Genomic DNA, 57,671 nt, shown 5'->3' on the forward strand with positions numbered 1-57,671 from the left:
CGGGGCGCGGTTGTCAACGCCGCAAACAATGCCTGCTCCTGGTGCCAGCTCAAGCCGGGGGGCGCACCAGGGGCTGACGGGCATCTACTCCGAAGTAGCCGGCATCCGGCTGCAGGGAACTGCCGGCCAGGGGCTGGAACAGCATCAGGGTGCCTGATTCGCCGCCAAGCTCGGAGTCCAGCCACAGTGGCAGGAACGCCTCCCGGTTCAGGCGGTGATTGCCCCAGGAGGGGTCTGCCAACTGCACCTGCCCCTTGTCACCGATACCTCGAAGAACACTGAAATGCGCGACTCCATGAACCTCCAGGCGCACGATTGCGGGCACCGTGAGCGACGCCAGCAGCTCCGGAGTCACCGCCATACCCGCGCCCTGCAGGCCATAGTGCTGGGCCAACTGCAGCAGAACGGCGTAAGAGACCCCCTGCTCGCGCCAGTCCGCAGGCAGATCCCAGTCATCGCCACGCTGATCCAGCAGGTCCAGCAAGTCTTGTTCCGTAACCGGATGGCGAAGATAGTAGGTGAGGTAGGTTGCCAGCGCTGCGATACCGCAGGAAAAATCCCTCGCCTGGCGGACCACACCGGCGTCGCGCAGCGTTACCCAGTTGCGGAAACCACTATCGTCCGCTCGCACCGTTGATACTGGCAAAGACACACTGCCGGCGACAAGCAAACAGCTCGCCAGCAAGATTCTGGCTGCTGCGTCAAAACAATTCCCGCGGCGGCTCATAGGTTTCTCCCGGCGGCAATTCGCTGCGCAGCGCCTGCAGCGCCCGCTTACGACCCAGATACCCCGCGGTCAGGGTGACCAGGGAGAAGCCCCCCGCAGCCAGCACCAGAAATGCGGCCGGCAGGGCCTGTTCCCTGAACAGTGCCACCAGCAACGCCATCACACTGATCAGGGCAATGATTCCCTGAAACCAGTAGCGCAGCATATAGCGCGTTTGCAGTTGCTCGAAGCGGTAAGTCCTCAGTTTGTTTTCCAGTGGCGGGTACTTCATGCGGCCTCCTTTCCGTCTCCACGCTTTCAGTCTAGACAAAAATCGGGATTGTGCCCTGCGGCTGATTCAACAATTAAAGCCGCAGGGCAGGTACCGCAACTCCTACTGCAGGTTGATCTGCGCGTCAGTGCAGCCCGTGCAGCTTCCACCACCACCGTAGTTGGGCACGTAAACGCCCCAAAATACGCCTATCAGCGCCACATCAAAGCCGGCAACAGCAAAGGCGAGCGTCAACGGGGCGAGACGCCCGGTGGCGCTTTCCAGCTCAGTGCCTGTCAGCATCTCTGCCCCGGAGGCCATCGGGCTGACACCGCCAAAAGCGCTGTTGACCCAGGCTGTATCATCCGCCGCTGCCGGGGCCGCGCTGACAACGAGCGGTTGGCTGATCAAGGCGGCAAAAGCAAGGCCTGCCGCAATTCCAGGTAGTTTTTTCATGGTACATCTCCTTGTACGCAAGATTTCATCCAATGGCACGCCGACCTGGCGCACCCGTTGCCACTCCCACATCAAAACCGATACAACCACTCCAGCGACAAACTGGCGCCGCTGTCGCCGCTGGTGAACACATGACTGTCTACAAACACTGTCGAACGAGGGCTGGCCAGTAACCCGAGACCCAGGGAGAGACCGGTCTGGTGTCGGCTGCGAGCCAGGGTAGTACCGTCAAAACGATCGCCCGCACTGCGCTGCCAGGAGATCCCTCCGGTCAGGGTCACCCGGCGATTGACAGCGAAATTCACCTGCGGCCGCATTGTCAGGACATCCCCCGGGTTCAGCCTGCCGCCGGCAAAATCCCGCGACAGGCGCCACTCGTGACTGACTGCAAGTGACAACACCACCGGGTCGATAGCACGGTAAATGTGAACACCCAGCCGCGTCGTCCTGCCGTGGTGACGCACCCCGGGCTGCAGCCAACTGGTTTCCAGCACGTCCACTGCACCCGTCAGCATCACTGCGGGCGTGTGATTGTCCGCGCTAAGCAGCCAGTTTGCTCCCAGCGCCAGGGCGTACTGCTCATCACCTCCGGAGGCAGCCGGCCCGCGCCAGTCAATCTGTGCCTGGGTAACGCTGGCATTGACCTCCAGATTGCGGCGCATACCATAGCGCACGCGGCTGGTCACCGTGCTCGCCCGCAACTGCGGTTGCTGCCAGGCGGACGCTCCGCCTTCACCGGAGCGGAAAATCGCGGCCCCGGCGTCACCACTGTTACTGTAGGTGAACGCCGTTTGCAGCTTGAAGGTCCGCTGCTCGACCAGCAGTTCCTCAATGCTCAGCGGCAACTGTGCCTGAGCGGGGCCGACGGCTATGACTGCCCCCAGCAGGAATGCTCCGGCGATGTGGCGACCTGTGGCAGACATTCCCTGTCCTCCCGTACCAGCCCTGGCAAGTGCGAACTGACAGCATCGCGCAAATCCGTTGCCGGTGGTACGTCAGATCAGGCCGAAAGCCATCATCTGCGGGGGAAATCCTTCTCGGTACCCCGGGCAAGCGGCAGCGGGTCCAACAGACTGGCCAGTTCCTCTCGCGTCAGTTCGGTATCCTCGAGCGCCACTTCCAGTACCGGGCGTCCCTCACGGTAGGCTCGTTTGGCGATCGCGGCGGCGGCCTCGTAGCCGATTACCGGATTCAGCGCCGTTACCAGAATCGGGTTGCGGGCCACCGTATCCCCTGCGTGGTCGGCACAGGGCTCGAAGCCATCAATACAGCCTCCCATGGCAGCGCAGGCATCGGCCAGCAAAGCGATACCGCCGAGCAGCTTGTCTGCGATCAGCGGTAGCATGACGTTGAGCTGGAAGCTGCCCGATTGCGCCGCGAGCACGACGGTGGCGTCATTGCCCAACACTTCGGTCGCGGCCATCAGCACCGCTTCGGGCACCACCGGGTTGACCTTGCCGGGCATGATGGAGGAGCCCGGCTGCAGGGCCTGCAGGCGAATTTCACCCAGCCCCGCCAGCGGACCAGAGCCCATCCAGCGCAGATCGTTGGACATCTTGACCAGCACCAGCGCCACGCTGCGCAGGCAGGCGGAACACTCGACGCTCACGTCCTGCGCCGCCATCCGGGTAGAGGGCATGGCAGCTGCGGTGAAACGGACCCCGACCCTCGCCTGCAGCGCCTGCAGCAACGCGTCGACGTAACCCGCCGGCACATTGACCCCGGTACCCACCGCGGAGCCGCCGATAGGCAGTGCCTGCAGCCGGGGGCACAGGTCGGCCAGCCGCTGCCGGCACTCCTGCAACTGGAGCTCCCAGGTGCGCAACTCAAATCCCAGGGTCACCGGCATCGCGTCCATCAGGTGGGTGCGCCCGGTCTTGACCACGGTTTCCAACTCCGGCGCCCGGTTCTGCAGGCAGCGTTCCAGACCGGTGATGGCTGGCAGCAACAGGGCCTCCAGCTCCAGCATCGCGGCGACCTGGATCGCCGAAGGCACCACATCGTTGCTGCTCTGGCTGCAATTGACGTGATCGTTGGGGTGCACCGTCTGGCCGCTCTGGCGACTGGCCAGCGTGGCCAGCACTTCATTCATGTTCATATTGCTGCTGGTGCCGGAGCCAGTCTGGAACACCGAGACCGGAAAGGCGTCCAAGTGCTCCCCCGCGACCACCGCGGCCGCCGCCACATCAATCGCATCTGCAATCGCCGCATCCAGCACATCCGCCTGCGCATTGGCAGTCGCCGCGGCGCCCTTGACCAGCGCCAACGCCCGCAGAAACGCTGCTGGCAGCCGCCGCTCCGACGCAATGGCGATATTATCCAGGGCGCGCTGGGTCTGTGCGCCATACAGGGCTGTCGCGGGGACGGCGATTTCACCCATCGTATCCTTTTCCATGCGCTGGGCCATGATCCAACCTCCGGCTTCCAGGGTCTGGCGAAGAATTTCCGCTTCGCAACGGACATGCCCCAGTGTAATCCGCCAAGGAAGTTTCTGCGCACAAATCCGGGGCGCTCCCTGCAGCTGGACGCAGTTTGCAGCCTGGGACGCACCATCCCCGCACATCCACCGGAACATTGGAGTTACGCAAAGTAACATTGTGGTGCATGTCGTTTTTGTGAACTTTATATTATTGATTTATATACTAAATAAATGTTGTTCGGCGACGCTTTCAGGGTTGCATTGGCCATCTTTTATGTGGATATTAGTAACACATCGGGTAACACCCGATGTCCCAGCCACTGCCATCCGAGGTATTTCATGAGAAAATTGCTCGCACTTCCCGCCCTGTTCCTGGCCGCCCACACCTGGGCCAGCTGCCCCGCTCCCATGCCGCAAGAGGCTCCGGACATTCCCAACGGACAAACCGCCAGCATGGAAGAGATGCATGCTGCCCGGGAAGCAGTCAGCGAATATGTCACCGGGGTTGAGGCCTACCTCAACTGCCGGTCCGCAAGCCTGCATCCGCTGGTACACAACCGTGCGGTCTACCTGGCGGAAACCACCGCTGATTCCTGGAACAACGCCCTGCATACGTTCCGCCAGCGGGACAACATGCTCGCCACCAACTGATAGCCGACAAGAGCTGTCTCAGTCCACTCCGATAGCAGACCGCAGATAAGTATAAGCGCGGTCCACCGGCACCTCGGTAGGTGGTATACCAGCCCCGACAATTCACCTACCATTAAGCAATAGGACCACTGCCGTCCTCAACAGGCAGACATAATTCTCATAACAGCTGACAGTAAGGATTTTTCATGCGGTTGAAGTTTCGCAAGGCACCCCTGGTCGCGGCCATGGCCGTACTCTCTACAAGCCCCGTGGCTCACAGCCAACAACTGGAAGAAGTCATTGTTACCGCGCAGAAGCGCGCCCAGAGCCTGCAGGATGTACCTATCTCGGTTTCGGCCATGCAGGGCGACAAGCTGCAAAGCGCCGGTATTCCCAACATGCAGGCCCTGTCTGACTATGTACCCAACCTGTATATCGCCGCGGCGTCGGTCAACACCAACATCTACATGCGCGGCGTGGGCTCCGGTAACAACCAGGGCTTTGAGCAGTCCGTCGGCATGTATATCGACGGCGTCTACATGGGCCGCGGCCGCCAGTACCGCGCCGGCTTCATGGACCTGGAACGAGTAGAGGTCCTGCGCGGCCCCCAGGGCACCCTGTTCGGCAAGAACACGGTGGCGGGCGCGATCAACATCATCACCGCCTCGCCCGAGGTCGGCGAGGGGTTCAACGGTGAAATCGCAGTGTCCCTGGAATCCCACGATGGCCAGGTCTACGAGGGCTTCTTGCAGGGGTCGCTGAGCGACACATTTGCCGCCCGCCTCGGCTTCAAGCACCGGGTGACTGACGGCTACATGGACAACGAATTCCTCAACCGCTCCGAGGGCGAAACCGATGAGACCGGGGTCCGGCTGACCACGGTTTGGCAGCCCAGCGAAACGCTCAACGTCAACTTCAAGTACAGCAACACCGAGTACGAACGGATTGGCTCACCCTCCACCACAAAATTGTATCTGGCCGACCCGGAAGCGCGGGACCGGCTGTTCCCCAACCGCTCCGCATTCGCCACTATCGGCTATCTGTTGACCGACACATTTTTCCCGGACTTTGCCGAGATCGGCAACCGCGAGTTTGTGACCTTCAAGGACAATGGCTACGGCAACAGCGTCGCCGACGGCCAGGGTATCGGCCAGTATCCGGATGGCAGCGATGAAGACTACGACAACCTGGTACTGACGGTGGACTCTGAACTGGCCGGTGGCACCCTGACCTCGATCACGGGCTGGTCCGAATACACCTACATAGATGGCGTGGACGTCGACTGGCTGCCGCTGCAGTTTATTCACCGCGACGACGTCCAGGACTTCGAGCAGTTCAGCCAGGAGTTCCGATTCGCATCTCCCGGCGGCGAGTTTTTCGACTACGTAGTCGGCGGCTACTTTGAGAAGAGCGACCTGGAAATAGACCGCCGGGTCACCATCGACCTCAATGCGGATGGCCTGGTGCCACAGCTGCTGGGCGTCAACAGCCTGTTCACCCTCCTGACCGGCGGCGCCTACCCGGCCAACCAGCTCGCGCGCAACCACTACCACCAGCAGGACTCGGAGTCCTGGGCACTGTTCGGCCAGGGCACCTTCAACCTGCGGGACGACCTGCGCCTGACCCTGGGCCTGCGCTACACCGAGGAGAAGAAGGATGTGGTGAGCACCCAGTTTGTCAGCGATGACCTCACCGGACTCGACAACGCCACGGAAAACTATTTCGCCCTGTTGATCGAGGCCACCAACTTCAACACCTATCCATTCGATTTTCGCGAAAACCGCAAGACCGACAAGTGGATCCCCTCGGTCACTCTGCAGTGGGACGCCACCCAGAACAGCATGCTGTATGCGAGCTTCTCCCAGGGCTTCAAGAGCGGCGGCTTCACCGACGCCGACGACCAGGAGCCGGGGCAACTTGATGCGGGCACCTTCCCCTGCGTACCGGGCGCCCCCCTCGCGGACTGCTACGACCCGACTATACCCAACGATGAATTCGAGTTCGATGACGAGGAAGTCGATGCCCTCGAGATAGGCGGCAAGCACACCCTGCTGGATGGCAGCATGACCCTGAACTGGGCCGCGTTCTACACCGTTTACGACAACCTGCAGACCTCGATCTTCAAGGGCATCAGCTTCGGGGTGACCAATGCGGCCAAATCGGAAATCATGGGGCTGGAAGTGGATTTGCTGTGGCAGGCCACCGATCGCCTGCGGCTGGGGGTCAATGCGGCCTGGCTCGACGCCAGCTATGACAGCTTCGAGAACGCCCCCTGCACCGCGATCCAGCTGGATGTAGACCCCGCCTGCGGCACCGACCTGGGGTTCACCAACAATGACCTCTCGGGCGAGCGCACCATGTTTGCCCCCGAGTACACGGCCTCTGTCCTGGCGGACTACAACTACCCATTCAGCAACGGTCTTGAAGCCTTCATCTCCGGCGAAGCAAACTACCGCGATGAATTCGAGCCGGGTGGAGACAATGACCCGATCGACAAGATGGACTCCTACTCCAAGGTAAACCTGCGCCTGGGACTGCGCGGTGAAAGCTGGGAGGTCATGGCGTACGGCCGCAACATCTTCGACAAGGAAGTGTTCGTACAGAGCTTTGACACCCCGGTCCTCGCCGGCACCCACAGTCAGTTCATTGACGAGGGACGGATCATCGGCGTACGCGCCAAGTACAGCTTCTGACAACCTGTGGGAGCCCGCTCTGCGGGCGATCGCGCAGGGACTGCGCTCCTGCGGGGAATGGTGGGAGCCCACTCTGCGGGCGATCGCGCAGGGACTGCGCTCCTGCAGGGAATGGTGGGAGCCCGCTCTGCGGGCGATCGCGCAGGGACTGCGCTCCTGCGGGGAATGGTGGGAGCCCGCTCTGCGGGCGATCGCGCAGGGACTGCGCTCCTACCCGCACAGCGCGTCGCGGTTACACGCCGTTGCTGTCCAGCACCAGGTCAACCCGGCGGTTCAACGAGCGACCCTCCGCAGTATTGTTGTCGGCGATCGGCCTGGTCTGCCCATAGCCCACTGCGGTGATCTGGGACTCGCGCACACCATGCTTGTCGATCAGCAGCTTGCGCACGGCGTTGGCCCGGCGATCTGACAGCCACTGGTTGTATTCCGGCTCGCCGGTTATATCGGCGTGTCCTTCGACAATCGCCACCACCGCGGGGTTGTCTTTCAGGAACACCGCCGCCCTGCCGATTTCCTCGTCGAAATCGCTGGTGATGACTGACGAGTTGATGGCGAACTGGACATTGAGCGACACCGCGACCCGGTTTTCCCCAACATCTCGATAGCGGCTGGTGTTGGCACCGGTGGTAGAGAGTCGCTCCATCAGTGCTTCCTTGTCCACCTCCACCGCGCGCGGCGCTTCAGGTGGGCACAGGGGCTCGCCGTTGGGGTCATCGCCGCGGGACAGCTCCAGGTTGTACTGGGCGATCTGGGCTTCGTTGAGGCCATCGACATCCATCGCGGCCCGCAGCAGGCCGATGTTGGCCAGGGTCCGGGTCTGGGCCGCACGCAGGTTGGCCTCCGCGCTGACGTAGGCACGCTGGGTGTCAAAGTACTCGTTCTGCGAGTCCAACAGGTCGAGCAGGGTGCGCTGGCCAATGTCGAACTGGTCCTGATAGGCGCGCCGGGTCTTGTCCTGCGCCAGCCTGTTTCGATCCAGATACACGACCTGCTGCGCCAGCGCCAGAATATCGTTGAAGGCGATCATGGTGTTCTGGCGCACGTTCAGGCAGGCCTGCTTGCGTTCCTCCATAGCCGAGTAGTAGCGATTGTAGAACTCGCGCTTGCGGGCGCTATCGGCGCCGCCACGGAACAGGTTGTAGTTCAGGACCAGCTCGACTGCCTCTTCATCGTAGCGGCCTTCGAGGCCGTCCGTGTCATGCTCAACCTCGTTGCGGTAGCGCAAGTCCACCTGCGGCATGAACGGTGCGTTGGTGCGGTTGAGGTCTGCCTGGGCGGCGCGGAGATTCTCGATCGCAGCGTTGATTTCCGGGCTCTTCTCGTAGGCCAGGTTCAGTGCTGCGGCGCGCATTTCGGGAATCATGCCGGAAGGAATAACCGGCATCTGCAGGTTCGCCGCGGGCAGGTCGCCGACAATGCGCTGGAACCGCGCCTGCACGTCGTGCAGGTTGGTCATTTCGGTCAGGAGGTTGGACTCCGCCAGGGCGACACGCGCGGACGCCTGATCCTGGTCAACTCCCTGACTGACCCCGCCATCGGTACGTTCCGAAATCTTGCCATATACGTCGCGGTGGAACACATAGTTCTCCTCCGCGAACTTGACCAACTGCTGATAGCGCACCGTATCCAGGTAGGCCCGTGCAGCTTCCAGGGCGATTTCCTCCGAAGCCCGCTGCAGCTCGTAATACTGGTTCAACTTGTTGAAGCCTAGAGCGCGGACCTCCTCCCGTGTGGCAAAACCGTCGAACAGCATCTGGGTAATGGTGAAGCGGGTGGCGTCGCGGGTATAGTCGCCGAGATCTACCAGCGGGGTCTCCCGCTCCTCGCGGCCGATTTCCGCACTGAGATCGACGCTGGGGAAGTAACCGCCCTTGGCCGCACGCTGGGCCTCTCGGGTTGCCTCAAAGTTGTACCAGGCCGCATTGACTCTGGGGTTGGTCATCACCGCCTGGGTGACGGCCGTCTTGAAATCCGCGACTGGCTGCGCCTGTACCGGAACGCCCGGCAGCGAGCACGCCGCGACCACGGCGCCGATCACGCCTAGTTTATTCTTCATAAATTGTTTCCCCTTTCAATACAACATACGGGCGGCGTTATATCGCCGCCTCGATAACTGCCGCCCGAGTATAGGCGAAATTGCAGGAATCCATAGTTAGTTGTGGACAATTACCATGAACCACGTCACAAAATACGGCCCCGAGCACCCAATTGGGGCATTTATCCCGCTCACCGCACAGAGGTTTACCGTACTATCTGCTAGCGACAGCGGCCCCGGACAGGACTACCATGGCGCCGCCCCGATGACAGCACCAGCCCTGGACCAGGGTCGGCCGTGGACTGAGCATGCCTTCAGCAAATGCACTACACAGTAGACTTCGGGCCATCGCCGCTGCGATCGTCGCGCTGGTGCTCAGCTGTGCCATGGTGCTGGCGAATGTTGACCTCGACCGCATGGAGCGTCTGGCGCTCAGCCGCCACGGTCCCAACACCGCCGAGACAGTGGTCCGCTGGCGCGCACTGATCAGCGAGATATCAACACTGGGTGAAACAGAGAAGGTGGAGCGGGTAAATAGCTTCTTCAACAATCTGGTCCGCTGGCGCACGGACATCGAAGTGTGGCGGCAAAATGACTACTGGGCAACGCCGCTGGAAACCATGGCGCGCCGCGAGGGGGACTGCGAGGACTTCAGCATCGCCAAGTATATGACCCTGCTGCTGGCGGGCGTCGACGTGGGCAAGATGCGTGTCACCTATGTCAAGGCGCAGATCGGCGGCGCCTACAGCAATGCCACCGAGGCTCACATGGTGCTGGCCTACTACCCCACGCCCTCCGCCGACCCCCTGATTCTCGACAACATGATTTCCGAGGTCCGGCCGGCCTCCAGGCGGCCAGACCTGACGCCCGTGTTCGGCTTCAACAGCCAGGGCCTGTGGGTAGGCGGCGCCGCGGCGCCTGCCACCCGGGACCCGGGCGCCAGGCTGTCGCGCTGGCGCGACCTGTTACAACGGATGGCAGCCGACGGGCTCGGCTGATCCACGCACACTGACGGAGTACCGGCATGTCATTATTCAAACAGCTCTGGCTGGCAATCATCCTCCTGCTGAGCCTCGTGTTCGGCGGCAGTTTCGTGGTCAGCAGCCTCTCCGCCAAGAGCTATCTGGAGCAGCAGCTCTACATGAAGAATTCGGACAATGCCTCTGCCCTGGCCCTGTCGCTCACCCAGCAGGATGCGGACCCGGTGCTGCTGGAATTGACCCTGTCGGCCCAGTTCGACACCGGGCATTATGAGCTTGTGGAACTCATCGGCCCCGAGGGCAACCTGATTGTCCGCCGCGAGGACACCCAGAAAATCGAGGACGCCCCCGCCTGGTTCATGCAACTGCTGCCCATCGAGGTCGACCCCGGCATTGCCCAGGTGCAGAAGGGCTGGCAGCAGGTGGGCACCCTCACCCTGCGCAGCCACTCCCGCTTTGCCTACAAGGAACTGTGGGAAAGCACCCAGCTGCTGGCCCTGGTGTTCCTGATCGCCATGGTGGTCGGCGGCGTGCTGGGCAGCTACCTGCTGCGTATCATTCTCAAACCCCTGGACGACGTGGTGAACCAGGCTGAAGCCATCGGCCAGCGGCGTTTCATCAGCATTCCCGAGCCCTACACCCTGGAATTCAGGCGGGTGGTCGGCGCCATGAACACCATGTCAGACCGGATCAAGGCGGCCCTGCGCCAGGAAACAGCGCGGCTGGAGAAGTGGCAGCGCAATGCCCATATCGACAAGATTACCGGGCTTTTGAACCGGGAGCCGTTCATGCAGTCACTCGGCGCGGCGCTGGAGAGCGATGACGTCAATGCCACCGGTACCCTGACTCTGGTGCGGATCGGCGGGCTGGCCCAGCTCAACCAGACCTACGGACGCAAGGCTATCGACGGACTGTTGGCGGAGGCGGGTGCAGCATTGAACGCGATCGCCACTCGCCACAGCCGCTGGGCTGCCTCGCGCCTGAACGGCTCCGACTTTGCCCTGATGGCGCCCCGCTCCATAGAGCCGGGCGAGGTGGCAAGGGAAATGCAGGACGCCCTGCGTGAAGTCATGGAGACCCGCAGCATGCTGCAGGAAGTTACCCTGCCCGCCGCGACCACCGTCTATGTCCACGACGACACCCTGCCCAAGCTCATGACCCGCCTGGACGGCGCCCTGATTTCCGCGGACCAGGAGGGTAACTCCGCAATCAACCTGGCCTACGCCGGCGACATCCAGATGATGCCGGTGCGCGAACAGATGCAACACTGGCGCAAGGTGTTCCAGCGCGCCTTTCAGGAGCAGCGCTTCAGTCTCGCCAATTACCCGGTAATCGGCATCAACAAGCGCCTGCTGCACTTCGAAGCGCCGGTGCGGCTGGAATACGAGGGCCAGGAGCTGGCGGCGGGCACTTTCCTGCCCTGGATCAACCGCCTGGAACTGTCCAGCGAGCTGGACAAGCATGTGCTCGACCTCGCCCTGCGCGTCGCCGCGGTCCGCGGCCGGCCTCTCTCCGTGAACCTGTCTGTTGGCGCTCTGGTGGAGCCCAGTTTCCTGCTCTGGCTGAGCGATCACCTGTCCGCCGCCGGGCCCGCCGCCGCCAATCTCTGGCTGGAGCTGCCCGAATCCATGGCCTTCCGCCATCTGGAGGCCTTCAAGAAACTGGCCGCCAGGGCCAAGACCTACGGCTGCAAGATCGGCATCGAACACGTCGGGCACCAGCTCGCGGAGATCGGTCAGCTCAGCGACGTCGGCCTGGACTACGTGAAAGTGGACTCCTCGTTTATCCGCAATATCGACACCAATGCCGGCAACCAGACCCTGTTGCGCACTTTGTGCACCGTGGGTCACTCCATCGGCGTGATCGTGATTGCCGAGGGAGTGCGCAGCAAGGAGGAGTGGGGGCAACTGCAGGAACTGGGCATTGACGGCGCCACCGGGCCGGCGATGACTGACTTCAACGCATAGCGCGCTGCTCAGTCATCGCCGAGGAGGTTGAGGCTGCCAGGCAGGTTGCTGCGCAACGCCTGGCGATGCAGCATCTTCTCCTGGGCCGATGCCGGCAGGTCGGTGAACAGAATCACGCCCCGACCAATCAGCAATTCCACCACGTCTTCCAGTACGCGGACAAAATCCTGGTCGGTGGCGCTGATCTGCCGCGCCTCCGCTCCCATTTGCCCGAGAAAATCCTGTAGATCCGGGTCATCCGCGGCAATCACCGCCATGCCATCCGTCGGCACCTGACTGACTGCGACGATCTGTCCATCGGCGTCGCGCTGTACAAAGGGCATTGTGCTACTCCAAAAAAATCCCCGGCACCCTTGCAGGAACCGGGGATGGATCATAGCTCAGAAGCTCACTGGTCGACAGTCATACTGCCGCCCAACGGCTATCATTCGCCTTGATAACCGGGGTCCGGCTTGTTGTTGTCGTTCAGACTCAACATCAGGTCGAACTCCAGCGCAGCGACATCATCCACCGCTGGGGCCTGAGGCCCAGCCGTGGCTGTACCCGCAGCCGAAGAGTTCCCAGTCACCGTGGGGCTCGTGTTTTCCTCACCCGCCGGCAGCTGGATCTCATCGTCCTGGGACAACACATCCAGGGCATTGATGGCGAAGGTAGTATCCTCGGCAATGGATACGCCGCCATCCGTCCAGCTTACCTGCGACTGGCCGTGCACTATCACGTCGCCGTTTGCATCGGTTCTGGCTTCACTTGATTCGTCGTAGTTCAGAGAAATGCTCTCGATACCGAGCTCACCCAGTGAAACCAGTTCGCCCTCATCGCTTTTGCCATCCGAGTTGGCATCCTGCCATACCGCAAACTCACTCCAACGTTCGTCGCCCGGATCGAGCATACCGTTGTTGTTGGTATCGAAGACTTCCCCGATCGCTTCCATGTCAGTCTCGGCAGTCTCGGACCACTCAGTGAAGACGTACTCGCGCGCCTCGTCGATGGTGCCAGAGTTGTTGGCGTCAATGACCAGCAGGCCATCCTCCGGTGCAACCCAGGCAGTGTTGACCGACTCGCCAGTGGACTCGTCCGTGAATACCACGCCCGCGTCGCGAGATAGATAGCCGGCGCCATCGTTAGCGAGGTCTACAACAACCGGAGCTGACTGCCCTGAAATACTAAAACCGCCGTCCGCAGAGCCATCAAGATAGATGCTAAATTGCTGTTCCGCGAAGTCGCCATCGCTGTCCTCTATCGACAAAGAACCCAATGTGAAATTGAAATCGACGGGTGGTGGCTCCTGTTCAACAAACTGCCCTACGGTCACATTGTTCAACCTCAACCCTTGATTTGAACTGGCTTCACTGTTTTTGACCGTTACGCTTGAAATTGTCTTTCCGGTGTCGAAGCCAGGAAGTTCCTGAACGGCGACGTTGGCACCATCGAATGGGGACGTACTAATTATTTCTGATGACCCGTCACTGTAAGCGACATTTATTTCCAGGGAGCGTACGGTTCCGTTCCCAGTGAAACCATTCGCTTGGAACTGGAACGTGTTTACCGGCTCGTCGAACGCAAAGGTCAAGCTCTCCCCACCGTTAAGCACGTTGTTGGCAACTGCCCAGCCCTTAGTGCTTGGATTGACCTCGTCATCCGGCTCCCCCGGAGTGCTGTCACCATCGCTTCCAGTGACAGTTACCGTCAGGCCTGAAATCGAGCTGTTGATCGTCTTACTTATGGACGGTCCCGAAGCAGTAACGTCCGTGGTTAGAAGCGTATCCGTCACTAACTCCGGCTCTCGCTCAATCACCTCAAGAGAGTCATCGCCGTCTGCATTCAGGGTTAGTACACCCACCAGGGCATTCTGCCCATCCTTCAGGTTCAAGACGATCTGGCTGGGTGACGAGCTAACCACTTCCACGCCACCCGATGCTGCATCAAGCTCGAAAGAAAGGCTTGGGCTGGGACCATCTGCGCCGTAGGTCCAGTCAGCGAACTGCTGGGTGTATACAGCACTGACATTGGGCGCGGAGAGCTCCACAATCCCGTCATTGTCCGGATCTGCGACATTGATGAATTCCGGATGATCATCCGTGATATCAACATTCACCACCTGTGCGGCCGTGTTGCCGGTAGCATCGGTCGCGATGACGGTAACCGCGGCCACATTATCTGCCAGGTCTGAGGCTACAGCGTGGCTGTACGCCGCTGACTGCAGGAAGGTTACAACGCCAGTATTGGCATTGATAGTGAATTTGCCAAGATCGGCAATCACCACTTCACCGTTTCCGTCAGCGCCTTGCAGCGTATAGGTGTAGCCGCCGGCTCCACCACTGGCAGTGACCGTGGTCGTATCCGTGCTGTCATTGAGCACCGCATCATCCGACTGGATATCGCCACCGTAACTAGTGGTCAGGCCCGATTCCGTGTGCGTAATAGTCAGCGTCGTGGTCGCCGTGTCCCCATCCGCGTCGACGATAGTGTAAACAAAAGTGTCCGTCGCTTGTGGCGGTACCGTGTTCGGGTCTGCGTTGTAGGTGTAGCTACCGTCGCTGTTAAGCGTCAGCTCGCCATAGACCCCAGCGATGCTGACACCGACATTGCCGCTGACTGGCGAGTTGGTGTCGTTGCCAGAGGCAACGCCAACCACACCGCCGGGGCCGTCGGCGCCGAAGACGTCGTTGGTGACGACATCGCCGGACACAGAACCACCCTCGGCGACGCTGGCCGTGTCAGCAACTGCCGTGGGCACATCATCAATAATGTTGATGTTGATGAAGCCGCTGTCGCTGTCGCCGTCCTCATCACTGACGGTGACGCCAATGGAGTCGGTCTCCACCGCACCGGCCACATCCGTGATCGGGCCGGACAGCGTGTAGCTGTAGTCGAGCTCGCCCGCCACCGCATCAAAGCCGGTAACGGTGAGGATACCGGTGCCCGTATCGACGGTGTCATTCCCCGTCAGGACGCCGTCCTCAACCACAGTGATTCCACCGATGACGATGTCCACCGGCGTGTCGGTGGCGCTGTAGGTAAAGCTGCCCGTGGTGGTCTCACTGTCGCTGGCAGCGTCAGAGCCAATACCGTCCAGGCCAGCCTCGTTGACAGCGTCCGTGCCCTCACCCGCCACAGCGGGCAGGTCCACGGTGACGTCGCCGTCACCAAGGGTCACGGTGACCGTGGTAAAGGACTGGTCGCCGTCGGCGTCCTCAATCGTGTAGGTGAAGACATCACTCACACCACCCGGAGTGCCGGCATTGCGGGCGTAGCTGTAGTTGCCATCGCTATCGATGCTCAGCGTGCCGTAGGTACCGCTGATAGCGGTGGCAACGGTGGCTGCGTCGTTCAGGGCGGTGCCGGCGGTGCCGGCTACGACGCCGACCACGGTGGCACCGTCAGCGCCCTCGGTGTCGTTGCTCAGCACGTTGCCGATGGCCGGGCCAAAGTCGCCAGCGTCGAGGCTGTCAGTGTCGGCCGCTGCCGTCGGCACGTCATCCACGATAGCAACCGTCAGCGTACCGGTGGCATCATCGCCATCCACGTCGCTCACCGCGACACCGAAGCTGTCGCTGGTGGGATCGCCGTTGGTGTTCTGCGTCAGCGGGTAGCTGTAATCGATCGTACCCGCCGCCAGGTTCACGGCATCGATGGTCAGCGTGCCATGCTCGCCCGCCAGCGTCTGGCCGACCTGCAGGGAGCCTGCCGTAAGCGCCAGCGTCGCGCCACCGGCACCGGTCAGGGTCACCGTCAGCGGCGCATCCGAACCGGTGAAGCTGATCTGGCCCGAAGTGGTCTCGCTGGTGTCGCTGTTGTTGCTGCTGTCACCATCAGCCAGTTCACCAGAGCCCTGCGGCAGACCTGCCTCGGACACCTGGGTGCCCGCTTCGCCCGCGGTCGGGACGTCCAGCGTCACATCACCGTCGGCTGCAATGGTCAGCGTCGCCGTATCGAAGTCGGTGTCGCCGTCGGTCAGCGTGTAGGTGAAGACATCATCACCGCCCTGGTCCGCTGCTGCAGTCCGGGTGTAGGTGTAAGCCCCCGTCGCCGCATTCACAACCAGGGTGCCGTAGGTGCCGTTCACCGTGATGTTGCCATCACCGTCCGCCACCTGGCTGTCGATAGCAGTGATCGTCGCACCGTCCGCACCCTGCAGGTCATTGCCCAGCAGGTTACCGGTCGTCTGCGTCGCGCCAATGGCCAGCACACCCGTGTCGTCGTTCGCCGTCGGCACGTCATCCACGATAGCAACCGTCAGCGTACCGGTGGCATCATCGCCATCCACATCGCTCACCGCGACACCGAAGCTGTCGCTGGTGGTATCGCCGTTGGTGTTCTGCGTCAGCGTGTAGCTGTAATCGATCGTACCCGCCGCCAGGTTCACGGCATCGATGGTCAGCGTGCCATGCTCGCCCGCCAGCGTCTGGCCGACCTGCAGGGAGCCTGCCGTAAGCGCCAGCGTCGCGCCACCGGCACCGGTCAGGGTCACCGTCAGCGGCGCATCCGAACCGGTGAAGCTGATCTGGCCCGAAGTGGTCTCGCTGGTGTCGCTGTTGTTGCTGCTGTCACCATCAGCCAGTTCACCAGAGCCCTGCGGCAGACCTGCCTCGGACACCTGGGTGCCCGCTTCGCCCGCGGTCGGGACATCAACCGTCACAATGCCATCCTCAATGGTGATGCTCACTGTGGCTGTGCTGGTACCACCTTCCCCGTCGGAGATGGTGTAGTCAAATGTATCAGTACCGTCGAAGGTCGCATTCGGCGTATAGGTGAAGGTCCCATCGGGGTTCACCACCACACTGCCGCTACCAGGCTGTGTGTTGCTGATCACGGTCAGCGGGTCGCCGTCGGGATCGCTGTCATTGGGCAGCACTGTACCCTGCACAGGCGTATTTACCTCAGTGCTGAATGCGTCGTCCACCGCATCCGGGGGGTTATTCTCTGGCGGCGGCGGTGGCGGCGGCGGTGGGGGCGGCGGAGGCGGCGGCTCGGTCGCATCCAGAATCTCCACAATGCCCTGATTGTCCGCAATCGTGGCGTTGGTCGGGTTGCTGAGGTTGACCAGGAACTGTTCGGTGGCCTCCACGATATTGTCGGTATTGGTCTGGTACTGGACTGTCACTTCGGTGGTGCCAGCCGGGAAGGTGATGGTGCCGCTCTCGGGGTCGTAGTCTCCACCAACCACCGTCGCGGTGTCATCGGCGGACGCAAAATTCACGGTCACGGCCTCGTTTACCGCGGCCGAGAGTGTCAAGGTCAGGGTCGCGGTCTGGCCTTCCGTGACGGTGACATCGTTGATGCTGATGGTCGGCAGGAAGTCATCGACAATCGTCACCACACCCTGGCCGTCGGCAATTTCCGCGCCCACCGGGTTGCTGAGATTCACCAGGAACTGCTCGGTGCCTTCCTGGAGGTCGTCCTCGTTGGTCTGGAACTGGATCTGAACCGAGGTCGTGCCCGGTGCAAAAGTGATGGTGCCCGTCTCCGGGTCGTAGTCGCCGCCGACAACGGTGGCGCTGTCATCAAGGCTGGCAAACTGCACGCTTACAGGAACGTCGCTGGACTCGGACAGGCTCACCGTCAGCGTTGCCAGGTCGCCTTCCGCCACGGTCACGTCGTCGATGGTGATCAGGATCGGGGCGGGCTCCGGCTCTGGCTCGGGGACCACTACCGTAACCGTGGCCGTATCCTGATTGTTCCCATCCGGCGTGGTGGCGGTGTAGGTGAAGGTGTCCTCGCCGAAGAAATCTTCACTCGGGGAATAGGTAACGGTGCCGTCAGGGTTGATGACCACGGTGCCGTTCTCGGGCTGGGTCACCGAAGTGATCACCGAGCCCTCAATAAAGATATCATTGCTGGATACGTCAATGACCACCGGGGTGTTGAGCTCTGTGGTGGCTTCGTCATTGATGGCATCGACGGTAAGCAATGCCTCGTTGTCTACAGCCTGCGGAGCCTCGGGAGTGGCCAGGGCCGCGACGGAGCTGAACTCATTGGTATTCTCTACAACCCGGCCCAGGCGAATGAAGCTGGAGCCCGCGTTTTCGCCGCCACCGGCGCCGCCGGCACCCGCCGCGGTTGCATCCAGACCTTCGAGGATATCGCCGTCACCTTCCAGGGCGGCCAGCACGGCCGCGACCGTTTCGTCCTCGACCGCACTCTCCTCGGCACCCGCGGCGCGTTCCGCGACAATATCCCGGGTCAGGGTCATTTCCGGCACGTCGGCTATGACAAACGGGCTGCCGTCTGACAGTGCAAGCTCTACCGAGCCACCGCCGGGGGTGACGACGGTTTCGCCTTCCAGCAGAACGTCACCGGGCTTGAGCTCGCGCAATTCGCCATCGGCGTTGCGGGCGTAGGCTTTGCCAATTACCGCCACTACTGTTGCTATCGCTACGTCGGCCATGTTCGATTCCCTTGTTTTACGTCGCCCTGGAGGGCGATCGTTGTTGGAAGTTGTGCAAATTTACGAGTCTCGATAGTACGCTGCCGCACAGACAACAGCATTGTACTAAAGGGCAGTAGGTAGGGCGCTTGATGTGACCTGGGTCACATAGCTGGCAGGTCAAGGCGGGATCTGTGACTCAGTTCACGGCGGTGTAGGTAGGAATATTGTTCATCGCCAGGGCCAGCTGCACGCGATCGCGGACCCCGAGCTTCTCGAAAATGGTCGAAAGGTGTGCTTTGACCGTGCGCTCGGCAATGTCCAGGACCTCTGCAATCTCGCGGTTACTGGCCCCGTGAGCAACCCGCTCCGCTACCATCAACTCCCTGGGAGTCAGGTTATTGAGCTCCGGGTGTTCCGGCGCGGGAGTGGGCACCACCCGCAGGGACAGGGCCATCAGGCGCTGCACCAGTTCCGGCAACATCCAGAGCCCCCCGTGCTCTACCACCAGGGCGATTTCCCGCAGCTGCTCCGGGGCCGCCTCGACGTGGCAGTAACCCACCGCGCCATCGTTCAGCGCCTGAAACGCTTCTGCCTCGGAGGGAGTGGCCGTCATGACAACCACCCGATAACCCGCCGCGACCGCTTCCCGTAGCCGCGCCAGGCGTTCCATGAGATCCAGCCCGACTCCATCAAGCCACACCGTCTGCCGGGCCACTACCGCCAGCGGTGCAACATCAACGACCTGGGGCACGGCACAGGCGTCCGGGAACGCCTGCCGCCAGCGATCGCGCATCCTGCCCTCGGCCACCACAAACAACTGTTTCATCAGCGCTCCGTCAGGGCGTACTGCTTGGCCCGCAGCACGGGCTTCATCAAATACGCCAGGATAGTCTTCTTCCCGGTCAGGATATCCACCTGCACCGTCATACCCGGCATGATCGGCATCTCCTCGCCGAAGCCAGCTTGCTTCGTGCGCACATGCACCTCATAGAAGGGGTTGCCTTCGTCATCCATGATGGTGTCGGCACCGATATGCTCCACGGTGCCCTCAAGGCCACCGTAAACCACAAAATCATAGGCCGTGAACTTCACCAGCGCTTCCTGTCCGGGGATCAGGAAGGCGATGTCCTGGGGCCGGATCCGGACTTCCACCAGCAGGGTATCGTCCAGCGGCACCACTTCAACGACTTCCTTGCCCGGCAGCACTACCCCGCCAATGGTGTTGTGGTACAAGCGCTTGATCGTACCCTTTACTGGTGACCGTATTTCGGTCTGCTGCACCCGGTCACTGAGGCCCAACCCTGCCTCACGCAAGCCGTTCATACGGGCAATCGTGTCGGTCAGTTCTTCACGCACCTTGTTCTCATACTCAACTTCCACCTCGCTCAGCCGACCCCGGGCCTCCTGGATGGCGGAGGCGATACGCTTGATCTGGGCCTGGGACTGCTCGAACTCGCCACTGAGCTGGTTGACCTCGCGCTCCAGGCGCAGGATTTCAACCTGCGAAACCGCGCCGGAGGAGACCATGGGCCGGGTGACGCTCAGCTCCTGCCGGCTCAGGTCCAGGGAGCGGGACAACTGGCGCGAGCGGGCGTTAACCTCTGCCAGCTCCTGCTCCCGCTGCTCCAACTGCTCCGCGGCGATCTGCCGTTGCAGGTTAAGCTGGGCCAGGCTCGACTCATACAGGGCTCGCTCCTGTTCCACAATTTCGGGCACCTGCCGCAGCCACTCGGGCACCACCACGAACTCCGTGCGGGCCAGGTTGGCACTCAGACGCGCCGCTCGCACGGAGAGGGCCTGGAACTCGGTCTGGTTCTCGCGCAGATTGGATTCGGAGCGGGTCTGGTCCAGCCGCACCAGCAGCTGCCCGGCCTCGACAATATCCCCGGCGCGGGTGTGGATCTCGGTCACAACACCGCCATCCTGGGATTGCATCACCTGGATCTGGCGCGAGGGAATGACCTTGCCCGTGCCTCGGGTGACCTCGTCAATCTCGGCGAAAGCAGCCCAGGCCACCAGGGCGATGACAATCAGGGCAACGATATACAGCACGGCCCGGGCACGCAGGGGCTGCTGCTCTACATAGGCACGGTGAGCATTCTGCTCCCAGTTACGGGGCGCATCGGCGGCGTCCTTGAGCCACGGAGCAAAGATGAAGTCCGCCAGATAGCGCTTCCGGGGGCTATCCGGGAGCGGCTCTGGCACGCCTTTGGACTCCGGTTCCTGGCTCATTTGGCCGCCCCTATCTTGCCCTGCTGCAGGGCCTGGACCACGCTGTCGCGCGGCCCGTCGGCAACCAGCCGGCCGTTGTCGATTACGATGATCCGATCGACCATTTCCAGCAGCGAGTTACGGTGGGTCACCACCACCCAGGTGCGGCCCTGGATGTAGTCGGTAAGCTGCTGCTTGACCGCCACTTCGGTGGAATGATCCATGGAGCCGGTGGGCTCGTCCATCAACAGGATAGGCGGATCGTGGACCACCGCACGGGCCAGGGCGACGCACTTGCGCTGCCCCCCGGACAGTGAATCACCGCGCTCGCTGACCTGCATGTCGAAGCCCTTCGGGTGGCGGTTGATATAATCGGACAGGTTGGCAATTTCCGCAGCACGCACCAGCGCCGAGTCGCTGACGTTGGCGTGGGACAGGGTGATATTGTCGCGCAGGCTGCCATAGAACAGGGTTACGTCCTGGGGCACGTAACCCACGCGGGAGCGCAGCTCACTGGGGTCAAGCTGGCGCAGATCTATGCCGTCTATCATGATGCTGCCTGCCGTGGGCTGGTACAGCCCCATGGCCAGTTTCTGCAAGGTGGACTTGCCCGAGCCGACCCGCCCCAGAATCGCCACCCGCTCCCCGGGCTTGATCCGGAACGACACATTGCTCAACGACTCCAACTCCGCCCCGGGGTAGGCAAATGACACCTGGCGGAACTCAATGTCACCCTTGAACATCTCCCGGGACAGCAACTGGGCCCCCTCTTCCCGTTCCATCGGCTTGGCCATCACCTCATCCAGGGAACTGAGGGAGATCCGGGCGTTGTGCCAGGAGGTGACCAAACCCGCCACCTGGCCGAAGGGCGCCATCGCCCGGCCGCTGAGCATGGTGCAGGCGATCAGGCCCCCCATGCTTAGCTCGCCCGCGGTGATCAGATAGACCCCGGTGATGATCACGAACATGGTGACCATCTGGTTGGCCCACTGGGTAACGTTGATGGTGGAGTTGGAGACCAGCCGCAGTTGCACGCCGACGTGGGCCAGGAACGCTGTGGCTTCCTCCCACTTGCGCTGCATACGCGACTCGGCACCCATGGCCTTGAGCGTATCGAGACCCGCCAGGCTCTCGATCAGGGTGGCGTTGCGCAGGGCGCTGGCGCGGTAGGTAGTCTCGGACAGCTCCCTGAGCTTGCCCTGGGTAGCCAGCGCATAGCCCAGCACAAGCAGCAGGCCGACCCCCAGCGGAATCAGTATCGGCCAGGCGATCCAGGCGATCACCGCAATGAAAATGATGGCGAAAGGGACATCGATCAAGGTGGTCACCGAGGCCGAGGTAATGAAATCACGCACGGTTTCGAAGGAGCGCAGGTTGACCGCGTAGGAGCCCACCGAACTCGCCCGGTGCTCAAGCCGCGAGCCCAGCACCCGTTCCATGATCTGCCCCGACAGGCGCATGTCCACCCGGCGGCTGGCCAGATCCAGAAAATAGCCGCGCATGGTGCGCAGAACAATGTCGGCCACAAGGATGATGATCACCCCCGCCGCCAGCATCCACAAAGTCTCCACCGCGTAGTTGGGTACCACGCGGTCGTAGACGTTCATGGTAAACAGGGGCAGCGCCAGGGCGAACACGTTAATGAAAAAGGCCGCCGTCAGCACGTCCCGATAGACGGGCATGTTGGCGCGGATGGCATCCCAGAACCAGTGACCCCGATCGGAGGTCCCGGTGCGCGGCGCGCGCTGGTCGAAGCGGAACCGCGGGCGACAGACGATAAGCCGGCCACTCTCCTGGGCCAGCAGTTTTTCCGCCGGCACCTCCACCGCCGCCTCGTTGAGGGAGGGGAAAATCACGGTGGCGTTGGCGCCGTCGTCGCTCCAGCCCATCAGCAGGCAGGCGCGATCGTTTTTCAACAGCACCACGGCGGGCAGCAGCGCGGGCTCCACGTCGCTGGCACTGCGCGGCAGAATGCGGCTGACCAGTCCCACCCGGCTGGCGGCGCGTTCAAACAGGGCAGGGGTCAGTTGGCCGTTCTCCAGCGGCAACCCTCCTACCAATGCCTCACCGGTGGAGGGAGTGCCATGATATCGGCACATTGCCAGCAGGCTCTGTAGCAGCGTATCGTCAAAGCTGGCAGTCATTTCTGGCGCTCATCCCCGTGGTCCAAACCCGGACCTCATTATTATCAACAGCAGCTAAACTACTGAATATGGCAGAATTTCCGTGCCCGCAGAGGATAAGCCAGTTGCCTGTGAAATACCATGTGACTCACTTCACAAAGCGGACAACTCGTGCTGGGATACGCCAGCCCGGGTTTGTGTAAAGTCAGGGAAATGAGCCACACTGTGCAGATGCCATTGCTCCAGAATGGCAGAGGAGATATTGCAATGTCCGACAAACACCCGGTTTTTGAAGCACGCGATTTGGCGCCCCCCGTCTGCAAGGACAAGCAGGGCGAAGAAAAATATACAGGCGTCGAACGGCGCAAAACTGAGCGCAGGGATCACCAGGATCGTCGCGAGGAAGTGCGCTTCGACATCACCAAGGAAGACCGCCGCTCGGGCTCAGGCCGCCGCAAGGACGACAAGACCCCGAAGTTCTGGTGAATAGTATCATGTCACTAGCACCCCACCTCGGCCTTCGCACGGCTGAAAGCCTCCAGGGCGAAATCGATATCCGCGTCAGTCAGCGCCGCCGACATCTGGGTGCGAATCCTTGCCTTGCCCTTCGGCACGACCGGGAAAGAGAACGCCACCACGTAAACACCCTGTGCCAGCACCGCCTCGGCGAAGCGGCCAGCGAGCGCCGCGTCGTGCAGCATGACCGGCACAATGGGGTGCTCCCCGGGTAACAGCTCGAAACCCAAATTTTCCAGACCGGAGCGAAAACGGGCGGTGTTGCTGGCCAGGCGCTGGCGCAGTTCCGGCACCGTCGCCACCAGTTCTACCGCCTTGATTGCCCCCGCCACCACTGGCGGCGCCACAGTATTGGAAAACAGGTAGGGCCGCGAGCGCTGCCGCAGCAGGTCGACAATCTCCTGCCGCGCAGCGGTGTAGCCACCGCTGGCGCCGCCGAGTGCCTTGCCCAGGGTGCCGGTGGTGATATCGATCCGGTCCATGCAACCGCGCAACTCATGGGTGCCGCGACCGCCGGCGCCGACGAAGCCGGTGGCATGGCAGTCATCGAAGTGGACCAGGGCGTCGTAACGCTCGGCCAGGTCGCAGATTTCGTCGAGGCGGGCGACATAGCCGTCCATCGAGAACACGCCATCGCTGGTGATCAGCTTGAAGCGGGCCCCGGCGGCAGCCGCTGCCTGCAGCTGTGCCTCGAGATCGGCCATGTCGCTGTTGCGATAGCGGAAGCGCTTGGCTTTGCACAGGCGGATACCGTCAATGATGCTGGCGTGATTGAGCTCATCGGAGATGACCGCGTCCTCCTCACCCAGCAGGGTTTCGAACAGGCCGCCATTGGCGTCAAAGCAGGAAGGGTAAAGAATGGTGTCCTCGGTACCGAGAAACGCCGACAGGCTGGATTCCAGCTCCTTGTGCAGGGTCTGGGTGCCACAGATAAAGCGCACCGAGGCCATGCCATAGCCCCAGTCGTGCAGGCCCGCGGCGGCGGCGGCATTGACCCCCGGGTGTTGGGCGAGGCCGAGGTAGTTGTTGGCGCAGAGGTTCAGCACCTCCTTCTCCCTGACCCCCACGTGAGCCCCCTGGGGCGTGGTGATCAAGCGCTCGTGCTTGTACAGGCCCGCGGCTTCGATTTCCGCCAACTGGCCCGCCAGATGCTCCTGGAACCGCTCATACATGCGCTTTTCCCCGCTGCAGGACATGTGCCGCATACAGCATGGCAGACAACAGCAATACGGCGCCACCCTGGTGCGCCGCCGCCAGACTTATCGGCACATGGCGCAGCAGGGTGGTAATGCCGAGGACAACCTGCAGCCACAGTGCCAGCACCAGCAGCACCGTCGCCATCCTGGCGCGGGGCCCCAGCCCCGAGCGCCACAGCCGGAAAGCAAAAACATGCACCAGGCCGAACAGAATGTAGGCGAAGATGCGATGGTTGAACTGGATCGCGGTAATGTCCTCGAAGGCATCCAGCCAGGCCGGCTCACCCGAGTACAGTCCGGGCGGGATAAAGCTGGTCCCCATCAGGGGCCAGGTGCTGTAGGCAAAGCCTGCCTTGGTGCCGGCGACCAGACCGCCGGAGAGAATCATCAGGAATACCAGCGCGACCAGGGCCAGGCCCCAGGGCGCCAACTGGTGCGGGGTGCGGCCCCGCGGATGCCGACCGGTGACCAGATCGAGGATCAGCCACAGCATCCAGGCATAGATAAGCACCGCCAGCCCGAGGTGTGCGGTCAGGCGGTACTGGCTGACGTGCGGCACGTCGACCAGCCCGCTCTTCACCATGTACCAGCCGAGGAATCCCTGGCAGCCGCCGAGAATGAACAGGCCCCAGAGCTTGGGCATCATGCCCGCCCGGATCCGCCCGCGCAGGGCAAAATAGAGCATGGGGAAGAAGAACAGCACCCCGATCAGGCGCCCCAGTACCCGGTGCAGGTACTCGTACATGAAGATCACCTTGAAGGCGTCCATGGACATGCCGCGATTGATCTGCAGGTATTCCGGAGACTGGCGGTATTTGTTCAGGGCCTCTTCCCAGGCCGCGTCCGACAGCGGCGGGATTACGCCCATGATCGGTTGCCATTCGGTGATGGAAAGCCCGGAATTGGTCAGGCGGGTTACCCCGCCGAGCAGGATCATGCCAAAGATGACCGCCGCGCAGAGAATCAGCCAGGCGGCGATCTGGCGGTCATAGTCAGCTTGTCGGGGATATACCATCGCGTTGCCTCGGCCCGCAGTTTCCAGAGGGCGGCAATAATAACCGAAATGGCTGGCCAGGTGGGTCACACGAGTGGGTTAGCTCAATTCGAACGTCATCTCCGGCACCTCATCGGGCACCACCAGTTCACCCGCGGTCAGGCGCACGATCTCCTCCACGCTCACCCCGGGAGCGCGCTCCCGCAGCCAGAACTTGCCGTCGGCGATCTCCAGGTAGGCGAGGTCGGTCACCACCCGCTTGATACACCCGGCCCCGGTCAGCGGCAGGGTGCACTGGGGCAGCAGCTTGGATTCACCGTCCTTGGAAGCGTGGGTCATGAGGACGATGATATTGTCGGCACCGGCCACCAGGTCCATGGCGCCGCCCATGCCCTTGACCAGCTTTCCGGGAATCATGTAGGAGGCGATATTGCCCGCCACATCCACCTCGAATGCGCCCAGCACCGTGAGGTCGACATGGCCACCACGGATCATCGCAAAAGACTCCGCGGAGGAAAAGATTGAGGCGCCAGTGGCCGCGGTGACCGTCTGCTTGCCGGCGTTGATCATGTCCGGGTCCAGTTGCGCCTCGGTGGGAAACGGCCCCATGCCCAGCAGGCCATTCTCCGACTGCAGCATCACCTCAATGCCCTCGGGGGCGTAATTCGCCACCAGGGTGGGAATACCGATGCCGAGGTTCACATAGAAGCCGTCCTGCAGCTCCTGGGCGACGCGCTGTGCCATTTGTTCGCGGGATAGTGCCATAGCTGTGTGCTCCCTCAGCCTGCGCGCACGGTGCGCTGTTCAATGCGTTTTTCGAACGTGCCCTGGATCAGGCGGTTGACGTAGATCCCGGGAGTATGAATCTGGCTCGGCTCCAGTTCGCCGGGCTCCACCAGCTCCTCCACTTCGGCGACGGTTATCCGGCCGGCGGTGGCGGCTTCCGGATTGAAGTTCATGGCTGTGTGGCGATAGATGAGATTGCCGTAGCGGTCGCCCTTCCAGGCCTTGACGATGGCGAAGTCGCCGACAACCGCTTCCTCCAGGATGTAGTGGCGACCATTGAACTCACGCACTTCCTTGCCTTCGCCCACCGGGGTGCCGTAACCGGTAGCGGTGTAGAAAGCAGGAATGCCGGCGCCGCCGGCGCGCATTTTTTCCGCCAGGGTGCCCTGGGGCGTCAGCTCCACCTCCAGCTCGCCCGCCAGCAGCTGTTCCATGAACAGCTTGTTCTCGCCCACATAGGACGACACCATCTTGCGGATCTGCCGGTCCTCCAGGAGGATGCCCAGCCCGAAACCATCCACACCGCAGTTGTTGGAGAAGAAGGTCAGGTCGCGGGTGCCCTTGCGCTTGATCTCGGCTATCAGGTTTTCCGGTATGCCGCAGAGGCCGAAACCACCGGCAATCACCGTCATTCCATCTTCCAGGCCCGCCATCGCCTCGGCATAGCTGCCCACCACCTTGTCGAATCCGGCCATGTTGCTTCCTCTGTTGTTGGCTGCCAGCGCCCCGCAGCTGCTGCGGTCGTCAATGAGGCGCACAGCTTCATACAGGCGGTTACATTTATCAAATATATTTATTCCACTCCCGAGGTAGGAGCTCACTCTGTGAGCGATTTGTGTGCCCATCGCCCGCGGAGCGGGCTCCTACAGGTAGGAGCTCACTCTGTGAGCGATCCCTGCCGATGGTGGCTGTACCGCAGCCAGTCACGTAGAATGGCGCGCCCACTACTACTGCAACCTGCTCCCATGCCTCTGCTCCGCCTCGAATCCCTGCAACTGCACTACGGCACCCAAGTGCTGCTCGACCATGTAGACCTGACCATCCGCCGCGGCGAGCGCTGGGGCCTGCTGGGCCGCAATGGTACCGGCAAGACCACCCTGCTGCGCATTCTCGCCGGGGAGCAGCAGCCGGACGCCGGTGAGCGCTGGCTGCGCCCGGGCGTGCGCATCGCGCGCCTGCTGCAGACCCTGCCCGACGCCGATGACAGCAGCGTCTATGACGTGGTCGCCGATGGCCTGGCGGAGGCCGGCAAGCTGCTGGCCGAATACCACCACCTGCTGCAGGATGCGGACATGGACTTCGACCGCCTGGCGCGGGTACAGCAGCGGCTCGAGGCCGCGGACGGCTGGGCCCTGCAGCAGCGGGTCGAAACCACCATTACCCAGCTGCAGCTCCCCCAGGACGCAAAAATGGGCGAACTTTCCGGCGGCTGGCGCCGGCGCGTTGCCCTGGCCCAGGCCCTGGTCGCGGACCCGGACATTCTGCTGCTGGACGAGCCCACCAACCACCTGGACATCCCCGCGATCCAGTGGCTGGAAACCCAGCTGCAGCAGTTCCGCGGCGCAATTGTCCTGATCACCCACGACCGCCGCTTCCTGCAGAATGTCGCCACCAGCATCGCCGAGCTGGACCGCGGCCACCTGACCACCTGGCACGGCAGCTACCAGGGCTTTCTCAACCACCGCGAGCAGGAACTGGAGGCCGAGGAACGCGCCAACGCCCTGTTCGACAAGAAGCTGGCACAGGAAGAGGTGTGGATACGCCAGGGTATCAAAGCCCGTCGCACCCGCAACGAGGGCCGGGTGCGTGACCTGGAGGCGATGCGCCGGGAGCGCCAGCAGCGGCGGGAAAAGGTCGGCAGTGCCAACTTCAATATCGAGGAGGCCAGCCGCTCGGGCAAGATCGTGGCGGAGCTGGAACACGTCAGCAAGGCTTTCGAAGGCCGGGAGGTCATTAGCGACTTCTCCACCATCATCCAGCGCGGCGACCGGGTGGGTATCGTCGGTGCCAACGGCGCCGGCAAATCCACCCTGGTGAAGCTGATCCTGGGCCAGCTTGCGCCGGACAGCGGCACTATCAAGCTCGGCACCAAGCTGGAGATCGCCTACTCCGACCAGCTGCGGGGCAAGCTGGAGCCGGAGCAGAACCTGATCGACAATATCTGCGGCGGCCAGGATTTCATCGAGATCAACGGCAAGCGCCGCCACGCCATTTCCTACCTGGGGGACTTCCTGTTCAGCCCGGAACGGGTGCGCACCCCGGTCAAGGCGCTGTCTGGCGGCGAGCAGAACCGTGCGATTCTGGCGCGCCTGTTCAGCAAGCCCGCCAACCTGTTGGTGCTGGACGAGCCCACCAACGACCTGGACGTCGAAACCCTGGAGCTGCTGGAGGACATCCTGCTGTCCTTCGACGGCACAGTGATCCTGGTCAGCCACGACCGCGATTTCATGGACCACGTGGTGACCCAGCTGCTGATCCTGCGCGGCGACGGCACGGTGGAAGAACAAGCGGGCGGCTACAGCGACTGGGAAGCCCGCGGCGGCAGGCTCACCGATCCCGCCAGCCGTGGCCAGCAGATGCCCGCGAGCAATCCCGAACCGGCAGCCGCGACTGCCACTGCGGTGGCATCGGCTGCGCCCCCCCGGCGCAAGCTGTCCTACAAGGAGCAGCGCGAACTGGAGGCCCTGCCGGGAAAGATCGAGGCGCTGGAACAGCAGCAGGCGGCGCTCCAGGCGCAGGCCTCCGACCCGGCCTTCTATCAGCAGGACCGGGCCAGCATGGACAAGGTGTTGGCGGATCTGGCTGCGGTAGAGGACGCCCTGGAAGCAGCAATCGAACGCTGGACCGAGCTGGAGGGCTGACCGGGGCACCTTGATGAAATGGGGTCAGGTCCTTCATGTAGCATTCGACCGAATGCCACATGAAGGACCTGACCCTTTATAATCTCTTCCCAATCAGTGACTCAACAGTACCTTGCCGACAGCCTCGGCGAGATAATCAATATTGGCGCCGTTTACGCCCGCGACATTGATCCGGGATGATTCCAGCAGGTACACGCTGTGCTCTTCCCGCAGGGCCAGCGCCTGTTCCCGGCTCAAGCCCAGGAACGAGAACATCCCCTTCTCCCGTTCGATAAAGCTGAAATCCCGGTCGGTACACAGCTCCAGCTTGCTCACCAGGCTGGTGCGCAGGCCGTTGATGCGCCGACACATGGCCTGCAACTCGTCCTGCCAGTTGCCGTTGAGCTCGTCGTCAGCCAGCAGCCGTCCCGCCAGCAGGGCGCCGTGGGCCGGCGGCATGGAATATATGCGCCGGGCTGCCACCTGGGCCTGGCTGCGCAGGGCGCTGGCGCTGGTGGGGCTGGCCGAGGCAAAAATGGCCGCCCCGGTACGCTCCCGATACAGGCCCATGTTCTTGGAGCAGGAGGCGGCAATAATGACTTCGGGCAGGCGTTGTACCAGCAGGCGCAGGCCCGCGGCATCCTCCTCCAGACCATCACCCAGGCCCTGGTAGGCAATATCGACAAAAGGCAGGAAACCCTGCTGCGCGGCCATCTCCGCGATCTCACCCCACTGCTCCAGAGTCAGGTCCGCGCCGCAGGGGTTGTGGCAGCAGCCGTGCAGCAGGACCACATCGCCCTGCTTCGCCTGCTTCAGATCATCCACCATGGCGTCGAAATTGACCCCATGGCTGGCGGGCTCATAGTAACGGTAGGTTTCAAACTTGAGACCCACGCTGCCCAGTAGCGGTATGTGTACCGGCCAGGTGGGATCGGACACCCATACCCGTGCTCCCGGCGCCGCGGCGTTGATGATTTCTGCGCCTATGCGCAGGGCGCCACAGCCGCCCGGGGTCTGGATGCTGCTGACCCGGGAATCCGCCAGGGCGGGGCTGTCCGCACCCAGCACCAGCCGCTGGATCCCGTGGTTGAAGACCGGGTCGCCGGCCGGGGGCATATAGGCCTTGGTGGTTTCCTCGTCGACCAGCGCCTGCTGGGCCAGGCGCACGGCCTCGAACACCGGGCACACGCCCTCTTCGTTCATGTAGATCCCGACTGTCAGGTCTACCTTGTCCGGGTTCGGGTCCGCGCGACAGGCGGCCGCGAGGCCGAGGATGGAATCTTCAGGAACCTGGGGCAGTGTCTCCAGCATGGCGTTTGTCCTCGTGGGTTATCAGAGTTCCGCCAGCAGGGCGGTCAGGTAGTGCCAGAACGGCGGCACGGTATCGATGCGCAGCCGCTCGGTAGGTGAGTGGGCGCCGCGTATGGTGGGGCCAAAGGAGAGGATGTCTGTATTCGGCTTCTTGCTCTTCAGGATCCCGCACTCGAGGCCTGCGTGAATGGCCTTGACCGCTGGCTCGCTGCCAAACAGGCGTTGGTGCAGGGCCTTGGCCCGGGCCAGCAGTGGGCTGGCGAAATCCGGCTGCCAGCCAGGGTAGCCGTCGATGCGATGAATCTCCAGACCGGCGAGCCGGGCCAGCGCTTCCACCCCGGTGCGCAGCGGCACTGCCTGCTCGGCGTTGAAGAAGCGGTAGCTCGCCTCGAGTTCCAGAACGCCGTCCTGCAGCTGCAGCCGCGCCAGGTTGATGCTGAGGTCTACGAGATCCGCGGGCTGGGCCAGGCTGTAGGCCTGGGCGCCGTGGGGGAATGCAGCGAGCAGTGCCAGCAGGCGCTGGCTGTCGGCCAACGACAACACTGGCAGCGGCTCCACCGGCGTCAGGCTCAGGGATACGCTGTGGTCTGCCGCCGGCAGGTAGCTGCGCCAGCGAGCCGTCAGGGAATCCAAACGCTCAGCCAGCACTTGCGCCTGCTCGGGTGTGCAGGCAAAAGCCGCCGTACCCTCACGCGGAATCACATTGTGAGCGACGCCGGCATCGGCGCTGGCCAGCTGCACCGTTTCCACTTCTGCCAGGCACTCCGCCAGCATTTTAAGTGCATTGCCGAGCTGGTGGTGGATTTCGACACCGGAGTGGCCGCCGGCCAGTCCCTTCAGTTCCAGGCTCCAGTACGACAGCTCAGCGTCGGGCTCCGCCAGCGGATAGCGCCCGGTCAGCAGCCAGCCGCCGCCTCCGGCGCAACCTATATACAGCTCGTGCCAGTCCTCGGTATCCAGGTTCAGCATGATATCGCCGCTGAGCAGGCTGGCGTCCAGCCCCAGGGCACCGCCGAGGCCAGTTTCCTCGTCCACGGTAAACAAAAGCTCCAGCGGCGGGTGCTGAACGTCACTGTCGGTCATCACCGCCAGGGCGGCGGCACAGCCGATGCCGTTGTCCGCGCCGAGGGTTGTACGGTCCGCCAGCAACCAGCCGTCCTCCACCTTCAGGCTCAAGGGGTCGGCATAGAAGTCGTGGGTCTTGTCGCCGGTTTTCACCGTCACCATGTCCAGGTGGTTCTGGATGATCACGGTGCCGTGGTGTTCGCGCCCGGGGGACGCGGGCACATAGACCACCATGTTGCCGGTGGCATCCAGCTGCCAGCGATAATCGTGGGCCTCGGCCTGCCCGATCACGTAGTCGCGCACCGCATCCTCGACTTTCGAGGGCCGCGGAATCTGCGATATGCAGTAAAAGTGTTCCCAGAGATGTTCAGGGTCCGAGGGGTAGGTTGCTGGTTTCGTCATCAGGACTGGCCTCGAGTTACATCAGGGCAAACTTGGCGATGAAGATCAGCGCCAGGAACCAGGCGCCGGGTGAAATATCCCGGTATCTGCCGACACACAGCTTGATCGCGACATAGCTGATGAAACCGACCGCGATCCCGTTGGCGATGGAAAACGTCAGCGGAATCATCACCACTGTGAGCAGCGCCGGCACCACCTCGGTCATGTCCTCCCACACCAGGCTCTGCAGGCTGGTCAGCATCAGCATAGCAACGTAGACCAGCGCCCCCGCAGTCGCGAAGGCCGGTACCATGGCAGCCACCGGCGCAAAGAAAATTGCCACCAGAAACAGGGTGCCCACGGTAACCGCAGTCAGGCCCGTGCGGCCGCCGGTCGCAACACCGGCGGCACTCTCCACGTAGCTGGTCACCGGGGCGCAGCCGAGGAAGGCGCCGAATACGCTGGAAGTGCTGTCCGCCTTCAGCGCCCGGTCCAGGTTGCGGATGCTGCCGTCCGGGTTCACCAGGCCGGCGCGAGTGGCGACCCCCAGCAGGGTACCCGCGGTATCAAACAGGTTCACAAACAGGAAGGCGATAATGACGCTGGTCATGGCGACATCCAGGGCACCGCGAATGTCCAGTTGCATGAACACGGGCGCCAGGCTCGGCGGCGCCGCCACCAGCCCCTGGTACTGCACCAGGCCAGAGCCCAGGGCGATGCCGGTAATGCCCAGAATGCCGATGATTATCGCGCCGTGCACCTGGCGGATGGAAAGGATTGCAATGACCAGAAAACCCAGCGCCGCCAAAAAAGGCTCGGGTGCCGTGAGGTCGCCCAAGGTGAGAAAGGTGGCCTCGCTGGCAACGATGATGCCGCCGCTTTTGAGCCCAATGAAACCCACGAACAGGCCCACGCCAGCGCCCATGGCCACGCGCAGGTCCAGCGGTATGCTGTCCAGCATCCAGCGCCGCAGGCGGGTGACACTCATGATCACAAACAGCACGCCGGCCAGGAATACTGCCCCCAGCGCCACCTGCCAGCTGTAGCCCATGTCGGCCACCACGGTGTAGGTAAAAAATGCGTTCAGTCCCATGCCCGGCGCCAGCCCCACCGGCCAGTTGGCGTACAGGCCCATCAAGTAGCAGGCCAGCGCCGACGCCAGGCAGGTAGCAACAAACGAGGCCTGCGGGTCCATGCCGGCGGCCGCCATCATCTGCGGGTTGACGAAGATGATATAGGCCATGGTGACGAAGGTGGTGGCGCCTGCAATCAACTCGGTGCGGACGGTGGTACCGTGTTCGGATAACCCGAAAACTCGCTCCAGAGGGCCTGCCGCAGTCTGGTTACCTTGCTCCATGGTGCTGCTTGCTCCCTCTGCCAGGCAAGTGCGAAAAGGGCGCAGTTTACGCAATCGCCGCGGGGGGCACCATAGCCGAAAAGCTGTGCTAACCTCTGCGCCTTCGCCGCCCCACCATCGCTTGAGGAAAGCACCGTCATGCACAAGTACTACATCAGCGCCCAGCAGTTGCTGGAAGACTCCTTCAGACTGGCCTGGCAGGTGTATACCAGTGGCTATCGGCCCAACTACATTGTCGGCGTCTGGCGCGGCGGTGCGCCGGTGGGGATTGCAGTGCAGGAGCTGCTCGACGTATTGGGGCTGGAGGCGGACCATATCGCCATCCGCACCTCCTCTTACACCGGCATTGGCGAGCGCAGCCGCCACGTCAAGGTGCACGGCCTGACCTACCTCATCAAACAGCTGGAATCCGAGGATTCGCTGCTGATCGTCGACGACGTGCACGACTCCGGCCTCTCCATAGACCAGGTCATCCACGATCTGCGCCAGGCCTGCAAGAAGAACACGCCGGAGATCCGCATCGCCACCCCATACTACAAGCCAGGCAACAACCAGACCGACCGGGTGCCGGATTACTACATCCACGAAACGGCGGACTGGCTGGTATTCCCCCACGAACTGCACGGCCTGACTGCCGCGGAGATCCGCGCCAACAAGCCCGAGCTCGCCAGCATCATGCCGGAGCTGGAGCAGCACCTCACCACTAAGAGTCGATAAGCGCGCTATTTGCGGGTGTAAGCGCGCACCACATCAGCGTGTTGTGGAAATTCCGCCAGCAATTCAGCACGTTTGCCCAGGGCCATGTCGGCATAGTCGAAACCCGGGGCAACCGCCTCGCTGATCAGCCCGTACTCCCCCGCCGGAAGGTGTGACGCCTTCCAGACCCCGCCGTGCACGGTCAACTGCAGGCGCTGGCCAGCGGCCAGGTCCGGCCCCAGCACTGCTTGCTCAAGGCGCCCGTCCGGATGCAGCAGGTAATAGTGCACCGGCGCACCGAGATGGTAGAAGTGCACGATGTCGGACTCGTTGCGGTGCCAGTGGCCAATCGGTGAATCATTCGTCAGCAGGTAGTGAATGGAAGTCATGGTGTAGCGCGGCCCGCGCGGGGTCTCTACCTGCGGCCGGTGGTCGGGCTGAAAGGTGCGGGCAAAATAGCCGCCCTCGACGTGGGCCTCCAGGCCGAGGGTGGCGATGACAGTCCTCTTGTCCGGTAGTGTCACGGTAGCCTCCTCGGCAACGATACGTTCAGCTCCGGCGATCAACGCCACCACAGCACAGATGAACGCGACGCTTGCGGTTCTCATGCGTCGTTCTCCTGCTGCTCCCGCAGCGCATTGCGAATACGGTCGCTGGCCCGGGTCACCGCCGCGCGCAGCGCTGGCTCCTCAATGGTGAGTACCTGGCGGTCCCGCATCAGCACCTGCCCGGCGACAATAGTCGTCTGCACGTCATGGCTGTCGAGCACATACACCAGGTGCGATTGCACGTCGTACAGGGGCAGGTGCCGGGTCTGGGTGACATCGAGCTGGATCATGTCCGCCTGCATTCCCACCTTCAGCTGGCCGATCACCTCGCCCATATGGATGGCCGCCGCACCCAGCCGTGTCGCCATGGCCAGGGCCTGGCCGGCAGGCATTGCGGTGGGCTCACCGCTCGCCACTTTGTGCAACAGGGCCGCCATGCGTACTTCTTCCCACAGGTCGAGATCGTTGTTGGACGCCGCGCCATCAGTACCCAGACCGACATTCACGCCCGCCGCCAGCATCGCCGGCGCCGGGGAGATACCGGCACCCAGTTTCATATTGGACGTGGGATTGTGAATCGCACCCACCCCGGCGGCGGCGGTCAGGGCGATATCCTCCGCGTCCAACTGCACCATATGCGCTGCAATCAGCGGCAATTGGTACATACCCAGCCCCGCCACATGGCGCACTGGACTGGTGCCATACTCCGCGGCGATAAACTCGGTCTCCGCCGGCGCCTCAGCCAGGTGCATGGACACCACGGCATCCAGCTCAGTGGCTTTCTCCACCGTGGCCTGCAGGTGTTCCGCCGAGACCGTGTAGGGCGCATGTGGCGCGAAGGCGGGTGTAATGCGTGGATGCCGGCCCTGCCAGCGGCGGACAAAATCCGCAGCCGCGGCAAAGGAGTCGTCCCAGCCGGCAAAGCCGGGGCTGGGGTAGTCAATGTGCGGCGCGCCGATCACGGCTCGCAGGCCACAGCGCTCGACCACGCCGGCGATTTCGTCCGGGTAGAAGTACATGTCGACAAAGGTGGTGGTACCGCCGCGGATCATCTCCCAGCAAGCGAGTTCAGTACCGGTGCGCACGAACTCAGGGGTAACAAAGCGCCCTTCCATCGGGAAAACATACTGGTTCAACCAGGTCATCAGATCGAGGTCGTCGACCATGCCCCGAAACAGGGTCATGGCGGTGTGGGTGTGGCCATTGACCAGGCCGGGCATCAGCACCCGGCCTTCACCCGCGATAGTGGCTTTGGCCACCCAGGCCCGGTCGATCCGCTCCCGGGGGCCCACATCCACGATCACACCGTCGCGCACCACCACCGCGGCATCCCGCAGCTCCGCTTGTTCGGCATCCATGGTCAGCAGGTAATCTCCGTAGACGATGAGATCGGCACCGCTGGCCGGGCTCGCCGTTGCAAGCAATGGCGAACACAAACAGCCCAGCAAAAGCCAGGGCGCGAACAGTTTCAACACAGGCATTCTCCCGTCCCGCGCTTGCGGGGACTCAGTACAGTTGGCTGCCCATCAAGGTGGGCAAATTCTGGTATTTTTGCCGCGGGGGGCTGCGGCCAACGCTACACACGTGTAAATTTTGCACAAATGAGCCGCCAAGGCCAGCCGCGGGCACCAGAACCCGGTATCGCTCCGCAAGAAACCACTCACAGCACCCCACCCGTTTACTCAGGAGAGACATCCATGAAAAGGATCACCGTACCACGGTTGGCCCTGACCGCCGCGATAGCCGCAGCGACTACAGCGACCGCCCCAGCCATGGCGCAGCTGGAGGAAATCATCGTCACGGCGCAGAAGCGTGAGCAAAGCCTGCTGGATGTCCCCCTGTCTGTTGCGACCATGAGCGGCGAGCGTTTTTCTGCCATCTTTGAAGGCGGCGCGGATATCCGCGGCCTCTCCGCCCGGGTACCTGGCCTCTATGTCGAATCATCCAATGGCCGCGTAGCGCCGCGCTTCTACATCCGCGGGCTGGGCAATATCGACTTCGATCTCGCCGCGTCCCAGCCTGTGTCCATCATCATGGACGAGGTGGTCAAGGAGAATGTGGTGCTGAAGAGCTTCCCCCTGTTCGACGTTGAGCAGGTGGAAGTGCTGCGTGGACCACAGGGCTCCCTGTTCGGTCGCAACACCACCGCCGGTATCGTCAAGTTCGATTCCCGCAAGCCCACCCAGGAGATGGAGGGCCGGGCCAAGGTGGACATCGGCGAACTGGATACTCTTAATTTCGAGGGCGCCGCTGGCGGCGGCCTCACCGATACCGTCGCCGGGCGCGTCGCGGTGCTGTATCAGAGCCGCGGTGACTGGATCGACAACGGCTTTACCGGGGAAGACGATGCCCTGGGCGGCTTTATCGAAAAAGCCGTCAAGGGTTTCCTGCTGTTCGAGCCCAATGACCGCATGAGCGCGCTGCTGGGCGCACACCACCGCGACCTGGATGGCACCGCCGCGGTGTTCCGCGCCAACATCTTCAACACCGGCAGCAACGACCTCAATGAAAACTACGACCGTGACACCGTGTTCTTCGACGAGGGCGACAACAACCCGCAGGAGTACCGTAACACGGGCGTCAACCTGAAAGTGGAGTACGACTTTGACAGCGTGACCCTGACCTCCATCACCGCGGGCGAGGATGCCAAGGGTCGCAGCCTCGGCGATATCGACGGCGGCTTCGGCGCCGCCTTCCTGCCGTTCATGGGGCCGGGCTTTATTCCCTTTCCCTCCCAGACCCAGGACTCGGCGGATGTACAGCAGTTCACCCAGGAGTTCCGTCTCTCCAGCAACAGCGGCGAGCGACTGAACTGGCAGGTAGGCATGTTCTACTTCGACTCCGAACTGGATGTGGAGACCAACCCCTTCTTCGTCCCGCCCACCACGGTCACCCATGAAAACACCTCCGTCGCCGTGTTCGGCCAGGCCGATTACGCACTCACCGACGCCTGGACCCTGACCGCAGGTCTGCGCTGGACCGACGACGAAAAGGACTTCTTTGCCCCCGGTTTCCAGGAGAGCGTGTCCGATGACCAGGTCAGCGGCGACCTCGCCCTGTCCTTCGCCGCCGGCGATACCTCCCTGTATTGGGCCAAGGTCGGCACCGGCTTCCGCGCACCCACCATTCAGGGCCGGGACGTCGCCTTTGGTGCGCCACCCTCGGTTGCCGACTCCGAGACCATCACCTCCTTCGAGGTAGGCTACAAGGCGGAGTACCTGGACGGGCGCATGCGCCTCAACGCGGCGCTGTTCTACTACGAAGTGGATGACATCCAGTTCACCGCCGTGGGTGGCGTGAACAACTCGATCCAGCTGGTAAACGCCGGGCAGGGTACCGGCCAGGGCGGGGAACTCGACGTCGAGTGGGCCCTCACCGACAACTTTGCCGTCACCTTCGGTGCCGGCTATGCCGATACTGAAATCGAGGACAGCAGCCTGCGCGTCGGCCCCTGTGGCAGCGGCGCCTGCACCATCCGCAACCCCGTTGATGGCGATGGCCTGGTGTTCGTCGACGGCAACCCCTTCCCCCAGGCGCCCGAGACCACGTTTAACTTCACCGCCTCCTGGACCCTCCCGGTAGGCAACGAGTCCGAGCTGTTCGCCTTCACCGACTGGTCCTACCAGGGTGACACCCAGCTGTTCCTCTACGATGCCGCCGAGTTTGTCACCGACGGCCAGTTTGAGGGCGGCCTGCGCCTGGGCTGGCGCCTGCGTGACGGCAGCTACGAAGTGGCCCTGTTCGGTCGCAACATCACTGACGAAGAGAATGTGCAGGGCGCGATTGACTTCAACAACCTGACCGGCTTTACCAACGAGCCGCGCGTCTGGGGTCTGTCGCTGTCCAGCACATTCTGACGGTGCAGCCGTGAGCAGGCTGGTTGTTGTCGGCTCCAGCAACACCGACATGGTCATCCGGGTGCCGCACTTGCCGGCGCCCGGAGAGACCGTGCTCGGCGGCAGCTTCAGCACTGCCGGGGGCGGCAAGGGCGCCAACCAGGCGGTGGCGGCGGCGCGGGCAGACGGTGACGTCAGTCTGGTTGCCTGCGTTGGCAAGGATGACTTCGGCTACGCCGCGCTGGCGGCCTTTGCCGTAGTCGGTATCAACACCGATCACTGTATGGTCGACCCGCAAGCGCCCTCGGGGGTCGCCCAGATTCTGGTGGACCCGAGCGGTGAGAACAGCATAGCGGTGGCACCGGGCGCCAATGCCTGCCTGCTACCGCGCCATATCGACACGGCCGGCCGTCTTTTGGAGAAGGCCGCCGTGGTCCTGCTGCAGCTGGAAACCCCGATCGAAACCGTGCTCGCAGCGGCCCGCCGCGCCAACCAGGCGGATGCGGTGGTTATCCTGAATCCGGCTCCGGCGCAATTGTTGCCAGCGGAGCTGTACCCGCTGCTCCAGATGCTCACCCCCAATGAAACCGAGGCCGCGCTGCTGACCGGCATTCAGGTCCGGGACCCGGGTTCCGCTGCGGCCGCGGCCGACACGCTGCACCAGCGTGGCGTCGGCACTGTGCTTATCACCCGCGGCGCCAACGGCGTGTACCTCTCCCAGAGCGATGACTCAAGGGAGCCCCTGCGCAGCGAGCACCCGGGTTTCCCGGTGACGGCAGTAGACACTACCGCAGCCGGTGACGTGTTCAACGGCTGCCTGGCCGTCGCCCTTACCGAGGGCTTGCCGTTACCGCAGGCCATACGCTTTGCCCAGGCCGCGGCCGCATTGTCGGTACAGCAGCCCGGTGCGCAGGCAAGCGCGCCGACCCGAGCTGCGATAGAATCCTTCCTCATCACCCAGGCAACGACGGATACACAAACACCATGATCAAATCTGCATTACTTTCCCTGCTCTGCGCCCTGTTGGCATTTCCCGCGCTGGCGGAAACTGCCGCTTCAGGCCCGATTCCGGTCAAGGTCGTGGTAGTCACCATGTTCGAGACCGGGGCCGACAGCGGCGATGAGGCCGGGGAATTCCAGCGCTGGTACGAGCGCGTGCCGCTGGATACCCGCTTCCCGGCACCGCATATGCACCACGATATCCACATGAACCTGGAATCCGGCGTTCTCGGCATCGTTACCGGCATGGGCACGGCCAATGCCGCCGCCAGTGTCATGGCACTGGGCCTGGACCCGCGTTTTGACCTGAGCAAGGCCTACTGGCTGGTGGCGGGGATCTCCGGCTTCGACCCGGCCGACGCCTCGCTGGGCTCCGTGGCCTGGGCCGAGTGGCTGGTAGACGGCGATCTGGCCCATGAGATCGACACCCGGGAGATCCCCGAGGACTGGGAGCACGGCTACTTTCCCCTGTTCAGCCAGGGCCCCGGCGATCCTGAGCGCAGAAATTACAATCTGGGCGAAGTCTTCCGGCTCGACACCGGGCTGGTGAACTGGGCTTACGACCTCACCAAAGGCATGCAACTGCCCGATCACGAAACCCTGGCCGCGGCCCGCAAGCCCTATGTCGACTACCCGGTGGGACAACAACCGCCGAAAGTGATCAAGGGTGACCAGCTGGCCGCAATGACCTTCTGGCACGGCAAGCTGCTCAACGACTGGGCCAACGAGTGGGTCAAGTACTGGACCGATGGCGAAGGCGAGTTCGTCAGTTCAGCGATGGAAGACACCGGTACCTATCAATCGCTCACCTACCTGCACGAAGCCGGCAAGGTCGACAAGCAGCGGGTGCTGGTGCTGCGCACCGCCTCCAACTTCACCCTGCCGCCCCCCGGCAAGACCGCCGCGGAATACCTGCGCGAAGAGCAGCACGACAGCTACGCGGGCCTGGATGCCGCGCTGGAAAATGCCTACCTGGTGGGCATGAAAGTGATCGAGACCCTGCTCGCGGACTGGGACAAGCATGCGGTGACGCCGCCCGGGCAGTAGCCTGGCGCGGCTCTACAGCCGCGAAGCCGTCAGAGTGAAGTCGGCGTGCGCCCAGGCCCGCTCGAAACGGGCCTGTGCCTCGGCCGCGGCTTCCGCCTGATCCTGGGCGGCGAGCGCCTCAGTCAGACCGTACAGGGACCAACCATTTTCCGGGTTGCGCCGCAACTCCTCGCGGTATACCGCCTCCGCATCTTCAGCCTGACCCAGCTCCAACAGCACCGCACCGAGAGTCTGCCGCACCGGAGCGTGCCAGCCCGGCGGCTCATCGTAGGGAATTGAGTCCTCCAGTGCGACCGCCTCCCGCAGGGCCGCCACCGCGGCCTCGCTTTCGCCCCGCGCCGCTGCCAGTTCACCGGCCAGTACCCGCTCTGCAACCTGCACCCCGTGTTGCAGTGAATACCGGCCCCACATCAGCAGGTCGCTGATGCGCGGATCCTCCCGGGCGGTGAGCACAGCCTGGTAATGCTGCTCCGCGTCTTCGAGCCGCTGCTGGTGCAGTGCCGCCAGACCCTGGGCGTAGTGCCAGATCGCTACCTGGAAGGGCAGGTCCTCCGCCGGCCGGGGCAACGCCGCAACCTCATCCCAGAGCCCGAAACGTACCCTCGCGAACAGCGGTGTCAGGGAGAACTGCTGCAGGGCTTCCATGCCTGGCATACGCATCAAGTCGGGGTCGCTGGTGCGCTCGCCGGTTGCTTCCGCCGCGGCCATGGCCGTGGCCCGATCCCCGGCCATGGTCGCAGCAAACCAGAGGAAATGATGATTGTGGGGCACATAACCCAGGGGATAGACCCCGGGCGCCGGGCGGCAGGTGGCAAGGTACAGGTCATCGGCCAGGATCGCCTCCTTATTGACCAGAGCGGCATCGTGCCAGCGCCCTACCCTGGCGTAGATATGTGCCGGCATGTGCACCAGGTGCCCGGAACCGGGAATCAGCCCCCGCAGCCGGTCCGCTGCCGCGGCGCCGCGCTCGGGTTCCGGCGATGCCTCTACCGCGTGGATGTAGAGATGCAGGGCTCCGGGATGGGCAGCATTGCGCGCCAGGGTCGCCTCCAGCCGATCCACAATGTCGCTGGTATTGCCCTTGGGTTGACCTTCGGCATCCCAGAAATCCCAGGGCTGCAGATTCATCAACGCCTCGGCGTGCAGGGTGGCGGCGTCCAGATCGTCGGGGTACCGGGTCACCAGGTTTTCCATCGCCACCGCGTAGGCCTCATCCAGCGCTGCGCGATCTTCCGGGGGATTTTCCGCATAGCGCGCCGACAGGGCCTCGATATAGGCACGCTCGCGCTCGCTGGCCTGGTCGGCCACAGCCCGCGCCGCCTGCAGCCGCTCCCAGGCCACCGGATTTTGCGCCGGGTCCATGGCAGCATTGACGTGGGGGCCCAGCACCAGGGCTGCACCCCACCAGCACATGGCGCACTCCGGGTCTGCCTCCAGCGCCCGCAGGAAGGAGCGTTCGGCGGCATCGTGGTTGAAGCCATAGGTCAGCATCAGGGCCTGATCAAACCAGCGTTGTGCTTCGGGCTGGCTTGTGGTGATTGTCATCCGGTGGTCACCCAGACCCTCGAGGAGCGAGGCGCCCACCGGGGCAATGGTGGGCAGCGCGGGTGGCGGCGTATCGGCAACGGCATCGGGGGTATCGGCGACGGCGACCGTGTCTGTAGTGAGTTGGAAGTCAGTGCCGCTGATGAAGTACACGAGCCCGGCAATTACGACTATGCTGACAAGAATAAGGGTGTGGACAGGTTTCATGCCGTACCTCCCGAGCGAATCGGTTGGGAACCCATCTGTTATAGACCACCTGACCCCATTGCGCCAGGCGGGCGCGGGCAACGGTGGCTGTCGGAGACCACATGGCAAGAACGCCAGTACTTCTTCTCGCTGCAGCGGCGGTGATAGCCATTGTCGCCCTGGTGGCAATGCCCGTTCGCCAGCCCGCCGCTGTGGAGTCTGTTGTCCGGCAACCCAATACTCCGACGCTGCAGGCAGGTGTCGCTGTCACCCCGTCCGCCACGCTGCCCGATTTCTCCCTCCGCGACCAGCACCGTCGCCCCTTCACCGCTGCGGCACTGAACGGACACTGGAACCTGGTATTCCCCGGCTTTACCCACTGCCCCGACATCTGTCCCACTACTCTCGCCATCCTCGACCGCGTACACGAGCTGCTGGGATCCAGGGCGAGCGGACTGCAAGTCGTGCTGCTGAGCGTGGATCCGCAGCGGGATACCCCTGAGGAACTGGCCCGCTACCTGGAATTCTTCAACCCCACGTTTATCGGCGTGACCGGCGAGCAGGAGCAGCTGGAGCGGCTCTACACAGGCCTCGGGGTCCAACATATCCGCATTCCCGGCGCCCGCGGCGAATACAGCGTGGACCACTCTGCGGCGCTGCTGCTGGTGGACCCCGAGGGCAAGCTGGCAGGCTACTTCATGCCTCCATTCAATGCTGAGCGCCTGGCGGTGGACCTGGAGCCGCTGCTGGCTGCCGGAGATGCCTGACCACTGCGCAAGAGCGGTATATGTCTCCCGGTGAGCTGAGCTCTTCGCGCGCATGGCTGGATCGGTTGGACCGGTCCCGGCATGCCCTGTGGCTGTTGTTCGCTGCTTCCATGCTGGAAACACTGATCGTCCCCATACCGGTCGAAGCCATCCTGATTCCATGGATGCTGTGTCATCCCTATCGCAAGTGGCAAATTGCCGGGGTCGCGTGACAAAGCGCTGCAACTGTGGCAGCGGCACTCAGGGCTGCTGGGAGTTATGGCTATTGGACTGCTGGCCTTGTGGTTATGGCTGCAGTTAACGGCCTAGTGGTGACCGGGTAACGCGTGCTCGAGCAAGCGGGCATAGATCCCCTCCGCCTCCTCACACATAGCCTCGCAGCCAGACGGCACCAGCACCTCCTCCAGGGGCACTTCATTGACCGGTTCGAACCCGGTGGTACGCTCCACCGCCGCGTACCAGTGCGGCGCCCAGACGCCATCGCTGGCCCGGGTGCCCGCCGGCCACTGCAGCATCTGTTCACTGAAGGGGATCCCCACGCGCGCGCACAGTTCGCGCAGCACGCGCTCGGGGTCACGCAGGGTACGGGCGGAGTCGATCACCGGTGGTGCCTGCCCCAGACGGTCCGCTACCCGTTGGAACAGAGCCCACTGCTGCGGAAAGCCCAGCTCCTCGAGCGCGAATTGCGGTCGCACTTTGGCGTAGGAGGCGATGATCCGCCGCGGCTCGCGAATCAGGAAACAGTTGTGCAGGCTATCGGTCCAGCCCATGTCCATGGCCGGCAGGATGTGCTGGGTCATGTGCTTCTGGTAGAACACCGAACAGGTCCCGGGATCCGCCGTTGCCGGCAAGTCTTCGCACAGCTGCCGCGCGACCTCGCGCCAGTCGCAGCTCATGCTGGCCATGATCGCGGCACCGGCGGGGTGCTCAAGTCCCGTGCTCTTCAGGTAGTAACCGTAGAAAGGTTCATCGACGACCGCGCAGTCTGGCCGGTTCTCGAACGCCCGCATCAGCGCGGTACTGATGTTGCGCGGGCCCGACCACATCGCAAGACGCAGGACAGACATGGCTCAGTCCCTCGGATGCTGCTTGCCGGGGCCGTCTATATAGCGCGCCACCGTGGTCCGGTACTGCGCCTGCAGGCGTTTCACCGTCGCGCGTTCGGCGCCAGCCTCGCCGATACTGCGGCCATCCACTTCCGTCACCGGCACCAGGCCGGCAAACGTGCCGGTTACAAAGGCCTCTTCTGCGTTGTAGACATCGGTGAGGGTGAAATTTTTCTCGCGCACCGTCAGGCCCAGCTCGCGCCCCATCTCCAGCACCTTGCCGCGGGTAATGCCGTCGAGACAGTAATCGCCGGTGGACGTCCAGAGCTCGCCGCGGCGGACAATGAAGAAGTGGGTGGAATTGCAGGTGGCGACAAAGCCGTGCGGGTCCAGCATCAGAGCCTCGTCGGCACCGGCCTTGGTGGCCTGGATGCAGGCAGTGATGCAGTTGAGCTTGGAGTGGGTATTCAGGGTCGGGTCCTGCACATCGGCATAGCCGCGGCGCACATACACCGTGTACAGGCGCACACCCTTGTCCACCACCTCCGGCAGCGCCTGCTTGTACTCGGGAATCAGCACTACGGTAGGGGGGGTAATGGTCATCCGCGGATCCTGGTAGGGCGTGGCCTTGACGCCGCGGGAGACCATCAGGCGAATGTGGACACCATCGCTCATGTCGTTGGCCGCCAGCAGCGCATAGAGCCGCGCCGCGAGCTGATCGCGGCTGAAGTCCGGCTGGAAGTCCAGGGTTTTCATGCCCTCGAACAGGCGCTCGAGATGGCGCTCCAGGAACAGCACAGTGTTGTTCTCCACCCGCAGCCCCTCCCAGACACCATCGCCGAGGATAAAGCCGGAGTCGAAGACCGAAATACGCGCCTCTGCGCGGGGGAAGATTTCACCGTTGATGTCAATCAGGATGTGCTCATTGCGAGGGTCGCCCGCATATTCGTGGGTGCCTTTCATCAGTCTGCTCCGGGGAATTTGGCGGGCCATATTGTGCGCTATTCGGGCCGCGAGTACATCCATGATAAACTCCCGCGCCAGCCCCGAGACCCGCGAAACTGCCGCCGTGACCGACAACCGCGACACAATTTATTCCCAGACCGTTGCCGAACCCGCGGCGTTCCAGTTCGATGATCGCGTGGCGCAGGTTTTCCCCGACATGATCAAGCGCTCGGTGCCGGGCTACACCACCATCGTCGCCATGACCGGGCTGCTCGCGGGCCGCTTCGCCGCACCCGGCAGCCGGCTTTACGATCTCGGCTGCTCCCTCGGCGCCTCCACCCTGGCCATGCGCCAACAGGTGCGGCATCGGGACTGCCTGATCATCGGTGTCGACAATTCCGCCGCCATGCTGGAGCGCTGCCAGATCGTCATCGCCACCGACAGCCACGACATTCCGGTGGAGCTGGTCTGCGCCGACCTGCAGGAGGTTGCCATCGAGGACGCCTCCGTGGTGGTGCTCAATTTCACCCTGCAGTTCATTGCCCGCGAGCAGCGCGATGGCATAATCCAGCGCATATACGACGGCCTGCGCCCGGGCGGCATCATGGTGCTGTCGGAAAAGGTCACCTTTGAGGACCCACATCTCGACGCCCTGAATATCGACCTGCACCACGAATTCAAACGCGCCAACGGCTACAGCGACCTGGAGATTGCCGGCAAGCGCAACGCCATCGAGAATGTGCTGCTGCGGGATACTCTGGACGAGCACAAACGGCGCATCCGCGGCGCCGGCTTTGGCAGCTGCGACGTCTGGTTCCAGTGCTTCAACTTCGCCTCCCTGATCGCCCTGAAATGATCGACTACCAACCCCTGATCCGGCGCTGGCAGGACACCGAGCTGGCGCCCTGGGCAGCACTGCTGCCTGCCCAGGTCACGCGTGGTCTCGCGGTGGAGCGCTACGGCGACCTGCCGCGCTGGCTGGATGCCCTGGCAGCGCTGCCCGACATTGTCCCGCAGCAGATCCACCTCGACCGCGCCCGGGTCGGCGCCGACTGCAACCCGCCCCTGGACCCCGGCGCCCGCGGCGACCTGCAGGACACCCTGCAGCGGCTGCACCCCTGGCGCAAGGGCCCCTTCGAGCTGTTCGGCGTGCATATCGACACCGAGTGGCGCTCCGACTGGAAATGGGACCGGTTGCGCGCGCACATTGACCCCCTCGCCGGCCGCCGCGTACTCGATGTCGGCTGCGGCAGCGGCTACCACTGCTGGCGCATGGCCGGGGACGGCGCCACGGAAGTCATCGGCATCGACCCCACGCCCCTGTTTGTAGTGCAGTACTGGGCCCTGCAGAAGTACCTGCAACAGCCCGGCGTCTGGGTGCTGCCCCTGGGCATCCAGCATGTCCCGCCCAAACTCGCCGCTTTCGACAGCGTATTTTCCATGGGCATTCTCTACCACCGGCGCTCGCCCCTCGACCATCTGCTGGAGCTGAAAGCCTGCCTCCGCCCCGGTGGCCAGCTGGTGCTGGAAACCCTGGTCATCGAGGGCCCCGCAGGCGCGACCCTGGTGCCGGAAGGACGCTACGCGCGCATGGGCAATGTCTGGTTCCTGCCCAGTTGCGATACGCTGCTGGGGTGGCTGCGCAAGCTGGGCTTTGTCGACGAGGCGCTAATTGACGTTTCGGTGACCAGCACGGAGGAGCAGCGGGCTACGGATTGGATGCGGTTCCAATCACTCGCGGACTTCCTGGATCCTGAGGATTCCAGTCGAACAATTGAAGGCTATCCTGCGCCGAGGCGGGCAGTTGTGACGGCGCGAGCACCGGGGTAGCTGACACGTGCCCGGTGCTTCTAGCTGGCTCCGGCACGATCGCGCGTTGGGCCTTTGACGGACACGCCACAAGCACGTCCATGTGGGCTCGGCGACGGCCGTCCCTGGCCGTCGACGGTCCGACAAAGGCCCACCCCGCGCTCGCGCCTCTGCGCATCGTGCTCCACTCGCTCGGTGCCACTTAGCTGAAACTGTAGCGCACCGAGCCATTGCCTCAGCGGCAATTGGCAACGTGACCAAGGTAGGCAGGGGCAGGAACGGCTCCGGCCGGATTAGTGGCACCGAGCACCACAGGTGAGCAGGTCGACTGAGTCACCGAGCAGGGGCAGGCCTGGCTCCGGCCGGAACGACTGGCACCACAGAGGCACACGAGCAAGGTCAGTGCAGTGCCTTCTCCCGTCGATGTTCGTGGAACACGAACTCAAACACCTCCCGATAAGTCCGCGCAAAGTGCACCTGCAGCCCTTCCCGCAGATAATCCGGCAGCTCCTCAAAATCACGGCGACTGGCCGCCGGCAGGATGAGCTCCGGAATCTTGATACGCCGGGCCGCGATCACTTTTTCGCGGATGCCGCCGACCGCCAGCACCTGGCCAGTGAGGGTGAGTTCGCCGGTCATCGCCAGCGGGCGCTTGATGCGCTCCTTGCGTGCCAGGGAGATCAGGGCGGTGGCCATGGTGATACCGGCGCTGGGGCCGTCCTTGGGCGTGGCGCCCTCGGGTACGTGCAGGTGCACCAAGCTGGTGTCGAAGAAGTCGAGGTCGCAGCCGTAGTCCTTGAGGTGGGCGACGACATAGCTGTAGGCGATCTCGGCGGACTCCTTCATGGTGTCGCCGAGGCGGCCGGTGAGTTTGAAGCCACGGTTAAGGGTGTGTACCTGGGAAGATTCGATCGCCAGAGTGGCGCCGCCCATGGTGGTCCAGGCGAGGCCGGTAGCCACACCGGGCCCGCGCAGCAGTTTCTCTGCGTGGAACACGGGCTGGCCGAGCAGGGCCTCGATATCCTTCTTGCCGACCCGGATGCGCTCCTCGCGGCCCTCGACCAGGTCGACAATGGACTTGCGGATAATGCGCGCCAGCTGTTTTTCCAGATTCCTGACCCCGGCTTCCCGGCAGTAGCTCTCGATCACGTATTTCAGCGCGGCGTCGTTGATCTTCAACTGCTCGTCCTTTACGCCGTGGCGCTCGAGCAGCCGCGGCCAGAGGTGGTTCCTGGCAATGGCGAGTTTTTCTTCGGCGATATAGCCTGCGAGGCGCAGGGTTTCCATCCGGTCCAGCAAAGGTCCGGGAATGGTGTCGAGTTGGTTGGCGGTGCAGATAAACAGAACCCGGGACAGGTCCACCCGCAGGTCAAGGTAGTGGTCGAGGAAATCGCTGTTCTGTTCCGGGTCCAGCGCCTCCAGCAGGGCCGAGGCGGGGTCGCCCTGGAAAGAGGCGCCAATCTTGTCGATTTCATCCAGCATGATGACCGGGTTGGACACCTTGACCTCTTTCAGGGCCTGTACGAACTTCCCCGGCATGGCGCCGATATAGGTGCGGCGGTGACCCTTGATCTCGGCTTCGTCGCGCATGCCGCCGAGACTGAAGCGGTAGAACTCACGTCCCAAAGCATCCGCCACCGAGCGCCCGATGCTGGTTTTGCCGACCCCCGGCGGGCCCACCAGCAGCAGGATGGAGCCGGCGATCTCGCCTTTGAAGGCTCCTACCGCGAGGAATTCCAGGATCCGCCGCTTGACGTCGTCGAGCCCATCGTGGTGCGCGTTCAGCACCTTGCGCGCATGTTTCAGCTCCAGATTGTCCGCCGAAGTCACGCCCCAGGGTACCTGGGTGGCCCAGTCCAGGTAATTGCGGGTGACACCGTACTCGGGTGATCCGGTTTCCAGCACCGACAGCTTCTGCAGCTCGTCATCGATGCGCTTCTGCACGGGTTCGGGTGGCTGCAAGGCGGACATGCGCTCCTCGAACAGCTCCACATCGGTACTGCGGTCGTCTTTGGAGATACCCAGTTCCTTCTGGATCACTTTCATCTGCTCCCGCAGGAAGAACTGGCGCTGCTGCTCGGAGACTTTCTCATTGACCTGGCTGGTGATTTCTCCCTGCAACTCCGCCACTTCCCGCTCCCGACGCAGCAGCACCAACACCTTCTCCATCCGCGCCAGCAGCGGCAGGGTATCGAGAATCTCCTGCAGCTGGTCACCCTTGGCGGTGGTCAGGGCGGCGGAAAAATCCGCCAGCAGGCTGGGCTGGTTGGGATTGAAGTTGGCCAGGTACTGCTTCAACTCCTCGCTGTACAGCGGGTTCAGGGGCAGCAGCTCCTTGATCTCCTTGATCACAGCCATGCCGTAGGCCTTGACCTCGTCGCTGTCGCGATCACCCTGGCTGCGGGGATACTCCACCTGCACCCGGTAGGGGGCGGTATCTGTCAGCCAGCGCACAATGCGGAAGCGCTTGATACCCTGGGCCAGGAAATGGCCTGGGGTATCGACCCCCGGGGGCCGGTGCAGGCGGACCACGCAGCCGATTTCGGGGAACTGGCGCCGGTCCACGCTGCCCGCTTTGTGCTGGTCGACATAGCTGAGACCGAGCAGGCCGTGACCCTCGGCGGCGACCTTCTCCAGGGTGGAAGCCCATTCCTCCGGGTTGATCGCCACCGGCTGCACCTGGCCGGGAAAAAACGGGCGGTGGGGAATGGGAATCAGGTGCAGGGTCTCGGGCAGGACATCATTGGCAATCGCGGGCGGGTGCCGGGATCCTGCGCGGTTGCCGGAGGTGTTGTCCTGGGACTGCTGGCCGTCACTCATGCGTGGCTACCTGTTAAGCATTGAATATTGATTGGACAGATATGGGCCCGGAGCGCGGAATTTCAAGCAAGCGGCGCAGCGGGTATACTGGGGGCCTTCCTCTGGGGGCGCCCGGCCAGGGCTGGCCCCCGGCACGACCGACACAGGAGTTAAAGGTGCATATAGAACAGGCAGCCGAGGCCGAGTTGCGTGAACAGCTCGCCACGTTACACGATCAGTACGACCAGTTGGCAGCCAGGGGCTTGAGCCTGGACCTGACCCGGGGCAAGCCGGGCGCGGCACAACTGGCCCTGTCCGATGCCCTGGACGGAATCCTCGCTGGCAACTATCGCGCCGCGGACGGCACCGATACGCGCAACTATGGCGGGCTGGACGGGCTGCCTGAGGCCAGGGCCCTCTTCGGCGGCATTCTCGGCACCGCGCCGGAGGAAACCCTGGTCGGCGGCAGCAGCAGCCTGACCCTGATGTACCAGGTCATGGAATTCGCCCTGCGCGAGGGCCTCCGCGGTGCGGAGACAGCCTGGTCCAACGCCGAGGAGGTCAGGTTCCTGTGCCCGGTACCGGGTTATGACCGCCACTTCTCAATCTGTGAATATCTGGGCATCGAGATGGTACCGGTGCGCCTGCTGGAGACCGGGCCGGACATGGATCAGATCGAAAGCCTGGTCGCTGCCGATCCCGATATCAAGGGTATCTGGTGTGTGCCGCGCTTTTCCAATCCCACCGGCTGCGTCTACAGCAGCAACACGGTAGAGCGCATGGCGCGACTGCCCAAGCTCGCCTCTGGCCAGTTCATCGTAATGTGGGACAACGCCTACGCGGTGCATCAACTTTATGCTGACGCGGCGCCGCTGGACTGCCTCAGCGACTATGCCCGCCAGTTCGACACCATGGACGGTATTTTCCAGTTCGGCTCCACCTCCAAGGTTACCTTCGCCGGTGCCGGGGTCGCCTTTGTCGGCAGCAGCGAGCGCAATCTCTCCACCCTCAAGGCCCACCTGGCGTTCCAGACCATCGGCCCGGACAAGGTCAACCAGCTGCGCCACGTGCGCTTCCTGCAGGATGGGGCGACCGTGGCCGCGCACATGGAGCGGCACGCCGCACTGCTGCACCCGCGCTTCGAAGCGGTGCTGGACACCCTGGAGCGGGAACTGGGGGCTACCGGCATGGGCTCATGGACCCAGCCCCGGGGCGGCTATTTCGTCAGCTTTGACGCGCTGCCGGGCCTGGCTTCGGAAATTGTTGAGCTGGCCGCCAGGGTCGGGGTCAAGCTGACCCCGGCGGGCGCGACCTTCCCCTACGGCAAGGACCCGGAAGACCGCAACATCCGCCTGGCACCAAGCTTCCCGGCGCTGGAGGATGTGCAGGCCTGCGCCGAGGTTTTTGCCCTGTGTGTGAAGATCGCTTCGATAAAACAAAGACTCAGTGCCTGAAGGCTCAGCGGGGGCTTGTGTGAGTGCAGTCCCTGCGCGATCGCCCGCTGAGCGGGCTCCCACAGCCAAACGCGGGAGCGCAGTCCTTGTGGGAGCGCAGTCCCTGCGCGATCGCCCGCTGAGCGGGCTCCTACAACCAGGCCCGCGGGGCGTCAGTCGTCGTGGCTGTGCTGCGGCTGCATCCCCGAGAGGGGGAAGTTGGCGACATTGCTGCGGCTGCCCGGGGCAGCATCTGAGATCTTGCCGGTCCCTTCCTTGTCCACCTCATCGATGCGGATAATGGCCTGCAGCGGGATATAGCTACGCTTGACCCCATTGAACTCCAGCTTGAGCTTTTCCTCACTGGGGTCCACCAGAATCTGTGAACGCTCGCCGAAAATGAACTCCTCAATCTCGATAAAGCCCCACATGTCGCTTTGGTAGATCTGGCGCGCGAACACCTCGAACACCTGGTTGGCGTTGTGGAAAATCACCTTGTAGACGGGTTGGCTGGCCATGAAGTCCTCGTGGGGCGCTCCGGCTGGCAGCCCCGTTGGAAGTGCGCCGGATTTTGGGGGGCGCCAATGGTATCACTCTGGGGCCAGAATTCCACTACTTGCACGCCCAACGGCTAGGTTTCAGGCTGCCAACTCTGTATAATCCACGCCCCTTTTCCGCAACACGGCAAAACGGTACCCGCGGGTACCAACGAGGCACGGTGAGCAAGAAGCTGTACATCAAGACCCATGGCTGCCAGATGAACGAGTACGACTCCGCGCGCATGCGCGATCTGCTGCAGGAAAGCCATGACCTGGTCCCCACCGACAATCCGGAGGAGGCCGATGTATTGCTGCTAAACACCTGTTCCATAAGGGAAAAAGCCCAGGAGAAGGTGTTCCACCAGCTCGGCCGCTGGAAGCACCTGAAGCAGAAGAACCCCAATCTGGTGATTGGTGTCGGAGGCTGCGTGGCCAGCCAGGAAGGGGCGGAAATCGGCAAGCGTGCGCCCTATGTGGACCTGGTGTTCGGCCCCCAGACCCTGCACCGGCTGCCGGAGATGATGGCGCAGCGCAAGGCGCGGACCGGCCCGGGCGGCACTCTCATCGTCGATATCAGCTTCCCGGAAATCGAGAAATTCGACCGCCTGCCGGAACCCAAGATCGACGGCCCCACCGCTTTTGTCTCGATCATGGAGGGCTGCAGCAAGTACTGTACCTTCTGTGTAGTGCCCTATACCCGCGGCGAGGAGGTCTCGCGGCCGGTAGATGATGTGATCGCCGAAATCGCCCATCTGGCGGCCGGCGGTGTGCGTGAGGTCAACCTGCTGGGCCAGAACGTCAACGCCTACCGCGGCGCCAACCATCTCGGAGAAATCGTGGATTTCGCCGAGTTGCTGCACTTTGTCGCCCGCATACCGGGTATCGACCGGATCCGCTATACCACCTCGCATCCGGTGGAGTTCAGCGACGCCCTGATCGACGCCTACGCCGAGATCCCGCAGCTGGTAAACCACCTGCACCTGCCGGTGCAGAGCGGCTCCGATCGCATCCTGATGGCGATGAAGCGCGGCCACACGGCGCTGGAGTACAAGTCGAAAATCCGCCGCCTGCGCAAGATCCGCCCGGACATCAGCCTGTCCTCTGACTTCATCATCGGCTTCCCCGGCGAAACCGAGGCAGATTTTGCCGCCACCATGAAGCTGATCGAGGAGATCGGCTTCGACACCTCCTTCAGTTTTGTCTACAGCGCCCGGCCCGGCACCCCCGCCGCCGAGTTGCCAGACAGCACCGACGAAGAGACCAAGAAGCAGCGCCTGCAGATCCTGCAGGCGCGCATCCTGCAGCAGGCCCAGGCCATCAGCCGGCGGATGGTGGGCACAGTGCAGACGGTCCTGGTGACCGGCGTCTCGAAGAAAGATCCGGGACAATTGCAGGGCCGTACCGAGAACAACCGCGTGGTGAATTTCAGCTGCGGCGACCATGGCCTGATCGGCGACTTCGTCGATCTGGACATTCTGGCGGCACTGCCAAACTCCCTGCGGGGCCAATTAACCGCGGCGCCCCTGCGGCGCGCGGTTGACTAGCCCGCAAAGCGGTATATCCTTTTAACCTCAACCACATGCCCTTGCGGCCAAAGAGCGAATTGAACAGCGAATCCCAGACCTCCGCGTCGACACAAGCAAATCTCACCCTGGAACCGAATGACGCGCGCCATCTGGCCATGCTGTGTGGCCAGTTCGACGGCCATCTGCGGCAGATCGAGAGCCGTCTCGGCATCAGCATCGCCGCCCGCGGCAACCAGTTCCAGCTGACCGGCCCCGACGCCAGCGTCGCCGCCGGCAGCCAACTGCTCGGCCATCTCTACCAGGAGGTGTGCCAGGGGGTCGGCCTGAGCCCGGAATCCCTGCATTTGCAGCTGCAGCAGTCGGGCATGGAAAGCCTGATGGCGGAGTCCGCCGGCGGTCAGGTCGAGGCCATCCAGGTCATTCGCACCAAACGCGCCTCGGTCAAGCCCCGCGGCAAGAACCAGCAGGGCTATGTGCGCACCATCAAACAGTGTGACATCAATTTCGGCATCGGCCCGGCGGGAACCGGCAAGACCTTCCTCGCCGTCGCCTGCGCCGTGGAGGCCCTGCTGGAGGAGCGGGTACGCCGCATCCTGCTGGTGCGACCGGCGGTGGAAGCCGGCGAAAAGCTGGGCTTCCTGCCCGGCGACCTGAGCCAGAAGATCGACCCCTACCTGCGGCCGCTGTACGATGCCCTGTATGAAATGCTGGGCTTCGAGACCGTGAACAAGTTCATTGAGCGCAATGTCATTGAGATTGCGCCCCTGGCGTTCATGCGTGGGCGCACCCTGAACAACTCTTTCATCATTCTCGACGAAGCGCAGAACACCACCCGCGAGCAGATGAAGATGCTCCTGACCCGGATTGGTTTCGGCTCCACCGCCGTCATCACCGGCGACGCCACCCAGATCGACCTGCCCCGGGGTATCCCCTCGGGCCTCACCCACGCCAGCAATATCCTGGCCGACGTCGAGGGTATCGGCTTCACCTGGTTTGGCAACAAGGATGTGGTGCGCCACCCGATGGTACAGCGCATCGTCGAGGCCTACGACGCCCACGAGGAAAAGGCGACCCCGCTCGACAAGAGCAAGCCATGAGCGTTCACGTCGACATTCAGGCTGCCTGCAGTGAACCCGCGCCAGAGGAAGACGACTTAAGGCGCTGGATCTGCACCGCCCTCGAGCAGCGCACGCCGGGGGAAGCCGCCGAAGTCTGCCTGCGCCTGGTGGGCGAGGCGGAAATGACCGCGCTCAACCGGGACTACCGCGGCAAGACCGGCTCTACCAACGTGCTCTCCTTCCCCGCCGGGCTACCCCCGGAACTGGCATTGCCACTACTCGGCGATATTGTCATCTGCACCCCGGTAGTCGCTCGCGAGGCCGCTGAACAGGGCAAGCCGCTGACGGCTCACTGGGCCCACATGACGGTCCACGGCAGCCTGCATCTGCTGGGCTACGATCATATCGAGGACGCAGACGCGGTCGCCATGGAAGCCCTGGAAACCACCATCCTGGCGCAGCTGGGATTTCCCTGCCCCTATCCTGACCACGGCCACGAGGAGCTCGCTACCCCATGAGCGAAGACCGATTTGGCAACGAGCCGGGAGACCGCTCCTGGCTCGGGAAAATCGCCCTGCTGTTCTCTTCCGAACCCCACAACCGCAAGGATCTGGAGGGGGTGCTGGCGATAGCGGCGGAGAACGAGGTCATCGACCAGGATGCCCGCAGCATCATGGAAGGGGCCATGAAGGTCAGCGACATGCAGGCCCGGGATATCATGATCCCCCGGGCGCAGATGGTGGTGATCAAGGCGGAATCCACCCTGGAAGAGATCCTGCCGCAGATTATCCGCTCGGCCCACTCGCGCTACCCGGTGGTGGGTGAGAGCCCCGATGACATCCAGGGCATCCTGCTGGCCAAGGACCTGCTGCCAGAGTTGCTGAACAAGGACCACAGCGAATTCCGCATGCAGTCCCTGCTGCGCCCGACCGTGGTGGTGCCCGAGAGCAAGCGCCTGAACGTGCTGCTGCGGGAGTTCCGCGAAAACCGCAACCACATGGCCATCGTCATCGACGAGTACGGCGGGGTGGCGGGCCTGGTGACAATCGAGGACGTGCTGGAGGAAATCGTCGGCGAAATCGAGGACGAAACCGATGTCGACGAGGACAACTTCATCCGCAAGATCAGCGACGACGACTTCTTCATCAAGGCACTTACCCCCATCGAGGACTTCAACGACTACTTCCGCACCGACTTCAGTGACGAGGAATTCGACACCATCGGCGGCCTGGTGATTCAGGCCTTTGGCCACATGCCGGCCCGCAATGAAGTCACCCAGATCGAAAACTTCGAGTTCAAGGTCATTAACGCCGATCAGCGCAAGATTCACAGCTTGCGCATGCGGCCGCTGGAAGCCTGAGCCATGCCCCACACCGGCCTGCGCCCGCTGTGGGTGCTGCTGCTGACACTGCTTGCGGGGGTGCTGGTCACCCTGTCGCTGGCGCCGTTCGGGCTCTGGCCCGCGGGCATCGCCAGCTGCGCGCTCTACTGCTACCTGCTGAGTACCTGCACGCCGCGCCAGGCCCTGTGGCGGGGCTGGCTGTTCGGGCTCGGCATGTTCGGCAGCGGCGTATCGTGGGTCTACGTCAGCATTCACGTCTACGGCTATGCCAGCGTTCCCCTCGCGGCCTTCCTGACCGCCCTGTTCTGCGCCGGCCTGGCCCTGCTCCACAGCCTGTTTGCCTGGACCTACGTGCGCCATGTGCGACCGCTTCCCGGAGGCATGCTGATCGGGTTTGGCGCGCTGTGGGTCCTGTTTGAATGGCTGCGCAGCTGGCTGCTGACCGGTTTTCCCTGGCTGTACCTGGGCTACGCCCACATCGACACCTGGCTGGCGGGGTGGGCACCGATTATCGGGGTCTACGGGCTGTCCTTCATCTGCGCGGTCAGCGGCACTTGCCTGTTCCTGGCCTGGCGCAGTCCGCGGCCGGTGGCATTGCTGACCTATGCCACCCTGCTGGCCGGCATGTGGGGCGGAGGCGGCCTGCTGAAGCCGGTGGAGTGGGTGGCACCCGCGGCCGAGCAGCCCCTCAGCGTCGCCCTGTACCAGCCCGACATTCCCCAGCAACTCAAATGGCGGCGGGAGCAGTACCCGGAGATCCTGCGCCAGTTCGATCGCGCCCTGCCGGAGCAATACGGCCACGATATCGTGCTCTGGCCGGAGTCCGCCCTGCCCCGCTTCTACCAGCAGGCGCGGGACTATCTGGACCCGATCGCCCGACAGCTGCAGGGGGACGACGCCACCCTGATTACCGGGATTCCCTGGCGCGAGGCCGGCAGCCCGGACTATTACAACAGCATTATCGCCCTGGGCGCTGGCGAGGGTCTGTACCACAAGCAGCACCTGGTACCCTTCGGCGAGTATGTGCCGCTGGAATCCTGGCTGCGGGGGATGATCGCCTTTTTCGACCTGCCCATGTCCAGCTTCAGCGCCGGGGCGCCGGGCCAGGCCCTGCTGCAGGCGAACGGCTACCGGATCGCCCCCTTCATCTGCTACGAGGTGGTCTACCCCGACCTCGTGGCCCGCGGCGCGCGCGCTGCGGACCTGCTGGTTACCATCAGCAACGACAGCTGGTTCGGCGCCTCCATCGGGCCCCTGCAGCACCTGGAGATGGCCCAGATGCGTGCCCTGGAAAATGGCCGCTACCTGCTGCGGGGTACCAACAACGGTATTTCCGCCATCATCGACCACCGCGGACAGATCCTGGCCAAGACTCCGCAATTCGAAGAGGCGGTACTTACCGGCGAGGCCCAGGTGATGCTGGGCAGCACCCCCGCCGCCAGCTTCGGCACCCGCCCGGTCATCAGCGCCTGCGCCCTGCTGCTGCTTCTGCTGCTGGTAATGCACCACACCTTCTGGCGGGGCGGCGAATCCGGGACCGCGGCAGATTGACGGCCGCAGGCTGGCAAATTGAACCACGGTCTGGTACAAAGCACGGCTTCTTACATATCGGAGCTCTACCATGCTGCGGAACGCCAGCATTTCAATACTGTTTTTCCTGTCCTCGGTAGCCATCGCGGAAGTCCCCTTCCCCTCCACCTATGAACCGGTCAGCAACAGTCCCACCCTGCTGCGCAACGCCACCATTCTGACCGGTGACGGGCAGCGCCTGGAAAACACTGACCTGCTGCTGGCCGATGGCACTATCCAGTGGCTGGGAAGTGGCGAGGTGCCCGCGGGCACCGAGGAAGTCGATGCCAGCGGGCGCTGGGTGACCCCCGGCCTGATCGACGTGCACTCTCATCTGGGTGTCTATCCCAGCCCCGGGGTGGCTGCCCACTCCGATGGCAATGAGCTGACCAATCCAGTCACCGCCAATATCTGGGCGGAACACAGCGTCTGGCCCCAGGATCCCGGCTTCTCCCGGGCCCTGGCCGGAGGCGTAACCACTCTGCAGGTACTCCCCGGCTCCGGCAACCTGTTCGGTGGCCGCGGCGTGACCCTGAAGAACGTCTACAGCACCAGCTACCAGGACATGAAGTTCCCCGGCGCCCCGCACGGCCTGAAAATGGCCTGTGGTGAAAACCCGAAGAGCGTCTATGGCCCGCGCAACCAGACCCCGTCTACCCGTATGGGCAATGTCG

46 protein-coding genes (1 of these 46 only partly in view) are annotated in these 57,671 nt (G+C 63.3%); 21 read left to right on the forward strand and 25 right to left on the reverse strand.

Features of this window, described 5'->3' with window-relative positions; all coding sequences use genetic code 11:
- Positions 1-49: 49 nt before the first annotated feature.
- The 5 genes from Q6D67_RS02240 to Q6D67_RS02260 all read right to left on the reverse strand — a co-directional run bounded on the left by Q6D67_RS02240 (position 50) and on the right by Q6D67_RS02260 (position 3,840).
- The gene (locus Q6D67_RS02240) at positions 50-646 is read right to left on the reverse strand and encodes a C39 family peptidase (RefSeq protein WP_304703896.1); all 597 of its coding nucleotides are present in this window, start codon (positions 644-646) and stop codon (positions 50-52) included.
- A gap of 55 nt (positions 647-701) precedes the next feature.
- Positions 702-998, reverse strand: a complete 297-nt coding sequence (locus tag Q6D67_RS02245) for a hypothetical protein (protein ID WP_304703897.1) — start codon at positions 996-998, stop codon at positions 702-704.
- Between the two features lie 102 nt (positions 999-1,100).
- Positions 1,101-1,433: a hypothetical protein gene (locus tag Q6D67_RS02250; protein WP_304703898.1), complete on the reverse strand. Its 333-nt coding sequence runs from the start codon at positions 1,431-1,433 to the stop codon at positions 1,101-1,103.
- Positions 1,434-1,504: 71 nt separating this feature from the next.
- Positions 1,505-2,356 carry a hypothetical protein gene (locus Q6D67_RS02255; RefSeq protein ID WP_304703899.1) on the reverse strand — a complete coding sequence of 284 codons (852 nt, stop codon included), beginning with the start codon at positions 2,354-2,356 and terminating at the stop codon, positions 1,505-1,507.
- Positions 2,357-2,448: 92 nt separating this feature from the next.
- A complete protein-coding gene (locus tag Q6D67_RS02260; RefSeq protein WP_304703900.1) occupies positions 2,449-3,840 on the reverse strand; it encodes a lyase family protein in 1,392 nt (463 codons plus the stop codon).
- A 351-nt stretch (positions 3,841-4,191) separates the two neighbouring features.
- On the opposite strand from Q6D67_RS02260, the gene Q6D67_RS02265 reads away from it, so the two are divergent.
- Together Q6D67_RS02265 and Q6D67_RS02270 are read left to right on the forward strand one after the other, a co-directional pair.
- Positions 4,192-4,503: a hypothetical protein gene (locus Q6D67_RS02265; protein ID WP_304703901.1), complete on the forward strand. Its 312-nt coding sequence runs from the start codon at positions 4,192-4,194 to the stop codon at positions 4,501-4,503.
- Between the two features lie 185 nt (positions 4,504-4,688).
- The gene (locus tag Q6D67_RS02270) at positions 4,689-7,175 is read left to right on the forward strand and encodes a TonB-dependent receptor (protein ID WP_304703902.1); all 2,487 of its coding nucleotides are present in this window, start codon (positions 4,689-4,691) and stop codon (positions 7,173-7,175) included.
- Between the two features lie 232 nt (positions 7,176-7,407).
- On the opposite strand, the gene Q6D67_RS02275 is transcribed toward Q6D67_RS02270, so the two are convergent.
- Positions 7,408-9,231 (reverse strand): TolC family outer membrane protein, encoded by a 1,824-nt coding sequence (locus Q6D67_RS02275; RefSeq protein ID WP_304703903.1) that lies wholly within the window; start codon positions 9,229-9,231, stop codon positions 7,408-7,410.
- A 287-nt stretch (positions 9,232-9,518) separates the two neighbouring features.
- Here Q6D67_RS02275 and Q6D67_RS02280 point away from each other — a divergent pair, with 287 nt between their 5' ends.
- Positions 9,519-10,208: a transglutaminase-like cysteine peptidase gene (locus Q6D67_RS02280; RefSeq protein WP_304703904.1), complete on the forward strand. Its 690-nt coding sequence runs from the start codon at positions 9,519-9,521 to the stop codon at positions 10,206-10,208.
- A gap of 26 nt (positions 10,209-10,234) precedes the next feature.
- Entirely contained in the window at positions 10,235-12,157 is a 1,923-nt protein-coding gene (locus Q6D67_RS02285; protein ID WP_304703905.1) for an EAL domain-containing protein, read from the forward strand.
- Positions 12,158-12,165: 8 nt separating this feature from the next.
- Here the strand turns inward: Q6D67_RS02285 and Q6D67_RS02290 are convergent, their stop codons facing one another.
- The 5 genes from Q6D67_RS02290 to Q6D67_RS02310 all read right to left on the reverse strand — a co-directional run bounded on the left by Q6D67_RS02290 (position 12,166) and on the right by Q6D67_RS02310 (position 22,882).
- Positions 12,166-12,480, reverse strand: a complete 315-nt coding sequence (locus Q6D67_RS02290; protein WP_304703906.1) for a hypothetical protein — start codon at positions 12,478-12,480, stop codon at positions 12,166-12,168.
- Positions 12,481-12,581: 101 nt separating this feature from the next.
- Positions 12,582-18,545 (reverse strand): retention module-containing protein, encoded by a 5,964-nt coding sequence (locus Q6D67_RS02295; protein ID WP_304703907.1) that lies wholly within the window; start codon positions 18,543-18,545, stop codon positions 12,582-12,584.
- A gap of 178 nt (positions 18,546-18,723) precedes the next feature.
- Positions 18,724-19,353 carry a response regulator transcription factor gene (locus Q6D67_RS02300; protein ID WP_304703908.1) on the reverse strand — a complete coding sequence of 210 codons (630 nt, stop codon included), beginning with the start codon at positions 19,351-19,353 and terminating at the stop codon, positions 18,724-18,726.
- Positions 19,353-20,759 (reverse strand): HlyD family type I secretion periplasmic adaptor subunit, encoded by a 1,407-nt coding sequence (locus tag Q6D67_RS02305; protein WP_304703909.1) that lies wholly within the window; start codon positions 20,757-20,759, stop codon positions 19,353-19,355. The genes Q6D67_RS02300 and Q6D67_RS02305 overlap by 1 nt, the downstream gene beginning before the upstream one ends.
- The gene (locus Q6D67_RS02310; RefSeq protein ID WP_304703910.1) at positions 20,756-22,882 is read right to left on the reverse strand and encodes a type I secretion system permease/ATPase; all 2,127 of its coding nucleotides are present in this window, start codon (positions 22,880-22,882) and stop codon (positions 20,756-20,758) included. Before Q6D67_RS02310 ends, Q6D67_RS02305 begins: the two co-directional genes overlap by 4 nt.
- A gap of 246 nt (positions 22,883-23,128) precedes the next feature.
- Here Q6D67_RS02310 and Q6D67_RS02315 point away from each other — a divergent pair, with 246 nt between their 5' ends.
- Positions 23,129-23,347 (forward strand): hypothetical protein, encoded by a 219-nt coding sequence (locus tag Q6D67_RS02315; RefSeq protein WP_304703912.1) that lies wholly within the window; start codon positions 23,129-23,131, stop codon positions 23,345-23,347.
- Between the two features lie 14 nt (positions 23,348-23,361).
- Here Q6D67_RS02315 and Q6D67_RS02320 read toward each other — a convergent pair whose 3' ends face one another.
- The 4 genes from Q6D67_RS02320 to Q6D67_RS02335 all read right to left on the reverse strand — a co-directional run bounded on the left by Q6D67_RS02320 (position 23,362) and on the right by Q6D67_RS02335 (position 27,048).
- Positions 23,362-24,549 carry a glycine C-acetyltransferase gene (locus Q6D67_RS02320; RefSeq protein WP_304703913.1) on the reverse strand — a complete coding sequence of 396 codons (1,188 nt, stop codon included), beginning with the start codon at positions 24,547-24,549 and terminating at the stop codon, positions 23,362-23,364.
- Entirely contained in the window at positions 24,542-25,588 is a 1,047-nt protein-coding gene (locus Q6D67_RS02325; protein ID WP_304703914.1) for a COX15/CtaA family protein, read from the reverse strand. Before Q6D67_RS02325 ends, Q6D67_RS02320 begins: the two co-directional genes overlap by 8 nt.
- A gap of 78 nt (positions 25,589-25,666) precedes the next feature.
- Entirely contained in the window at positions 25,667-26,332 is a 666-nt protein-coding gene (locus tag Q6D67_RS02330) for a CoA transferase subunit B (protein ID WP_304703915.1), read from the reverse strand.
- A 14-nt stretch (positions 26,333-26,346) separates the two neighbouring features.
- The gene (locus Q6D67_RS02335; RefSeq protein WP_304703916.1) at positions 26,347-27,048 is read right to left on the reverse strand and encodes a CoA transferase subunit A; all 702 of its coding nucleotides are present in this window, start codon (positions 27,046-27,048) and stop codon (positions 26,347-26,349) included.
- Between the two features lie 270 nt (positions 27,049-27,318).
- Here Q6D67_RS02335 and Q6D67_RS02340 point away from each other — a divergent pair, with 270 nt between their 5' ends.
- The gene (locus tag Q6D67_RS02340; protein ID WP_304703917.1) at positions 27,319-29,214 is read left to right on the forward strand and encodes an ATP-binding cassette domain-containing protein; all 1,896 of its coding nucleotides are present in this window, start codon (positions 27,319-27,321) and stop codon (positions 29,212-29,214) included.
- A 93-nt stretch (positions 29,215-29,307) separates the two neighbouring features.
- Here Q6D67_RS02340 and Q6D67_RS02345 read toward each other — a convergent pair whose 3' ends face one another.
- Genes Q6D67_RS02345 through Q6D67_RS02355 form a run of 3 tightly spaced genes read right to left on the reverse strand, consistent with a single transcriptional unit; the run spans position 29,308 to position 33,307 of the window.
- Positions 29,308-30,504, reverse strand: coding sequence for an amino acid aminotransferase (locus tag Q6D67_RS02345; RefSeq protein WP_304703918.1), 1,197 nt, complete (start codon positions 30,502-30,504; stop codon positions 29,308-29,310).
- A gap of 21 nt (positions 30,505-30,525) precedes the next feature.
- Positions 30,526-31,971, reverse strand: a complete 1,446-nt coding sequence (gene pepD, locus Q6D67_RS02350) for a beta-Ala-His dipeptidase (RefSeq protein ID WP_304703919.1) — start codon at positions 31,969-31,971, stop codon at positions 30,526-30,528.
- A 16-nt stretch (positions 31,972-31,987) separates the two neighbouring features.
- Positions 31,988-33,307 carry an NCS2 family permease gene (locus Q6D67_RS02355; RefSeq protein WP_304703920.1) on the reverse strand — a complete coding sequence of 440 codons (1,320 nt, stop codon included), beginning with the start codon at positions 33,305-33,307 and terminating at the stop codon, positions 31,988-31,990.
- 138 nt (positions 33,308-33,445) lie between these two features.
- Between Q6D67_RS02355 and Q6D67_RS02360 the strand changes: the two genes are divergently transcribed.
- A complete protein-coding gene (locus Q6D67_RS02360; RefSeq protein WP_304703921.1) occupies positions 33,446-34,024 on the forward strand; it encodes a phosphoribosyltransferase in 579 nt (192 codons plus the stop codon).
- A gap of 5 nt (positions 34,025-34,029) precedes the next feature.
- Here the strand turns inward: Q6D67_RS02360 and Q6D67_RS02365 are convergent, their stop codons facing one another.
- Together Q6D67_RS02365 and Q6D67_RS02370 are read right to left on the reverse strand one after the other, a co-directional pair.
- Entirely contained in the window at positions 34,030-34,611 is a 582-nt protein-coding gene (locus Q6D67_RS02365; RefSeq protein ID WP_304703922.1) for a cupin domain-containing protein, read from the reverse strand.
- A complete protein-coding gene (locus tag Q6D67_RS02370; protein WP_304703923.1) occupies positions 34,608-36,026 on the reverse strand; it encodes an amidohydrolase family protein in 1,419 nt (472 codons plus the stop codon). The genes Q6D67_RS02365 and Q6D67_RS02370 overlap by 4 nt, the downstream gene beginning before the upstream one ends.
- A gap of 222 nt (positions 36,027-36,248) precedes the next feature.
- Here Q6D67_RS02370 and Q6D67_RS02375 point away from each other — a divergent pair, with 222 nt between their 5' ends.
- Genes Q6D67_RS02375 through Q6D67_RS02385 form a run of 3 tightly spaced genes read left to right on the forward strand, consistent with a single transcriptional unit; the run spans position 36,249 to position 40,433 of the window.
- Positions 36,249-38,408: a TonB-dependent receptor gene (locus tag Q6D67_RS02375; protein ID WP_304703924.1), complete on the forward strand. Its 2,160-nt coding sequence runs from the start codon at positions 36,249-36,251 to the stop codon at positions 38,406-38,408.
- A 10-nt stretch (positions 38,409-38,418) separates the two neighbouring features.
- Complete coding sequence (rbsK, locus tag Q6D67_RS02380; RefSeq protein ID WP_304703925.1) at positions 38,419-39,375, forward strand: ribokinase; 957 nt, start codon at positions 38,419-38,421, stop codon at positions 39,373-39,375.
- Positions 39,372-40,433, forward strand: a complete 1,062-nt coding sequence (locus tag Q6D67_RS02385) for a purine nucleoside permease (protein ID WP_304703926.1) — start codon at positions 39,372-39,374, stop codon at positions 40,431-40,433. Before rbsK ends, Q6D67_RS02385 begins: the two co-directional genes overlap by 4 nt.
- 12 nt (positions 40,434-40,445) lie before the next feature.
- Here the strand turns inward: Q6D67_RS02385 and Q6D67_RS02390 are convergent, their stop codons facing one another.
- Positions 40,446-42,185, reverse strand: a complete 1,740-nt coding sequence (locus tag Q6D67_RS02390) for a hypothetical protein (RefSeq protein WP_304703927.1) — start codon at positions 42,183-42,185, stop codon at positions 40,446-40,448.
- 101 nt (positions 42,186-42,286) lie between these two features.
- Between Q6D67_RS02390 and Q6D67_RS02395 the strand changes: the two genes are divergently transcribed.
- On the forward strand, positions 42,287-42,931 hold the full coding sequence (locus tag Q6D67_RS02395; RefSeq protein ID WP_304703928.1) for an SCO family protein: 645 nt from the start codon (positions 42,287-42,289) through the stop codon (positions 42,929-42,931).
- A gap of 20 nt (positions 42,932-42,951) precedes the next feature.
- Positions 42,952-43,143, forward strand: a complete 192-nt coding sequence (locus tag Q6D67_RS02400) for a hypothetical protein (protein WP_304703929.1) — start codon at positions 42,952-42,954, stop codon at positions 43,141-43,143.
- Positions 43,144-43,236: 93 nt separating this feature from the next.
- On the opposite strand, the gene Q6D67_RS02405 is transcribed toward Q6D67_RS02400, so the two are convergent.
- Together Q6D67_RS02405 and Q6D67_RS02410 are read right to left on the reverse strand one after the other, a co-directional pair.
- Positions 43,237-43,998 carry an HAD family hydrolase gene (locus tag Q6D67_RS02405; protein WP_304703930.1) on the reverse strand — a complete coding sequence of 254 codons (762 nt, stop codon included), beginning with the start codon at positions 43,996-43,998 and terminating at the stop codon, positions 43,237-43,239.
- 3 nt (positions 43,999-44,001) lie between these two features.
- Entirely contained in the window at positions 44,002-44,940 is a 939-nt protein-coding gene (locus Q6D67_RS02410) for an aminotransferase class IV (protein ID WP_304703931.1), read from the reverse strand.
- Positions 44,941-45,001: 61 nt separating this feature from the next.
- Here Q6D67_RS02410 and cmoA point away from each other — a divergent pair, with 61 nt between their 5' ends.
- Positions 45,002-45,778 (forward strand): carboxy-S-adenosyl-L-methionine synthase CmoA, encoded by a 777-nt coding sequence (cmoA, locus tag Q6D67_RS02415; protein ID WP_304703933.1) that lies wholly within the window; start codon positions 45,002-45,004, stop codon positions 45,776-45,778.
- The gene (gene cmoB / locus Q6D67_RS02420) at positions 45,775-46,752 is read left to right on the forward strand and encodes a tRNA 5-methoxyuridine(34)/uridine 5-oxyacetic acid(34) synthase CmoB (RefSeq protein WP_304703935.1); all 978 of its coding nucleotides are present in this window, start codon (positions 45,775-45,777) and stop codon (positions 46,750-46,752) included. The genes cmoA and cmoB overlap by 4 nt, the downstream gene beginning before the upstream one ends.
- Before the next feature lie 378 nt (positions 46,753-47,130).
- Here cmoB and lon read toward each other — a convergent pair whose 3' ends face one another.
- On the reverse strand, positions 47,131-49,551 hold the full coding sequence (lon, locus tag Q6D67_RS02425; protein ID WP_304703936.1) for an endopeptidase La: 2,421 nt from the start codon (positions 49,549-49,551) through the stop codon (positions 47,131-47,133).
- Positions 49,552-49,706: 155 nt separating this feature from the next.
- On the opposite strand from lon, the gene Q6D67_RS02430 reads away from it, so the two are divergent.
- Positions 49,707-50,984, forward strand: a complete 1,278-nt coding sequence (locus Q6D67_RS02430) for an aminotransferase class I/II-fold pyridoxal phosphate-dependent enzyme (RefSeq protein WP_304703937.1) — start codon at positions 49,707-49,709, stop codon at positions 50,982-50,984.
- A gap of 152 nt (positions 50,985-51,136) precedes the next feature.
- Here Q6D67_RS02430 and Q6D67_RS02435 read toward each other — a convergent pair whose 3' ends face one another.
- A complete protein-coding gene (locus Q6D67_RS02435; RefSeq protein ID WP_304703939.1) occupies positions 51,137-51,481 on the reverse strand; it encodes a DUF1820 family protein in 345 nt (114 codons plus the stop codon).
- A 200-nt stretch (positions 51,482-51,681) separates the two neighbouring features.
- Between Q6D67_RS02435 and miaB the strand changes: the two genes are divergently transcribed.
- From miaB to Q6D67_RS02465, 6 genes are all read left to right on the forward strand, one after another.
- Complete coding sequence (gene miaB / locus Q6D67_RS02440) at positions 51,682-53,046, forward strand: tRNA (N6-isopentenyl adenosine(37)-C2)-methylthiotransferase MiaB (protein ID WP_304703940.1); 1,365 nt, start codon at positions 51,682-51,684, stop codon at positions 53,044-53,046.
- Positions 53,047-53,081: 35 nt separating this feature from the next.
- Entirely contained in the window at positions 53,082-54,125 is a 1,044-nt protein-coding gene (locus Q6D67_RS02445) for a PhoH family protein (protein ID WP_370551911.1), read from the forward strand.
- On the forward strand, positions 54,122-54,604 hold the full coding sequence (ybeY, locus tag Q6D67_RS02450; RefSeq protein ID WP_304703943.1) for an rRNA maturation RNase YbeY: 483 nt from the start codon (positions 54,122-54,124) through the stop codon (positions 54,602-54,604). The genes Q6D67_RS02445 and ybeY overlap by 4 nt, the downstream gene beginning before the upstream one ends.
- Complete coding sequence (locus Q6D67_RS02455) at positions 54,601-55,446, forward strand: HlyC/CorC family transporter (protein ID WP_304703944.1); 846 nt, start codon at positions 54,601-54,603, stop codon at positions 55,444-55,446. The genes ybeY and Q6D67_RS02455 overlap by 4 nt, the downstream gene beginning before the upstream one ends.
- 3 nt (positions 55,447-55,449) lie before the next feature.
- Positions 55,450-56,979, forward strand: coding sequence for an apolipoprotein N-acyltransferase (lnt, locus tag Q6D67_RS02460; protein WP_304703945.1), 1,530 nt, complete (start codon positions 55,450-55,452; stop codon positions 56,977-56,979).
- 70 nt (positions 56,980-57,049) lie between these two features.
- Positions 57,050-57,671, forward strand: partial view of an amidohydrolase gene (locus Q6D67_RS02465; protein ID WP_304703947.1) — the start only. The gene runs 737 nt beyond the window's last position; the window shows 622 of its 1,359 coding nt (coding positions 1-622); its start codon is at positions 57,050-57,052; the stop codon falls past the right edge of the window.

Origin of the sequence: Haliea sp. E1-2-M8 (assembly GCF_030649675.1) — a bacterium.
Lineage (GTDB): Bacteria > Pseudomonadota > Gammaproteobacteria > Pseudomonadales > Halieaceae > Haliea.

Excerpts from the sequence above, each read along its gene's own strand:
- Q6D67_RS02375 (WP_304703924.1), top strand. The coding sequence starts at position 36,249 with ATGAAAAGGATCACCGTACCACGGTTGGCCCTGACCGCCGCGATAGCC.
- Q6D67_RS02395 (WP_304703928.1), top strand. The coding sequence starts at position 42,287 with ATGGCAAGAACGCCAGTACTTCTTCTCGCTGCAGCGGCGGTGATAGCC.
- Q6D67_RS02410 (WP_304703931.1), bottom strand. The coding sequence starts at position 44,940 with ATGAAAGGCACCCACGAATATGCGGGCGACCCTCGCAATGAGCACATC.
- Q6D67_RS02455 (WP_304703944.1), top strand. The coding sequence starts at position 54,601 with ATGAGCGAAGACCGATTTGGCAACGAGCCGGGAGACCGCTCCTGGCTC.
- Q6D67_RS02445 (WP_370551911.1), top strand. The coding sequence starts at position 53,082 with ATGCCCTTGCGGCCAAAGAGCGAATTGAACAGCGAATCCCAGACCTCC.
- Q6D67_RS02260 (WP_304703900.1), bottom strand. The coding sequence starts at position 3,840 with ATGGCCCAGCGCATGGAAAAGGATACGATGGGTGAAATCGCCGTCCCC.
- Q6D67_RS02255 (WP_304703899.1), bottom strand. The coding sequence starts at position 2,356 with ATGTCTGCCACAGGTCGCCACATCGCCGGAGCATTCCTGCTGGGGGCA.
- Q6D67_RS02345 (WP_304703918.1), bottom strand. The coding sequence starts at position 30,504 with ATGCTGGAGACACTGCCCCAGGTTCCTGAAGATTCCATCCTCGGCCTC.
- Q6D67_RS02265 (WP_304703901.1), top strand. The coding sequence starts at position 4,192 with ATGAGAAAATTGCTCGCACTTCCCGCCCTGTTCCTGGCCGCCCACACC.
- Q6D67_RS02280 (WP_304703904.1), top strand. The coding sequence starts at position 9,519 with ATGCCTTCAGCAAATGCACTACACAGTAGACTTCGGGCCATCGCCGCT.
- Q6D67_RS02305 (WP_304703909.1), bottom strand. The coding sequence starts at position 20,759 with ATGAGCCAGGAACCGGAGTCCAAAGGCGTGCCAGAGCCGCTCCCGGAT.
- Q6D67_RS02405 (WP_304703930.1), bottom strand. The coding sequence starts at position 43,998 with ATGTCTGTCCTGCGTCTTGCGATGTGGTCGGGCCCGCGCAACATCAGT.
- Q6D67_RS02365 (WP_304703922.1), bottom strand. The coding sequence starts at position 34,611 with ATGAGAACCGCAAGCGTCGCGTTCATCTGTGCTGTGGTGGCGTTGATC.
- Q6D67_RS02340 (WP_304703917.1), top strand. The coding sequence starts at position 27,319 with ATGCCTCTGCTCCGCCTCGAATCCCTGCAACTGCACTACGGCACCCAA.
- Q6D67_RS02330 (WP_304703915.1), bottom strand. The coding sequence starts at position 26,332 with ATGGCACTATCCCGCGAACAAATGGCACAGCGCGTCGCCCAGGAGCTG.
- Q6D67_RS02310 (WP_304703910.1), bottom strand. The coding sequence starts at position 22,882 with ATGACTGCCAGCTTTGACGATACGCTGCTACAGAGCCTGCTGGCAATG.
- Q6D67_RS02270 (WP_304703902.1), top strand. The coding sequence starts at position 4,689 with ATGCGGTTGAAGTTTCGCAAGGCACCCCTGGTCGCGGCCATGGCCGTA.
- Q6D67_RS02385 (WP_304703926.1), top strand. The coding sequence starts at position 39,372 with ATGATCAAATCTGCATTACTTTCCCTGCTCTGCGCCCTGTTGGCATTT.
- Q6D67_RS02295 (WP_304703907.1), bottom strand. The coding sequence starts at position 18,545 with ATGGCCGACGTAGCGATAGCAACAGTAGTGGCGGTAATTGGCAAAGCC.
- Q6D67_RS02275 (WP_304703903.1), bottom strand. The coding sequence starts at position 9,231 with ATGAAGAATAAACTAGGCGTGATCGGCGCCGTGGTCGCGGCGTGCTCG.
- Q6D67_RS02355 (WP_304703920.1), bottom strand. The coding sequence starts at position 33,307 with ATGGAGCAAGGTAACCAGACTGCGGCAGGCCCTCTGGAGCGAGTTTTC.
- Q6D67_RS02285 (WP_304703905.1), top strand. The coding sequence starts at position 10,235 with ATGTCATTATTCAAACAGCTCTGGCTGGCAATCATCCTCCTGCTGAGC.
- Q6D67_RS02290 (WP_304703906.1), bottom strand. The coding sequence starts at position 12,480 with ATGCCCTTTGTACAGCGCGACGCCGATGGACAGATCGTCGCAGTCAGT.
- lon (WP_304703936.1), bottom strand. The coding sequence starts at position 49,551 with ATGAGTGACGGCCAGCAGTCCCAGGACAACACCTCCGGCAACCGCGCA.
- Q6D67_RS02360 (WP_304703921.1), top strand. The coding sequence starts at position 33,446 with ATGCACAAGTACTACATCAGCGCCCAGCAGTTGCTGGAAGACTCCTTC.
- Q6D67_RS02250 (WP_304703898.1), bottom strand. The coding sequence starts at position 1,433 with ATGAAAAAACTACCTGGAATTGCGGCAGGCCTTGCTTTTGCCGCCTTG.
- cmoA (WP_304703933.1), top strand. The coding sequence starts at position 45,002 with ATGATAAACTCCCGCGCCAGCCCCGAGACCCGCGAAACTGCCGCCGTG.
- cmoB (WP_304703935.1), top strand. The coding sequence starts at position 45,775 with ATGATCGACTACCAACCCCTGATCCGGCGCTGGCAGGACACCGAGCTG.
- lnt (WP_304703945.1), top strand. The coding sequence starts at position 55,450 with ATGCCCCACACCGGCCTGCGCCCGCTGTGGGTGCTGCTGCTGACACTG.
- Q6D67_RS02325 (WP_304703914.1), bottom strand. The coding sequence starts at position 25,588 with ATGGTATATCCCCGACAAGCTGACTATGACCGCCAGATCGCCGCCTGG.
- Q6D67_RS02245 (WP_304703897.1), bottom strand. The coding sequence starts at position 998 with ATGAAGTACCCGCCACTGGAAAACAAACTGAGGACTTACCGCTTCGAG.
- ybeY (WP_304703943.1), top strand. The coding sequence starts at position 54,122 with ATGAGCGTTCACGTCGACATTCAGGCTGCCTGCAGTGAACCCGCGCCA.
- Q6D67_RS02390 (WP_304703927.1), bottom strand. The coding sequence starts at position 42,185 with ATGAAACCTGTCCACACCCTTATTCTTGTCAGCATAGTCGTAATTGCC.
- Q6D67_RS02320 (WP_304703913.1), bottom strand. The coding sequence starts at position 24,549 with ATGTATGAGCGGTTCCAGGAGCATCTGGCGGGCCAGTTGGCGGAAATC.
- Q6D67_RS02315 (WP_304703912.1), top strand. The coding sequence starts at position 23,129 with ATGTCCGACAAACACCCGGTTTTTGAAGCACGCGATTTGGCGCCCCCC.
- pepD (WP_304703919.1), bottom strand. The coding sequence starts at position 31,971 with ATGACGAAACCAGCAACCTACCCCTCGGACCCTGAACATCTCTGGGAA.
- Q6D67_RS02400 (WP_304703929.1), top strand. The coding sequence starts at position 42,952 with ATGTCTCCCGGTGAGCTGAGCTCTTCGCGCGCATGGCTGGATCGGTTG.
- Q6D67_RS02335 (WP_304703916.1), bottom strand. The coding sequence starts at position 27,048 with ATGGCCGGATTCGACAAGGTGGTGGGCAGCTATGCCGAGGCGATGGCG.
- Q6D67_RS02300 (WP_304703908.1), bottom strand. The coding sequence starts at position 19,353 with ATGAAACAGTTGTTTGTGGTGGCCGAGGGCAGGATGCGCGATCGCTGG.
- Q6D67_RS02435 (WP_304703939.1), bottom strand. The coding sequence starts at position 51,481 with ATGGCCAGCCAACCCGTCTACAAGGTGATTTTCCACAACGCCAACCAG.